This is a genomic window from Chryseobacterium sp. POL2, from assembly GCF_011058315.1.
Lineage (GTDB): Bacteria > Bacteroidota > Bacteroidia > Flavobacteriales > Weeksellaceae > Soonwooa.
On the sequence record NZ_CP049298.1, the window covers coordinates 2537362 to 2595032 of the forward strand.

General features: G+C 37.3%; 51 protein-coding genes (2 of these 51 only partly in view). 38 read left to right on the forward strand and 13 right to left on the reverse strand.

Annotation, left to right across the window (positions count from 1 at the left end):
* The 5 genes from G6R40_RS11760 to G6R40_RS11780 form a co-directional block, all read left to right on the forward strand.
* Positions 1-1501, forward strand: partial view of a TonB-dependent receptor gene (locus G6R40_RS11760; RefSeq protein ID WP_165135714.1) — the 3' portion only. Its footprint begins 614 nt before the window's first position; the window shows 1501 of its 2115 coding nt (coding positions 615-2115); the start codon falls outside the window, past its left edge; the stop codon is at positions 1499-1501.
* Between the two features lie 111 nt (positions 1502-1612).
* Entirely contained in the window at positions 1613-2251 is a 639-nt protein-coding gene (locus tag G6R40_RS11765) for a hypothetical protein (protein ID WP_165135717.1), read from the forward strand.
* Positions 2252-2254: 3 nt separating this feature from the next.
* On the forward strand, positions 2255-2776 hold the full coding sequence (locus G6R40_RS11770; protein ID WP_165135720.1) for an acyl-CoA thioesterase: 522 nt from the start codon (positions 2255-2257) through the stop codon (positions 2774-2776).
* A 51-nt stretch (positions 2777-2827) separates the two neighbouring features.
* A complete protein-coding gene (locus G6R40_RS11775; RefSeq protein WP_165135723.1) occupies positions 2828-3760 on the forward strand; it encodes a 2-hydroxyacid dehydrogenase in 933 nt (310 codons plus the stop codon).
* A gap of 101 nt (positions 3761-3861) precedes the next feature.
* Complete coding sequence (locus G6R40_RS11780) at positions 3862-5139, forward strand: serine hydrolase domain-containing protein (protein WP_165137686.1); 1278 nt, start codon at positions 3862-3864, stop codon at positions 5137-5139.
* Between the two features lie 142 nt (positions 5140-5281).
* On the opposite strand, the gene G6R40_RS11785 is transcribed toward G6R40_RS11780, so the two are convergent.
* Entirely contained in the window at positions 5282-5725 is a 444-nt protein-coding gene (locus G6R40_RS11785) for an HU family DNA-binding protein (RefSeq protein WP_410497330.1), read from the reverse strand.
* Between the two features lie 42 nt (positions 5726-5767).
* Here G6R40_RS11785 and G6R40_RS11790 point away from each other — a divergent pair, with 42 nt between their 5' ends.
* The 15 genes from G6R40_RS11790 to G6R40_RS11860 all read left to right on the forward strand — a co-directional run bounded on the left by G6R40_RS11790 (position 5768) and on the right by G6R40_RS11860 (position 22307).
* Complete coding sequence (locus G6R40_RS11790) at positions 5768-7423, forward strand: Ig-like domain-containing domain (protein ID WP_165135726.1); 1656 nt, start codon at positions 5768-5770, stop codon at positions 7421-7423.
* Complete coding sequence (locus G6R40_RS11795) at positions 7420-7878, forward strand: heme-binding domain-containing protein (RefSeq protein WP_228455855.1); 459 nt, start codon at positions 7420-7422, stop codon at positions 7876-7878. The genes G6R40_RS11790 and G6R40_RS11795 overlap by 4 nt, the downstream gene beginning before the upstream one ends.
* Before the next feature lie 49 nt (positions 7879-7927).
* Complete coding sequence (locus G6R40_RS11800; RefSeq protein WP_165135729.1) at positions 7928-8998, forward strand: formimidoylglutamase; 1071 nt, start codon at positions 7928-7930, stop codon at positions 8996-8998.
* A 5-nt stretch (positions 8999-9003) separates the two neighbouring features.
* Positions 9004-10011, forward strand: a complete 1008-nt coding sequence (locus G6R40_RS11805; protein WP_165135732.1) for a glycosyltransferase family 2 protein — start codon at positions 9004-9006, stop codon at positions 10009-10011.
* 101 nt (positions 10012-10112) lie between these two features.
* Positions 10113-11312, forward strand: coding sequence for an MraY family glycosyltransferase (locus G6R40_RS11810; protein ID WP_317164515.1), 1200 nt, complete (start codon positions 10113-10115; stop codon positions 11310-11312).
* Positions 11313-11330: 18 nt separating this feature from the next.
* Complete coding sequence (locus G6R40_RS11815; RefSeq protein ID WP_185670487.1) at positions 11331-12197, forward strand: polysaccharide biosynthesis/export family protein; 867 nt, start codon at positions 11331-11333, stop codon at positions 12195-12197.
* Between the two features lie 3 nt (positions 12198-12200).
* The gene (locus tag G6R40_RS11820; RefSeq protein ID WP_165135735.1) at positions 12201-14693 is read left to right on the forward strand and encodes a polysaccharide biosynthesis tyrosine autokinase; all 2493 of its coding nucleotides are present in this window, start codon (positions 12201-12203) and stop codon (positions 14691-14693) included.
* A gap of 189 nt (positions 14694-14882) precedes the next feature.
* Positions 14883-15644, forward strand: a complete 762-nt coding sequence (locus G6R40_RS11825; RefSeq protein ID WP_165135738.1) for a DUF6089 family protein — start codon at positions 14883-14885, stop codon at positions 15642-15644.
* A 4-nt stretch (positions 15645-15648) separates the two neighbouring features.
* A complete protein-coding gene (locus tag G6R40_RS11830) occupies positions 15649-16392 on the forward strand; it encodes an isoprenyl transferase (protein ID WP_165135741.1) in 744 nt (247 codons plus the stop codon).
* 39 nt (positions 16393-16431) lie between these two features.
* The gene (bamA, locus tag G6R40_RS11835) at positions 16432-18969 is read left to right on the forward strand and encodes an outer membrane protein assembly factor BamA (protein WP_165135744.1); all 2538 of its coding nucleotides are present in this window, start codon (positions 16432-16434) and stop codon (positions 18967-18969) included.
* Between the two features lie 18 nt (positions 18970-18987).
* Positions 18988-19653: an OmpH family outer membrane protein gene (locus G6R40_RS11840; protein WP_165135747.1), complete on the forward strand. Its 666-nt coding sequence runs from the start codon at positions 18988-18990 to the stop codon at positions 19651-19653.
* 29 nt (positions 19654-19682) lie between these two features.
* The gene (locus G6R40_RS11845; protein WP_165135750.1) at positions 19683-20180 is read left to right on the forward strand and encodes an OmpH family outer membrane protein; all 498 of its coding nucleotides are present in this window, start codon (positions 19683-19685) and stop codon (positions 20178-20180) included.
* 60 nt (positions 20181-20240) lie between these two features.
* Positions 20241-20720, forward strand: coding sequence for an acyl-CoA thioesterase (locus tag G6R40_RS11850; protein ID WP_165135753.1), 480 nt, complete (start codon positions 20241-20243; stop codon positions 20718-20720).
* Positions 20721-20725: 5 nt separating this feature from the next.
* Positions 20726-21589 carry a dTDP-4-dehydrorhamnose reductase gene (gene rfbD, locus G6R40_RS11855; RefSeq protein ID WP_165135756.1) on the forward strand — a complete coding sequence of 288 codons (864 nt, stop codon included), beginning with the start codon at positions 20726-20728 and terminating at the stop codon, positions 21587-21589.
* A gap of 37 nt (positions 21590-21626) precedes the next feature.
* A complete protein-coding gene (locus G6R40_RS11860; protein ID WP_228455856.1) occupies positions 21627-22307 on the forward strand; it encodes a hypothetical protein in 681 nt (226 codons plus the stop codon).
* A 13-nt stretch (positions 22308-22320) separates the two neighbouring features.
* On the opposite strand, the gene G6R40_RS11865 is transcribed toward G6R40_RS11860, so the two are convergent.
* On the reverse strand, positions 22321-24468 hold the full coding sequence (locus tag G6R40_RS11865; protein ID WP_165135759.1) for a helix-turn-helix domain-containing protein: 2148 nt from the start codon (positions 24466-24468) through the stop codon (positions 22321-22323).
* Positions 24469-24479: 11 nt separating this feature from the next.
* Positions 24480-25034, reverse strand: a complete 555-nt coding sequence (ruvC, locus tag G6R40_RS11870; protein ID WP_165135762.1) for a crossover junction endodeoxyribonuclease RuvC — start codon at positions 25032-25034, stop codon at positions 24480-24482.
* Between the two features lie 102 nt (positions 25035-25136).
* Between ruvC and G6R40_RS11875 the strand changes: the two genes are divergently transcribed.
* Positions 25137-27878, forward strand: coding sequence for a M16 family metallopeptidase (locus tag G6R40_RS11875; protein WP_165135765.1), 2742 nt, complete (start codon positions 25137-25139; stop codon positions 27876-27878).
* 82 nt (positions 27879-27960) lie between these two features.
* Here the strand turns inward: G6R40_RS11875 and hemH are convergent, their stop codons facing one another.
* Together hemH and G6R40_RS11885 are read right to left on the reverse strand one after the other, a co-directional pair.
* Positions 27961-29019 carry a ferrochelatase gene (gene hemH / locus G6R40_RS11880; protein ID WP_165135768.1) on the reverse strand — a complete coding sequence of 353 codons (1059 nt, stop codon included), beginning with the start codon at positions 29017-29019 and terminating at the stop codon, positions 27961-27963.
* 59 nt (positions 29020-29078) lie between these two features.
* Positions 29079-29957: a NifU family protein gene (locus G6R40_RS11885; RefSeq protein WP_165135771.1), complete on the reverse strand. Its 879-nt coding sequence runs from the start codon at positions 29955-29957 to the stop codon at positions 29079-29081.
* A 284-nt stretch (positions 29958-30241) separates the two neighbouring features.
* Between G6R40_RS11885 and G6R40_RS11890 the strand changes: the two genes are divergently transcribed.
* The 3 genes from G6R40_RS11890 (at position 30242) to G6R40_RS11900 (ending at position 33068) form a co-directional block, all read left to right on the forward strand.
* Entirely contained in the window at positions 30242-30757 is a 516-nt protein-coding gene (locus G6R40_RS11890) for a gamma carbonic anhydrase family protein (protein ID WP_165135774.1), read from the forward strand.
* A 233-nt stretch (positions 30758-30990) separates the two neighbouring features.
* Positions 30991-32058: a DUF4407 domain-containing protein gene (locus G6R40_RS11895; RefSeq protein WP_165135777.1), complete on the forward strand. Its 1068-nt coding sequence runs from the start codon at positions 30991-30993 to the stop codon at positions 32056-32058.
* A gap of 110 nt (positions 32059-32168) precedes the next feature.
* Positions 32169-33068, forward strand: coding sequence for a T9SS type A sorting domain-containing protein (locus tag G6R40_RS11900; RefSeq protein ID WP_165135780.1), 900 nt, complete (start codon positions 32169-32171; stop codon positions 33066-33068).
* A gap of 150 nt (positions 33069-33218) precedes the next feature.
* Here the strand turns inward: G6R40_RS11900 and guaB are convergent, their stop codons facing one another.
* From guaB to G6R40_RS11940, 8 genes are all read right to left on the reverse strand, one after another.
* Positions 33219-34679 carry an IMP dehydrogenase gene (gene guaB, locus G6R40_RS11905; protein WP_165135783.1) on the reverse strand — a complete coding sequence of 487 codons (1461 nt, stop codon included), beginning with the start codon at positions 34677-34679 and terminating at the stop codon, positions 33219-33221.
* A gap of 133 nt (positions 34680-34812) precedes the next feature.
* Positions 34813-36021: a helix-turn-helix domain-containing protein gene (locus G6R40_RS11910; protein ID WP_165135785.1), complete on the reverse strand. Its 1209-nt coding sequence runs from the start codon at positions 36019-36021 to the stop codon at positions 34813-34815.
* Between the two features lie 182 nt (positions 36022-36203).
* On the reverse strand, positions 36204-37421 hold the full coding sequence (locus tag G6R40_RS11915) for a response regulator transcription factor (protein ID WP_165135787.1): 1218 nt from the start codon (positions 37419-37421) through the stop codon (positions 36204-36206).
* A gap of 121 nt (positions 37422-37542) precedes the next feature.
* The gene (locus G6R40_RS11920) at positions 37543-39150 is read right to left on the reverse strand and encodes a hypothetical protein (RefSeq protein WP_165135790.1); all 1608 of its coding nucleotides are present in this window, start codon (positions 39148-39150) and stop codon (positions 37543-37545) included.
* Positions 39151-39180: 30 nt separating this feature from the next.
* On the reverse strand, positions 39181-39975 hold the full coding sequence (locus G6R40_RS11925; RefSeq protein WP_165135793.1) for an SDR family oxidoreductase: 795 nt from the start codon (positions 39973-39975) through the stop codon (positions 39181-39183).
* A 177-nt stretch (positions 39976-40152) separates the two neighbouring features.
* Positions 40153-41373 carry a 3-phosphoshikimate 1-carboxyvinyltransferase gene (locus tag G6R40_RS11930; protein WP_165135794.1) on the reverse strand — a complete coding sequence of 407 codons (1221 nt, stop codon included), beginning with the start codon at positions 41371-41373 and terminating at the stop codon, positions 40153-40155.
* A gap of 6 nt (positions 41374-41379) precedes the next feature.
* Entirely contained in the window at positions 41380-41706 is a 327-nt protein-coding gene (locus G6R40_RS11935) for a nucleotide pyrophosphohydrolase (RefSeq protein ID WP_165135795.1), read from the reverse strand.
* Between the two features lie 14 nt (positions 41707-41720).
* Positions 41721-43115, reverse strand: a complete 1395-nt coding sequence (locus tag G6R40_RS11940) for a hypothetical protein (protein ID WP_165135796.1) — start codon at positions 43113-43115, stop codon at positions 41721-41723.
* Positions 43116-43355: 240 nt separating this feature from the next.
* On the opposite strand from G6R40_RS11940, the gene G6R40_RS11945 reads away from it, so the two are divergent.
* From G6R40_RS11945 to G6R40_RS12010, 14 genes are all read left to right on the forward strand, one after another.
* Complete coding sequence (locus tag G6R40_RS11945) at positions 43356-45437, forward strand: thiamine pyrophosphate-dependent enzyme (protein ID WP_165135797.1); 2082 nt, start codon at positions 43356-43358, stop codon at positions 45435-45437.
* A 1-nt stretch (position 45438) separates the two neighbouring features.
* On the forward strand, positions 45439-46023 hold the full coding sequence (locus G6R40_RS11950) for a TetR/AcrR family transcriptional regulator (protein WP_165135798.1): 585 nt from the start codon (positions 45439-45441) through the stop codon (positions 46021-46023).
* Between the two features lie 5 nt (positions 46024-46028).
* Positions 46029-47111 carry a 1,2-phenylacetyl-CoA epoxidase subunit PaaE gene (gene paaE, locus G6R40_RS11955; RefSeq protein ID WP_165135799.1) on the forward strand — a complete coding sequence of 361 codons (1083 nt, stop codon included), beginning with the start codon at positions 46029-46031 and terminating at the stop codon, positions 47109-47111.
* A gap of 146 nt (positions 47112-47257) precedes the next feature.
* Complete coding sequence (paaA, locus tag G6R40_RS11960; RefSeq protein WP_165135800.1) at positions 47258-48199, forward strand: 1,2-phenylacetyl-CoA epoxidase subunit PaaA; 942 nt, start codon at positions 47258-47260, stop codon at positions 48197-48199.
* 62 nt (positions 48200-48261) lie between these two features.
* On the forward strand, positions 48262-48549 hold the full coding sequence (gene paaB / locus G6R40_RS11965; protein ID WP_165135801.1) for a 1,2-phenylacetyl-CoA epoxidase subunit PaaB: 288 nt from the start codon (positions 48262-48264) through the stop codon (positions 48547-48549).
* A gap of 133 nt (positions 48550-48682) precedes the next feature.
* Positions 48683-49444, forward strand: coding sequence for a 1,2-phenylacetyl-CoA epoxidase subunit PaaC (gene paaC, locus G6R40_RS11970; RefSeq protein WP_165135802.1), 762 nt, complete (start codon positions 48683-48685; stop codon positions 49442-49444).
* Positions 49445-49493: 49 nt separating this feature from the next.
* Positions 49494-49982 carry a 1,2-phenylacetyl-CoA epoxidase subunit PaaD gene (gene paaD / locus G6R40_RS11975; RefSeq protein ID WP_165135804.1) on the forward strand — a complete coding sequence of 163 codons (489 nt, stop codon included), beginning with the start codon at positions 49494-49496 and terminating at the stop codon, positions 49980-49982.
* Positions 49983-50099: 117 nt separating this feature from the next.
* Positions 50100-51257 (forward strand): 3-hydroxyacyl-CoA dehydrogenase NAD-binding domain-containing protein, encoded by a 1158-nt coding sequence (locus tag G6R40_RS11980; RefSeq protein ID WP_165135806.1) that lies wholly within the window; start codon positions 50100-50102, stop codon positions 51255-51257.
* 58 nt (positions 51258-51315) lie between these two features.
* Positions 51316-52521, forward strand: a complete 1206-nt coding sequence (gene pcaF / locus G6R40_RS11985; RefSeq protein ID WP_165135808.1) for a 3-oxoadipyl-CoA thiolase — start codon at positions 51316-51318, stop codon at positions 52519-52521.
* Between the two features lie 82 nt (positions 52522-52603).
* Entirely contained in the window at positions 52604-54652 is a 2049-nt protein-coding gene (gene paaZ, locus G6R40_RS11990) for a phenylacetic acid degradation bifunctional protein PaaZ (RefSeq protein WP_165135810.1), read from the forward strand.
* Between the two features lie 122 nt (positions 54653-54774).
* Positions 54775-55533: an enoyl-CoA hydratase/isomerase family protein gene (locus G6R40_RS11995; protein WP_165135812.1), complete on the forward strand. Its 759-nt coding sequence runs from the start codon at positions 54775-54777 to the stop codon at positions 55531-55533.
* Between the two features lie 332 nt (positions 55534-55865).
* A complete protein-coding gene (locus G6R40_RS12000) occupies positions 55866-56486 on the forward strand; it encodes a porin family protein (protein WP_165135814.1) in 621 nt (206 codons plus the stop codon).
* Between the two features lie 24 nt (positions 56487-56510).
* Entirely contained in the window at positions 56511-57308 is a 798-nt protein-coding gene (locus G6R40_RS12005; protein WP_165135816.1) for a polysaccharide biosynthesis/export family protein, read from the forward strand.
* Between the two features lie 5 nt (positions 57309-57313).
* A protein-coding gene (locus tag G6R40_RS12010; protein ID WP_165135818.1) for a GumC family protein crosses the window boundary here: on the forward strand, positions 57314-57671 show its 5' portion. Its footprint extends 1964 nt past the window's final position; the window shows 358 of its 2322 coding nt (coding positions 1-358); it begins with the start codon at positions 57314-57316; the stop codon falls past the right edge of the window.

Below are 57671 nucleotides of genomic sequence, written 5' to 3' on the forward strand. Positions count from 1 at the left end.
TTTTTCCGACCTTAATTCTTATAATCTTACAGCCTTATTTGAAGAATATAAAACCAGAATCAGATTTATGGCTTTTGGTGGAAAAGAAAAAACCTACCAAGCTTGGAATGGTGTTGACAAAGCGACTTACGAAAAGGATAGACGTTTCAATTATTCTGGGGCAATCTATGATGCCAGTTGGGAAAATATTGTCGGATATTATGATAACGAAACCGATAATTATCGTCAAAACCATTATCAATTGCTTTGGGAGCAGGCCTTTAATAATCATTGGAAATTAGAAACAACTTTACATTATACAAAAGGAAAAGGTTATTACGAAAATTATAAACAAGATGCTAAATTTTCAAAATATAATTTACCGAATCTTTTCGTTGATCCCGCAGAAGTCAAGCGTACAGACTTCATTAGAAAAAAATGGCTGGATAACGATTTTTATGGTGCAGTTTCTACTTTGTATGGTAAATTTGACAATGTCGATCTTAACGTTGGCGTTGTTGCGAACCAGTATTTTGGAAAGCATTTTGGAAATGTTACTGGCGTGTATTTTCCTCAAATTAATGAGCATGAATATTACCGAAACAGAACCTTGAAAAATGAAATTTCAGGTTTTGTAAAAGCGCTTTATCGTATTGGCGACTTTGAGTTGTTCGGAGATTTGCAAGCAAGAAATGTAACTTATGATGCGAAAATAATTAACCAAGGCGATGACGAAGGTTTTGATTTAAATAAAAAATGGACCTTTATTAATCCTAAAGCTGGTGTTAATTATAGAATTAATGGTGGCAAGTTGTATTTGTCCTATGCCATCGCTAACCGAGAGCCTAATCGTGACGATCTGCAAGCCAACCCAGATACCAAAAATGAATTTCTACAAGATTGGGAATTGGGATTAGAAAAACAATTTTCATCGGTGTTGTCCTTCACCGCGAACCTATATTATATGCAATACAAAGATCAATTGGTTTTGTCGGGCGTTATTAATGATGTTGGTGATTTTGTTCGTCAAAATGTCGATAAAAGTTACCGTGCAGGTGTAGAATTAGGCGCTTTAGCGAATCTTACAAAAGATTTCCGAATGAATGCTAATTTAACTTTAAGTAAAAATATAATCCAAGAAGTGAATGCGACAAAAGATGATTCGGTTGTTGTGATTAAAGATGCGGATACATCTTTTTCGCCTTCGGTTATTGCAAATTTAGGATTGTCTTATGATCTTTCCAAAGCCTTTACTGTTGGTCTTATCAACCAATATGTAGGCAAACAATATTTGGATAATACACAAAACGAAAACTTTAGGTTAAAAGATTATTTTCTTACAGATTTTAATGCGAAATATTCTTTTGAACTGCCACGCACAAGTGTTGACTTAAATCTTTTGGTGAATAATCTATTCAACCAAAAATATATTAACAATGGTTTTGTCTATGGTGACACACCTTATTATTATGCACAAGCAGGTCTTAATTTTATGTTCGGTATTTCAGTGAAGTTCAGATAACTTACTCAAATTAAATTTTTCAACAAAACATCTCATTATTGGGGTGTTTTTGTTTTTTATAAATTAATAATTAATTTGCCATCCTATTATAAAATCATAAATTTGCAAATTATGGACATTACACAGCAAATTTTACAGGTTCTTAATACTCAGGAAAAACTCGAATTGGCAGGATTGGGCTCACTTTCGCTTGTTAAAAAACACGCTGAATTGGATGTTCAGAATGATAAGATTCTGCCTCCGAAAAAAGAATTGGTTTTTAATCTTGATCGAGGGCAAAAAGCGAGTAATGCTTTCAATGATTTGTCATCACAAATTCTTAAAGATCTTTTAGAAAAAGGAATTTACGAAATTTCTGGTGTTGGGAAATGGACCAACTTTGCAGGCAAAATAGATTTTGTTGCCAATCCTCAAGTTGCTGGTGACGATTTTTATGGTTTTGAAGAAATCATTGTACCCAGAGTAGGCGCAGGCTCTCCTCAGCTAATGCAAGTAGCGGAAGAAGATTATAAATATAATAAATCCATATTGTGGGCTTTTCTGGTTTTAATGCCTGTCGCTGGGATATTGTACTTTGCAGCGACGCAAAAAGAAAAAATATTTGGGAAAGCCTCTTTTGAAAGCCTCGAACTTTCTAAAATTGAAAAAAAATCTGCAAAACCCGCTGTTATAGATTCAACAAACGTGCGTGCTAAAGACAGTATTAAAAAAGATTCTTTGAATTATCTTCCAAACAATAAAAGTAAATAATTTATGCAAAAATCAAAAAAAGCATCAGAATCACTTACGGTGATGACCAATATCGTTTTACCCAACGAAACCAATTCTTTGAGAAATCTGTTTGGAGGAGAATTGCTTTCCAAAATGGACAGATGTGCGTCAATATCGGCAGCGCGTCATTGCGAAAGACGTGTGGTAACAGCTTCGGTTAATCATGTATCTTTCAATCATCCTATACCCGAAGGGGGTATTGTGGTTTTGGAGTCGAAAGTGAGTCGCGCTTTTTCAACCTCTATGGAGATTTATGTGGATGTGTGGTTGGATGATCCTATTAACCAGAAAAAAATCCATACTAACGAAGGGATTTACACCTTCGTGGCGGTAGACGAGTTTAATAAGCCTGTGCCGATTCCCGCTTTGGAGCCAGAGACCGAAGAAGAGGTGAAACGATTCGATGCTGCGCTTCGCCGAAAAGAATTATCATTGATCCTTTCTGGAAGAATGAAAGCTACAGATTCTGTAGAACTTAAAAAATTATTCGCTGGAGAAATATAATACAACGGGAGATTTATCTTCCGTTTTTTTATCATTATAAAAGAAGACATCATGAAGCCAAGAATATTATTATTAGACAAAAATCATCCCTTAATAGAAGAACAGCTATTAGCAAAACACTTTGTTCTGGAAGAAGATTACCAATCGAGTTATGATGAGATTGTTGCTAAAATTCATCAATACGATGGTGTTATTATTAGAAGCAGAATTCCTGTAGATGCCATGTTTTTAAAAGCAGCCAAGAAGCTGAAATTCATTGCTAGAGTAGGCGCTGGGATGGAAAATATCGATATCGAAACGGCTAAAGATTTAAACATTAAACTCATCAATTCGCCAGAGGGCAATCGCGATTCGGTTGCCGAACATGTTTTGGGAATGCTTCTGTTGTTGATGAATCGTCTTTTCATAGCTTCTCAGGAAGTTAAAAATGGCATTTGGCTTCGCGAAGAAAATCGTGGCGATGAGTTGCTGGGCAAGACTTTCGGAATAATAGGTTACGGCAATATGGGAAAAGCCACAGCCAAACGGCTTTCGGGTTTCGGCGTTAAGATTATCTTTTATGATATTTTGCCCAATTTGTCAGACGAGTTTGCAACGCAAGTTGATTTGGAAGAATTGCAAAAGCAAGCAGATATTATCAGCCTCCATGTTCCAGAAACCGAGTTGACACATTATATGATAGATGAGGTTTTTATCAATAATATGACGAAGGCTTTTTATTTGGTGAATACCGCGCGTGGCAAAAATGTTAAAACTTCGGCTTTGGTGCAAGCGCTGAAATCTGGAAAAATAAAGGCTGCCGCTTTGGATGTTTTAGAATACGAAAAATCTTCTTTTGAAAATCTAGAAGTTGATAATGAAGATTTAAACTACTTACTCCATTCAGATCAAGTTATTGTTACGCCACACATCGCTGGGTGGACGCATCAAAGCAAAGAAAAGCTTGCACAATTTATCGTGGATAAAATTTTGCAAGACTTTTAAAAGACTTTTCAAATCTATATTTTAACATAATATAACATTTTCGCTTACCTCAATTGTTTTAACAATTCATAATTTAGCCTTTTCCTATGAATGTTAAGAAGATGAAGAAATCGAGTCTTGTGTTGTTGTTGGTGACTTTGCTGTCACTTTTTAATTGTAAAAAAGACGATTCAAAAACAGATAAGCCTGACTATCAAAGTAAATTACCCAACTATTCTAATGTAAAACTCGACAAGGTTTTCTCCGACGCAGACCGACAGCTTGATAACAAAGCGCAAATCCTCTCACAAATCAATAATTATTACGACATGGTTTGGGAACGTGGCAATCTCAGCGGAAGCTTTCTTGTGGCGAAAGGCGACGATATTCTTGTTGAGAAATACCGAGGTTTTGGTAGAGAAAATAGCCAAATGCCTATTGATAAAGATACGCCACTACATGTTGCATCGGTTAGTAAGACGATGACTGCGATGGCGGTTCTCAAACTGGTAGAAGCCGGAAAGCTAAGTCTAGAAGACGATTTAACCAAGTTTTTTCCAAAATTCCCTTACCCCAATATTACGGTTTTCAGTCTGTTGTCCCAACGCAGTGGTCTTCCCAAATACGAGCATTTTGACCAGTCGATAAAACCAAAACCTGCCGAACTGGACAAGGCATTTATCACCAACCAAGATGTTCTTAATATTTTGGAGCGCGACAAGCCAGAACTGGCGCGCCCTAGCAATACGGGTTTTATGTATTGCAATACCAATTTTGCACTATTGGCTTTGATTGTTGAAAAAGTTACTGCAACGCCATTTCCACAAGCCATGCAAGAGATATTGTTCAAAGCTTTGGGGATGGACCATTCTTTTATTTTTCAGGAAAAAGATATTCCCACCGCGGCGCAATCCTTTTATAATGGGCAGAATAGGCTCTATCCTTTGGATAATCTCGACTTGATATATGGGGACAAAAACGTTTACACCACGCCAAGAGATTTACTGAAATTCTCAACGGCGATGTTTTCCGATGACTTTTTGAAACCTGAACTTAAAGCTAAAATCTTCGAACCTTACAGCAACGAAAAGGCAGGCGTTAACAATTATGGACTAGGTTTTCGTATGAAGGTTTTTGATAATGGCGAGAAGTTGACCTACCATAACGGATGGTGGCATGGCTCCAACACGGTGTTTGTACATCTTTTAAAATCAAAAGTCACCATTGTGGCTTTGGGGAATAAGTATTCGCAAAGAGTCTATTCAGCGATGGCTTTGTCGGGTTTGTTTGAGCCTTTTCCGTTTGAGGTTGAGAAGCTTAATAAAGTCTTAAACGGTGGTAAAGCTAATGCTGGAAACGCCGATTCTGCAAATGTCAACGCCAGTCATTATTCGGAATAGAAAAAAAATGATAAACATTCCTAAACATCGATAAGCACAGGCTACAAAACGGATGCGCATCCGACGATTGACGGATGCGCATAGGATGAGAGACGCGTGCGCACAGACGAGATGTCCGATGCGCACACGTTGGCTGGTCTTTCTACTTGTTGTATTTCTCGTACTTTACAGTGCTTAGCATATCGCGCAGGTCAACTCCTGGACGAAAGAGGATTTTGTTTGATCGTATCAGTGCAGAAGTTACTTTGGCAGCAGTGGTTGCACCCTCGCTAGAGATGGAGATCTGGAAGTTACCGAAGTCGCCGAGCCTTACGATCTTACCATCTGCAAGATGACGGCTTACTGTTTTTATAAGGTCATTGAGCACTGCTAAAACATCGGTGTCGGATACCGTGGTGGAGCCACCTGCGATTTCTTTAGAAAGGCTTTTTAGATTAACTTCCCCATCGGCTTTGGCGCTTGCATAGAATTTTGGAGCGGCCTGCGGATCTTGCAGGTTCTTACGCTCAATCACATTGTACTTTACTGGCATAATATAAATTTTTAAAAATGTGTTTTGATTTAATAAAACTAATAAAAAAAGCATTACAAATTTTAGTTTTTCTATTTTTGCACTATGAATCCAAAAATGAAGAAGTTTCTTTTTCTAGTAATCATAAGTTTGTTGGTGTATTCTTGCGCGCGCGTTGGTTCGCCAATTGGTGGTGCCAAAGATAGCATTCCGCCAAAAATGTTGTCAAGTAATATTGATACAACGCGTGTCAATGTGCCCACAACAACCAAAGAATTGCGCATCGATTTTGATGAATATATCAAGCTGAAAGAGATTAACAAAAACCTAATTATCTCGCCACCCATTACTAAAATAAAAAAGATATTGCCAGCAAACCTCGGGACCAAATTCCTATTGATCCAGTGGGAAGATACCCTGAAAGCGAATACAACCTATAACTTCAACTTTGGAAATGCAATTACCGATCTTAATGAAGCCAACACATTGCCGTATTTTAATTTCGCATTTTCTACAGGGTCAGAGATTGAGGATTATTACATCAGCGGCGAGTTGACAGATGCCTTGGGCGAGAAAAAGGCGGATGGCAAAGACGTTAATTATGTTGTTGGACTTTATCAGGTGAAAGACTCTATGGACTATCGTCAAAAGCCTTATTATATTACCAATGTCGATCCAGATGGTTATTTTGAGCTTAACTATCTGTCGCCTGGGAAGTATAAGATTTTAGCCTTCGAAGATCAAAATCAAAATTCTATTTTTGATAACGGAAAAGAGAAGTTTGCCTTCTCAAAAGATGATATTACGATAGAGGACAAAACGAATATTTCTGGGATGAAGCTAAAACTTTTCCCAAGTGTCCCGAAGGTTAAATACAAAGAATACAAGCCAACACAAGGCGGTCTTGTCTTGCTATACGAAGGCAAACCAGATAAGGTGGAGGTGACATCAACATCGGAGAATCTTAAAGATTTTATAGTGACGCATCGTCCCAAGTCGGATTCGGTTTTTGTTTGGTTTGACGCCGTTTCACAAAATATAGGAATTGAGAAAAGCGACAATATAAAGTTGGCTGCCAAAACTACTGTTAAATCAGATTCAATCTCTGCTTATTACAAATACGATCCCAAAGTAGAGATGACACTTGGCAGCATTGGCGACAAAGTTGTTGCCCCAAATAATCCGTATAAAGTACGCGCTAATTTCCCTATTTCCGAGATGGTAACGGACAATTGGGTTTTGACATCGGATAGTATTTCTCAGAGTTTTACCGCGAAAGTTTCGAAAACCAATATTTATGATTTAGAGATTAATTCGGATTTTAAAGCAGGGAAAACCTATCAGCTTTCTATCCCAAAAGAAACGGTGAAGTCCTATTATAAAAGCATTGACAAATCGTATCGCATGGATTTTGAAATCGGAAAACCCGAGAATTACGGCTCTCTGAAGTTGGCGCTTAGCAATGTGCCACAACATTATTTTTGGATACAAATGTTGGGTGATAAAAATGAAATCCAATACCAACAATATACCAGAGATCAGCAAATCACCTTTAAAAACTTAAAACCAGGAAACTATAAGCTAAGGATTTTGCTAGATAATAATGATGATGGCTATTGGGAACTGGGTTCTTTTGATGAAGGGCGCTATGCCGAAGACGCTTTCTTGTTCCGAAAAGGAAAAGATACCAATCCGATGACGACGGTTAATATTCGTCCAATGTGGGAGATTAATGAAAAATGGGATTTGAATTCTGAAATACAAAACAATTGAGAAAAACGATAAAAATTTTAATAATTGCCATTGCCGTTTTTGGGCTAATACAGTTGGTGCCAATAGACCGCAATAACGAACCTGTAAAGAAAGAGGAGAATTTTGTAGACCTCCACAAGACCAATCCGCAAGTTGTTACATTGCTTCGTGCTGCTTGTTACGATTGCCACTCCAACGAGGTTAATTATCCCGATTATGCTTTTGTAGCGCCTATTTCGTGGTTGGTGAAAGACCATGTCAGAGAAGGTCGAGATCGGCTCAATTTTTCGAAATGGGGCACTTACAACTTATTTCAAAAACAAGGTATGCTGGAAAGAAGTATTTCAACAACCCAAAACTATACAATGCCAATGCCTGTTTATATCCAAAAGCACCCGGAAGCTAATCTTAGTAAAGCCCAACGTGAGCTTTTAGTAGATTATTTCCGAGAAATTTTGAATGCAGAAAAGCCTTAAGCTTTTAAACTTTTCATTGTAAAACTTGTCAACTATCAATACCTAAACTATGAATTTTGAAGATTTTATCATCGCTCCCAAATCTATAAAAACCGAAGACTGGCAATTGGGCGCACACTTTTCCAACGAGATTTTGGAAGACAGCATTGTGTTGTTGTTTGTTTCGGATTATCGTGGCGCGCGTGGCGATGCAGAAGTTCAGGATTTTATGAATATCCGTCGCGAGTTTTACCGATTGTCAAAATTGGATTTCGAAATTCCGATGGTTGATTTGGGCGATTTGGTTTCAGGGAAAAGTTTGGAAGACACGCATTATATCCTTCAAGAGTTGTTGTCGGCTTGTCATTACAAACGTGCAATTCCTGTTGTGGTAGGCGGTTCTACAGATTTGGCATTTTCGTTATACGCGGCTTTGGACTTTCATTATAAAAAAATAAACTATACCCAGATTAACAATGTCGTGTCTTTGGAACAAGGCGATGGTATTGATGAGCGTAATTTTTTAAGTAAAATATTAGGTTCCAAAAACTTTGAAATCCAGAATTACCATCATCTAGCTTATCAAAAACATTTGAATGAAGTAGATTCTGTAAAATTGATTAAGGAAGTGCAATTTGATGTGATCCGTTTGGCCGAAATGATGAATTCCACAGACCGAACAGAGCCTTATTTCCGAAAGACAGATTTGGTAACGATTAATTGTGATGCGATAGAAAGTGGCTATGATGCTTTCTCTATCAATCCGCAGGTTAATGGGCTCAACAGACGAGAAGTTTGTGCTTATATGAAGGAAATTGGTCTTAGTGAAAACTTAAAATCTGTAGGGATTTTTAATTATAATATTTATTCTGATGATCGTATGAATCATCAACTTTTGGCGCAGATGCTTTGGTATCTTATTGAAGGTATTAACATACAACGCACGCATCCAAAAGAGCGAAAATTCGAGACTTATTGGGTGATGGTTGGCGAAGAAAGTTATGCTTTCCAGCGCGATACGTTTAGAAATCTTTGGTATTTTGGTGAGGACGAAGATGCTAATAATTTAGTTCCGTGTTCTCGATCGGATTTCGAAGATGCCAAAAGAGGTTATTTGGGCGAGCGTTTCACCAGACAATAAAACCTATGCGTCCAAAAGTTTCTATAATCGTTCCTGTTTATAATGTCGAAAGTTATTTAGAAAAATGTTTGAATTCTTTGGTGAATCAGACGTTAGACTCTATTGAAATTATTGTCGTTAATGATGGTAGCCAAGATCAATCTCAACAAATAATTGATGTTTTTGCGCAAAATTTTCCTGAGAAGATAAAAGCTTTTTCTAAAGAAAATGGTGGGCTTAGCGATGCCAGAAATTTTGGTTTAGACCGTTGTGCAGGCGAATATATTGGTTTTGTGGATAGCGATGATTATGTTGCCCACGAAATGTTTGATGAGATGTATCAATTGTCTCAAAAACATGATGCTGATATGGTGATTTGCAATCTGCAGAAAGTGGATGAGTGTGGGAATGTTACCCAAAAGCTGACGCAAATCCCAAATATGGAGGAGAAGGTCGAGCTTGAGAAACATTTTTCTGTGTTTTCGGATCTGAGTTATTTTGCGTGTAATAAGCTTTTCAAAGCCGAATTGTTTGCTTTAAAACGATTTAAGAAAGGGATTCATTTTGAAGATATCCAGTTGATTCCGCAATTGTTATTGGATTGTAAAATCCTTGCTCAGACGCAGGCGTTTCATTACCAATATCTGGAGCGGACAGATTCGATCTCCAAAACACATACGTTGAAAGGTCTTGATATTTTGAATGCTGTGGAAGATGTTGAAGTGTATTTTAATAATTCGTCTTTTTCAAATTTTAAAACCGAATTGAAAGCGTTCCAAATTTTGGAAGGCGTTTTTACTTTTTTAGCCTATTTGGCTTTTGTAAAAGATAAAGCGACTTATTTACAAATGCGTTATGCGCTTTCTGATTTTATGCAAATGCGGGATATTTCTCGTAAAGATGTGATGGGGTATCAACGTTTTGGCGCAAATTATTTTTCGAGTCTTGGGCTAGCAAAGCGAGTGTATTATCTGATACAGTTTTTTGTTCCGATTCGTTTTCATCATTTTTTACTTTCAAAATTGGCAAAATAAGTTTTTGAATTTTTAAGTTTTCAAGTGATTTTTTTTTGTTTAAAACTATTGTAAATATATTAATGTATTGTTAATTTTTTTTGATAACGATACGGATATATATGGTTTTTATTAGTATTTTTGCGATGTTTATGGTTTTTACCGAGACAAAAACACAAAAATATGACGAAAAATTATTATCTCAGCCTATGGACAAGTTAGGTTTGTTACAAGACTTGGATTCTAAAACAATCTTTTATATTAAGGGAATATTAGGTTTTACAATTTCTTTTTTGCTAACCTATATTACTATTCCTGCAATAATTAAAATTTCCCGAAGAAAAAATCTAATGGATGAGCCGACCATTAGAAGTTCTCATGAGCGCAAAATCCCTAATTTGGGAGGTATTGCTATTTTCTTTTCCTTGGGTGTCTGCGCACCTATTTTTGCGTATGAACTTTTTGAACAGTATAAGTTTTTGTTCGCTTCTTTGGTGATTTTGTTTTATGTTGGCGTTACAGATGATATTGTTGTGATGCGCGCTTATAAAAAATTGTTGGTGCAGATAGCGGTTTCGGTGTTAATGGTGGTAGGTTCTGATGTTAGAATAAGAAGTTTTTTTGGACTTTTTGGTATAGAAGAACTCAATTATTATTTTAGCGTATTTTTTAGTATTCTGACGTTTATAATTCTGATAAATGCCTTTAATCTAATTGACGGTATCGATGGTCTAGCTGGTAGTTATAGCGTCTTGTCGAGTGCTGTTTTTGCTATAAGCTTTTACAGGTTAGGCGAATATAATTATCCTTTGGTTGTTTTTTGCATCATTATTATTGGTGCCGTTTTAGGCTTTTTAAAATTCAATCTTTCAAAAGAAAGGAGCCATAGGATATTTATGGGAGATACAGGATCTATGATCTTGGGGTTTTTATTGGCTTTCACCGCGATACAATTTATTGACGTTTTTATAGATAAAGACGATATTATGATACCTCGTTATCATCTGTTATCTGCACCAGTTATTGCTTTGTCTATTTTGATTTTACCAGTAATAGATACGTTTTCCGTGATATTAATTAGATTGTTTAAAAAGCAGTCCCTCTTTAAGCCCGACCGAAATCACTTGCACCATAGGGTTTTGGATTTGGGTTTAACACATAAGCAAGCCACTTTAGTAATATGTTTTATTTATGTTTTGGTAATTATCTTAGTCTATTTTTTAAGACATCTTGACCTTAACCTACTTTTTTTTGTGGTATTTTTGCTGGGCATGTTTCTTTCAATTTTGCCTATAATTTTAAAAAAAATATTAATTAAATAGTTTACAGATTATAAGATAATGATACGAAAGTTTTATATAGTCGCCATCCTTTTACTAGTGTTTTCATCGTGTATTTCTCGAAAAGATATTACTTATCTGCAACCAAGTGAGAGTCTTACGCTTAACGAGGAAGGCTTGGTTCCTTACAATATTCAAGAATACAGAGTTACAAAAAATGATATTTTGGGTCTTAATATTATAACGACGCCCAAAGGAGATGCTGCACAATTTTATTCTAATTATAATGTGACGCCTTCTGGGGAATCTGGCGGCGGCGGCGGGCAAAACCCTACAATATCAACAGGTGGTGTGGGTAGTGGCGGACAAGGTTTAGGAAATACCAGATTTTATTTTAATGGTATAAAAGTAGATTCTAAAGGTGATATTTACGTTTTTGGAATTGGTTTTATAAAAGCTGAGGGCAGAACTTTGGAAGATATTTCACAAGAAATACAAACCAAGGTTAACGAAAACTTTCTGGATGGTAAGTCGGAAGTACGTCTTAATATTGATGGAATCAATTATTACATCTTGGGCGACATGGAAAGTGTGAATATGACGGGCGTAAAAAAAGCGCACGTTCAACAACTTAATATCCTTGAAGCTTTGTCCGCCAACGGTGGGCTCAACAGGACTGTTGATAGAAAAAATGTCGTGCTTCAGCGTAAATATCCAGAAGGTATAAAACGCGTGAAACTCGATCTTACAAGAGAAGATATCATGAACTCACCCTACTTTTGGATTCAGAATGGTGATATGATTTTGCTAAGTACCAACAAGAAAAGTATTTCTGGATTTGGGAAAGAGCCACTACAAAGTTTAACGACAGGGGTTTCGTTGTTAACAACGGTCTTGTCTATTTATTTGATTTTTACAAAGCTGTAAAATATGATTCCAGATAATAATAAAAAAACAACATATCTTGAAGATGAGGTTAAAACCAAGTCTTTTAGTTTGTTTGATCCTATGCATTTTGTACATAGGTTACTTAAAAATTGGTATTGGTTTGTAATTCTAGGACTTATAGGTTATGCTATTGCTTTCTTGTATAGTAAATATTATGCGCAAAGAGTCTATGAGTCGAGTTTGTCGCTGAGTATTTCTAATAATACAGCAAGTTATTTTACACCCAATCAATCTATTAATTTTATTTGGGGACAAGGGGGCAATCAAGATGGGGTCTATATTAAAAAGATTTTACTTTCCAGAAGTCTTAACGAATATTTGGTTAACAAGCTGGATCTTTATACCAATTACACCACAAAAGGGTTAATAAAGCAGACTTACTTGGACCAAGATGATTCTCCAGTGATTTTAAAATTGGACAAAAGTCATGCTCAACAAGTTAATTATCAGATTACACTTATCCCAAAAGGAAATGATAAATATGAAGTTGTGCTTCCAGAAGATGGCAAGTCAACAACGCTTTATAATTATCAAACAGAAAGTTATGAAACGATACCCGATTATCCACAGCCTCAAAATAAAATTATAGGTATTGATGAATGGTATACCTCTCCGAATTTAAGATTTAAGCTAGAAAAAAATCCGAATCCTTCTTCGATTAAATTCGATAATATTAATATAACATTATTGGCTATTAATACCGCAGTTAATGGTATTGTATCAACACTTTCTGTACGTTTTGATCAAGAATTGCCATCTATTATGATTATCAGCAAAAAAGGATATAATCTTAATGGGACCGTTAGGTTTCTAAATATTGCTGTCGATGAGCTTATCAAAAAAAGACTAGAAGATACGAATACCGTTGACAAAAACACATTAGAATACCTAGCTAAAAATATCGATAAAGTAAGAAAAAAATTAGACTCTAGCGCAGCCTATCTTAACCATATTAAAGTTAGTAACAGACTATATGATTTTAAAGGCTTAGATTCTAAAACCTTTGACAAACTTAAAGAAATAGAAACGAAAAAAGCAGAGCTTTTATCCAAAGTTAAAAATCTTGATCAAGTCCGAAATGTTGTTAACTCGAACAATATTGAGAAAATTATTAACATCAGCAGTGCAGGGATAGAAGACGGCGTATTTTCTGCTACGGTTTCTGAGCTCAAAGCACTTTATGCAAAGCGTAGAGAAATGGCGAAAATCTACACGCCCAATTCTGAGCCAATGCGTGAAATCAACAGATTGATTAACGAAGCAAAACTGAATTCAGTCGGTGGTTTACGTCAATATTATGCCACATTCGATCAACAAATGAATGATCTAGATGTAGAATTAAATAGTCTTGAAGGAAGTCTAGCAACTTTGCCAGAAAAGCAACGTTTATATCTGGATGCCGAAAGAGGTTACAACATTATAGAATCAACATACAATTCACTTTTGACAGAGCAAGCAAAAGCCCAAATGAGAATTGTATCAAATAAAAGTAACTTAACAATAATTGATAAAGCGAAAAATCTAGGACAAGGGCCTATCGCTCCCAATGTCGAAATCGTGAAAAGCGCGATTATCGGTGGATTATTGATTATTCCGTTATTGCTCATTGCATTGTCAGAAGTTTTAGACAATCGCGTAAGAAATATCAAAGAAGTTGTAGGTGTAACCAAAATGCCGTTGTTAGGTGTTATTGGAAAAAATACAGATGATAGCAATCTTAGCGTTTTGGACCGTCCAAAATCTTCTATTGCAGAAGCATTCCGAGGCGTACGCGCCAATCTTAAGTTTTTATTCGATGAGGCCAAATCCAGCAAAGTTATCCTGGTAACATCCTCCATTAGTGGAGAAGGGAAAACTTATAACTCGATGAATTTGGCAACTGTCTTAGCCATAAGTGGCAAAAAAACAATATTGCTGGGAATGGACCTTAGAAAACCAAAAATATTTGGAGATTTCAAAATCAATAATAAAAGTGGTATTTCCAATTATTTAACGGGAGAATCATCTTTAGACCAAATTGTTAATAAGACCCAGATTGCAAGTTTGGATGTTATCACTTCTGGACCTATTCCGCCTAATCCTTCGGAGCTTTTATTAAGTGAGAAAAATCAAAAATTATTGGAGGAACTTAAAAAACAGTATGAATATATTGTCATAGACTCTCCACCTGTGGGACTCGTTGCTGATGCGTTTGAGTTGATGAAGCATGCCGATGCAACCATATACGTGGTAAGACACGAGTATACAGAAAAGTATATGCTGAATCTTATCAAAGAAAAAGTTGCAAAGAAAGAAGTTGCCCATATAGGACTTATTTATAACGACTACGAAGCCAAACAAGGTTATGGCTACGGTTACGGCTATGGTTACGGCTACGGTTATGGCTACGGTTATTTCGAGGAAGATGTTGATTATAAAGAACCGAAAATTATTAAAATTAGGAACCAAATGAGAAGAATCTTTAAAAGAGGATAATTGTTCCATTGTTGTTAGCGTTTGAAAAGAAAATTTTCACTCTGTCAATAATAATCTTACATTTTTTCGTTATTTAATTAACTTATTTTAATGTACTTCAGGTTTTTTTAACGAAACTTTAAGAAGTTTGTTAACCTAAAAATGTGTTATATTTGCAGCAATTTTAGGGAGAATTTGTCCCGAAATAATATGAGAATTAAAACTGTTTATACTTTTTTTATACTACTTGTCAGCTTTTTTAGTGTTACTAAAATAAGTGCACAACGTCATGAAGTGGGAGTCCAAGCTGGGCTTAGCAATTTGGTGGGAGATATTGGAAATACCAATTTCATATTGCAAAAGCCAATTCTGGGTAAGACCCTTAGTCTAGGCGTTCCGGTATATTTTGGCGCAATTTATCGCCTCAATGTCAATCCTCAGCAATCTTTGAGATTGGGTTTGGGCTATAGCCATATCCAGTTTAGTGATTTGCATGCCAAAGAAAATTATAGAAGACAAAGAGGATTATACGGTTCAAATTCTGTATTTCATGCAGATTTAACATTTGAGTATTATTTCTTCGATATTAATGAAGAACATAAAAGTAAAGTAAGCCCTTATGTTTTTGCAGGGATTGGAGGGATGATGTATAACGCCGTTAAGCTGAAAAATGTAGAAGTAGTAAATGGCCAGGTAGAACCTACTTACGATTCTACAAAAAAGATGAGTATGGATTTGCCCTTCGGTGTTGGAGTGAAATATAAATTTAATTATAATTGGGCGCTTTCCGCAGAAGCAACTTTTCGACAATCATTCTCAGATATGATTGATTATAGCCAAATCGAATCTAATGTTGAAGGAATTCCTAATGATTTTAGACAAATTGGAAATCCCAATTCTAATGATTGGATAAATTCTGCAACCATTATTTTATCATATTCATTTGGAAGACCACCTTGTTATTGCAAATAATTACATGTCAGATTTAAAACAACAAATAGATAAGACGAAATTGCCTCAACATGTTGCGATCATTATGGATGGCAATGGACGATGGGCAAAAACCCGTGGCGAGCAAAGAACCTTCGGACATCGTAATGCGATAGAAGCTGTCCGCAACGCCATCAATGCTTGTAACGAAATCGAGATACCTTATCTTACACTCTATACCTTTTCAACAGAAAATTGGAAACGTCCTACAGATGAAGTAGATACATTGATGTCGCTGTTGTCGGAGTCATTGCTTAACGAAGCGGAGGAGATTTATACCAAAGGACTACGCCTGCATTTCATTGGAGATATTTCAAAACTGCCAGATTTGGTGAGAGAGCAACTCCTTAATTTGGTCGATTTAACCAAAAATAATACAAGAGGAAATCTTATTTTGGCACTCAATTATGGCTCTCAGAATGAAATTTTAAAAGCCGTGAAAGAGATTGCCCAAGACGTTAAAGAAGGCAAAATACAACAGGATGAGATAGATGACAAGGTTTTTGAAAAGCATCTCTATACCAAAGATTTTCCACCGGTGGATCTTATGATTCGCACCAGTGGAGAAATCAGAATCAGCAATTTTATGCTTTGGCAGATTGCGTATGCTGAGCTACAATTTTTAGATGTTTTGTGGCCAGATTTTAGTAAAGACATTTTTTTCCAATGCATATTGGATTATCAAAATAAAGAACGACGTTACGGCATGACAAGTGAGCAAGTCCAGTAACATTTTGAGATTAAGCGATTGAAGAACTCATAAGAGAAAATGAAAAAATTAATTTTACCTATCATATTTTTTGCAGCCACAACCAGCGTGGTGAATGCACAAATAACACCACAAACAGGTAATCAAACTGCAGAGGTGCAGAATGAAGATGCGAACGAGTATTATCTTAAAGACATCGTTGTCGATGGTGTTAAGAAATATAATTCTGCACAAATTCTTAGAATGGCAGGCTTGGTAAAAGGCGAAAAAATCGAAATACCAGGGCAACGCATCAGCTCTGCAATCAAAAAATTATGGGAATCACAAGCTTTTTCGAAAGTGGAGATTCTTGTAGAAAATGTAGAAGGTGACCAAGCGGTTCTTAAGTTTTCACTCCAAGATCTTAAAGAACTTGGCGAAGTGAAATTTACAGGAAAAGGAATTGGTAAGTCTAAAAACGAAAAGTTTATAAAAGACAATAACCTTAAACCAGGAACTAAAATTAATAACAATTTAGTATCCAGTTTGCAAAACAAAATTCCGCAAGAGTACATCAAAAAAGGTTTTGCCGATGCCAAAATCACCATTGCCGACAAACCCAATGCCAACGATCCTAATATGGTCGACTGGACAATAGAAGTGGCTAAAGGAAAACGTGTGAAAATCGATGAAATTAGCTTCAAAGGAAATGAAAATGTGTCTTCTAGAAGACTTAGAAAAAGTGGTTTCAAAGACACAAAGCAGAAAAGATTTCTTTTAGGCTTATTAAAACCGTCACGCTTTATCGAGGACAAATACGAAGAAGATAAAAAAAATCTCATCAGTTATTACAACTCGCTAGGCTTTAGAGACGCTACAATTATTTCGGATAGTGTAACGCGTGACAACAAAGGTTATCATATCAATGTTAATCTTAACGAAGGAAAGAAATACTATATCGGAGATATCAGCTTCATCGGAAATACAACGTTTACAACCGAGTTTTTGCAAAAAGTATTAGGTTATAAAACAGGAGATATTTACGACGCTGTTGGTTTTAATAAAAAAGTAGGTGAAGACGGCGGAAAGGAAGACGATTCTGATCTAAAATCGATCTACATGAACAATGGTTTCCTTTTCTCAAGCGTAACACCTATTGAAAAAGCGGTAAAAGGCGATTCTATCGATTTGGAAATCCGTATTAACGAGGGCGAAAAAGCAACTTGGAATCGTGTAACTTGGTCGGGAAATACCACAACACATGACCATGTTATCCTCAGGTCTTTGAGAACGCTTCCAGGCGCATTGTTTGCAAAGTCTGATATCAAAAGAACTTATTTTGAATTGGCAGGTATGCAGTTCTTCGATCCCCAGCAGATCGGGACAGATGTAAAACCAAATCCTCAAGATAATACGGTTAATATGCATTGGACGTTGGTGGAGAAAGGTTCTTCGCAAGTACAATTACAAGCGGGTTATGGTGGTAACTCTTTTATCGGAACTTTAGGATTGACCTTCAATAATTTCTCACTTAGAAACTTCTTGAAGTTTAAAGATTTTAAACCGATTCCTCAAGGTGACGGGCAGACTTTATCATTGCAGGCACAAGCTGGACAGTATTTTACCAACTATTCCATCTCTTTTGTGGAGCCATGGTTGTTTGGGACGCGCCCAACAGCACTTAGTGTAGGGTTTAATTATTCGCGTGTTAATTACGATTATAATAATGGTGAAGATCAAAAATTAAATATCTTCTCAGCAAATGTTGGTTTAACCAGAAGGTTGAAATGGCCAGATGATTATTTCTCGTTCTATACAGGATTACAGTTCCAGAGTTATGATTTCAGAAACTATCCATTCCAGTTCGGCGATGCACAAGAAATGAATGGTAGTACAAAATCTTTAACAATGAACTTGGGATTAAGCCGAAACTCAGCAGGTCTGGATCCTATATTCCCAACTTATGGATCGAATTTGGATTTATCAGTGAAATTCACGCCACCGTATTCATTGTTTGAAAAGAAAGATTATTCAACAATGGCAGCTTTGGATAAGTACAAGTGGATGGAGTTCTTTAAAGTTAAATTCAAGGCAGACTTTTATAATGAAATCGTAGGAAAACTTGTTTTAAGAACAACCGCAGAAATGGGTTATCTTAGTGGTTATAATAAAGAATTGGGTGCACCGCCATTTGAAAGATTCTATGTCGGAGGAGTTGGACTTTTTAATGGTAGATTCGACGGTAGAGAAATTGTTCCTTTGAGAGGTTACGAAAACTCATCATCTTCAGGTTTTACAAGTTCTACACCTTATGATATTACACCTTATGGTGGAGCGACAATTTATAACAGATTCGCTGCCGAATTGAGATATCCCATATCCATGAATCCAACGGCCAAAATCTTTGCTTTAACTTTTGTTGAAGGGGGTAACGCTTGGAACTCTTGGGGAAGTTATAATCCATTCCAGTTAAAACGTTCAGTAGGTATCGGCGTTAGAGTATCGATGTCAGCATTCGGACTTATTGGATTTGACTTTGCTTACGGATTCGACAAAGGTCTTGGGCAAACAGAGCCTTCAGGATGGCAGACACACTTCTTGATGAACCAACCATTATAATTTTTATACATTTGTAATATGAAGAAATTAGTTTTAGCTTTTGCAGTATGTGCTTTTTCTAGCACTGCTTTCGCGCAAAAAATTGGCGTTGTCGATACTAATTATATTTTGAGCAAATTGCCACAATACAAAGAGGCTGAAACTAGACTTAATACTCAAGTTTCGCAATGGCAAGCAGATTTGCAAAGATTGCAGAATGAATACGAAACCAAAAAAGCGGCTTTCGAAAGCGAAAAAGTTTTGTTGGTAGGAGATCAATTAAAACTTAGAGAAAAAGAAATTTCAGATTTAGAAAATAATATTCGTAACTCTATCAACGGTCGCTTCGGGACAGGTGGAGAGATTGACCAGTTGCGTTCAAGTTTGGTAAAACCTTATCAGGATCAAATCTGGAATAGCATCAAAAGCATGTCGGAGAAAAATAGTTTGGGCATAGTTATTGATAAAAGCAACAACACAAGTGTGTTGTTTTTAGATAAAAAGTACGATTATACGGATGCCGTTTTAGCTTTATTAGTCAAAGATTTACCCAAAACAGATAATGCTAAACCAGATCGCAAAGTAGGTGCACCAGTTAATAATACCAGACCTGGAGCTACGAAGTCTGCGCCAGCAAGAAGTAATAGTAGAGGTGGTGTCCGAGAGATAAAATCGGCAGACACCCAAAAAATGGAATTAAAATAAGTAACAATTAAAATTATATATATTCAATTATGAAAAAACTAAGTGTATTATTTGCAGCAGTATTCTTGTTTGTTGCAGTAGGCGTTGCAAAAGCTCAGAAAATTGCATCTCTAGATGTAGGAGCAGTACTTAGCGTTATGCCAGAAAAAATCAAATTAGATCAACAAATGAAAACTTTATCTGATGCTAAAAAAACTGAATTAGATAAGAAAAGAACATCTGCTGAGACATTGTTCGAGAAATATCAAAAAGAAGCACCTACGCAAACACAGCAAATCAACGAGCAAAGAAATGCGGAATTGCAAAAACTTCAGTCTAACTTACAACAAGAAGCTATGGCTGGTGAGAAAGATATCAGAGATAAATATGATGCTGGTCTAGAGCCAATCGAGAAAAAAATCCAAGATGCAATCTCTAAAGTTGCTAAGGCTAAAGGTTACGACTTCATCGTTGATGCAACTGTTTTTGTTTACAAAGGAGGTCCAGATGCGACTCAGGATGTAAAAGCTGAGTTAGGTTTGAAATAATCAAACTTAATTAACAAATATTAACCACTCTTTATGGAGTGGTTTTTTTATTTTTGCCCTATGGAAAAAGAATTCAAAAGTATAGCCAAAATACGTTTCGGAGATTGTGACCCGATAGGACATCTTAACAACATCAACTATCTTGTGTATATGTTAAATGCAAGAGAAGATCATGTAGAACAGCATTTTGGTTTTACTTACGAGGAATACGCTACCAAAACAGGCTTTACCTGGGTAAGTATCCAAAATGAAATCGCTTATTTTAAAGAAGTTAGATATAATAAAAAAGTTGTTATTTCTAGTAAATTAATCGATCTTCAAGACCGCATTTCGAAAGTTGAAATTCTTATGATGAGCGAGGACGAAAAAACAATCCACGCCGTACTTTGGATGACGGTTATTCATTTTAGTATGAAGTCCCGAAAAAGCGTGGCACATCCACCAGAAACTTTAGCTTTGTTCGAGCCAACGATCATTAACTTAGAAGAAAAAGATTTTACAGACCGTACCAAAGTCCTTAGACAGCGAAATAAAAAATAAAAACTATGAAAAGAATTTTAGTCATTGGCGCCAATGGTCAGCTGGGACATTGCCTGCAAAAGATTGCCCCAAAATATCATGAACTGTTCGATTTTAATTTTACAGGCTCATCCGTTTTAGACATTACAAAACATGAAGACATTGCTCGTGAGTTTCAAGACTATCAACCCGACTTTTGCATTAATGCTTCGGCTTATACCGCAGTCGATTTAGCAGAAACCGAGCAAGAAAAAGCTTTTACCGTTAATGCTTATGCTGTGGCGGATTTGGCAGACGTTTGCGAAAGTCATGACTGTACACTTATCCATGTTTCTACAGATTATGTGTTCGAAGGCAATACCAATATCGATTATGAAGAGGATAACTTTACCAATCCAACGGGCGTTTACGGTGCGAGCAAAAGAAAAGGGGAAGAGTTGGCTTTGGATAACAATCCTAAAACCATTATCCTGAGAACATCTTGGTTATACTCGGAGTTTAACAAGAACTTTGTGAAAACCATGCTTAGTTTATTTAAAACCAAAGATGAGCTTGGCATTGTTGATGATCAATACGGACAACCAACCAATGCTAATGACCTTGCAGAAGCGATTATGTCAATTATCGAGAAACAAGCGAAGCATTATGGGATTTTTCACTTTTCAAATTATCCGGAAACGACTTGGTTCAAATTTGCGGAGAAAATTAAAGAATTTTCAGGTTCCGATATTAAGCTTAATCCAATTACCACAGAGCAATTTCCGACGCCGGCAAAACGCCCTATGCGCAGCACGATGAATCTTGACAAAATCGAAAAAAAATATGGTATCGAACCGCGCCGTTGGGAACATAGTTTGGAAGAATGTGTTGATATTTTAAAACATCTTTAATTAAATAATATTTTTACAAACATTAAGTTTACTGAACATGAGAATAGCAAAAAAAATAATTTTTGGATTAGCATTGATATTTGGTTTCATCGCTATGGCACAAAATGTTGTGTTAAGCAGCGTGGTGAAATCCAACGACAATCAGGATAAATTCCTTTACAAAATAAATCCCGAAACGACCAAAGGAGACTATCTCGGTGAGATTTTGGTGAACGGATTTTCCAATGACGATGTTGCGGTTTTTGATGCTGTTTATAAAAAAGCAAAACAAGTGGGCGCCAACACATTTTCTTGGAAAAAACCCGACGGAATGGAAGATGAGGCCTTCAATCCCAATCATTATTTTTTGAGTTTGTATTATACGCCAGCTTCAGAAATTCCGCAAGAATATAACACGATTTATTTGGTAGCATCCTCCAAGAATGACCAAAAAATTAGCATTAACAAAGATAAAATGAATTTAAAAGAAAGACATTTTATCAGAAAAACATTTAGTCCAGGACAAGAAATTACGGTTTCTACAAGACAATTTTTAGGAAGCGGAATAAAAGTCACAGGAAAAGAAGAACACCCAGCACAGTATTTCCAAATCTCCAATTTCAAAGTCAAGGAAAACCAGAGCATGTACGGCGGCATTAATATAAAATCCAGCGACATTATCGGGTTAGAGCGTTCTTACGGTGATTTTTTAACAACGATCTATACAGAACAGAAATAATCAAAAAAACATCTCAATCGAGATGTTTTTCGTTTTTTATATTTAAAAAAAAGTTCCAAAGCAATCGTATTTCATTGTACTCGAATTCCGGTGGAAGCACCGCTTTCCAATCGTTGAGATTGTCTTGTGGATTTTCCTTGAAAACCTTTTCAAAATCATTAAATTTTTCTTTTGGGTAAATTCTCAACATGTCTTTTTTATCCAAAATACCTTGCTCAGCAAATTTTCCTAAATGGCCATACACCGTTGACACGACCAATCCGCGTTCTTTAGCCACTTCTGCCAAAGTTTTTCCTTCTTGGAACATCTGGAAACTTAAGATATGCGTTGGGACTTTTTTAATTTTTGAAGAAATTTCGACATCCTTGCTTTTATCAAACAAATCGACATTTAGCAATTGTGCGTCTTTGATATCATTGAGATATTCTTGCATATCATCAACCCAAATTTTAAAATCTTCGTTGTAGGCTTTTAGCCCTTTTACGCCTTTGGTTGTTGCATAGAAATCTTTTAAAGGAACAAATATTTTCTCATTAACATTGCTAAAAAAGAAATTAACGGCGCCTTTAGCTTTTTCCTCAACTTGTTGCCAATCACTTTCCTGACTGATGAATTTTTGAGTCAGTTGTTTTAAAACTTTTTCAAACTTATTGAAGATTTGTACCAGATTTTGGATTTCGGGTTTTAGACTTTGGTAAAGATTTTTCTTTTGTTCGCGGTCCAGATAACGACTATCTTTTCCACTATTAAACCAAATTTCCAATGTCGGTGCAAACCAAGTGCAGTCCAATCTTCGGATCACTTTTTCGATGCTGTAATCGTATTTTTCGGCTTCCAAAATTGCCTCCATTCTGTCATTCGCATTCGTGGAGGTCTGGAACTGTGCGACACGATGGTCTTTAAAAATAACATCGGGCGTGATTCGGGATTTTAAAACAATACCTTCCAAAGTTCGGCAACGCGACAACGCCACATAAACTTGGCCAGAAGCAAAACTTTTTCCAGCATCGATAATCAAACGGTCAAAGGTTAAACCTTGACTTTTATGAATGGTAACCGCCCAAGCCAAACGTATTGGATATTGTTTGAAACTACCCAAAACCTCTTCGGTAATATTTTTTTCAGAATCGAGGCTGTATTTTTTTTGTTCCCAAATTTCAGGTTTTATAGTAAATTCTTCCTGACTGCCGTCCAAAACAACACTTATCTCGTCTCCGTTGATGTAGGTGATTTCTGCTAATTTTCCATTGTAATATAGCTTATCTGGCGAGGTGTCATTTCTGATAAACATGATTTGAGCGCCTACTTTTAGTTCAAGTGTTTGCTCATTTGGATATTGACTTTCTTTAAAATCGCCAACAATTTCAGCATCGAAATAATGAGAACGATTGCCAAGCTCTTTTAATTTGCGTTGGTTAATTTCGTCGGCTTGTCGATTGTGAGAACATAGATAGACGTAAGATTCTTCTTTTGGCTCAAAATCGGGATCGTAGCGAGCGTTTAGTTCGTTAAAATCAATGTTTTCAGTATCTCCATTTCGGATGGCGTTTAGTATCTCAAGGAATTTTTCATCGCTTTGTCGATATACTTTGCGAAGTTCAATGGTGATAATGGGATAGTTTTCTAAAGCTTTTGCGTGGAAAAAAAATGGCGAAGCATAATATTGATTCAATAAATATTCGTCCCGAACAACAGGCGGTAATTGGTAAAGATCACCAATGAACAGCATCTGCACACCACCAAATTTTAGTGGATTACGTCGAATATGACGTAGCGCAAAATCCATCATGTCCAAGACATCTGCGCGCAACATTGACACTTCGTCGATGATGATAACTTCTATCTCGCGAAGTAGTTTTAATTTATCTTTTCGATATTTGAAATGAGGCATCAGATCCGCAATGTTGTTAGCAAGATTTTGGTCGATACGCTCTGTCGTAGGGATAAAAGTCCGAAGTGGTAATCCAAACATCGAGTGGATGGTGACGCCACCAGCATTGATTGCCGCAATACCTGTTGGCGCGATAATGATATGTTTTTTCTGAGTTTTCTTTACGAAATTATTTAGGAAAGTTGTTTTTCCCGTTCCTGCTTTTCCTGTTAAAAAAATACTGCGATTGGTATGTTCAATCAAGTCAAATAAAGCCTCATTCTGTTCCATAAAAAATAAGTTTATTTAATTCGATTAGGATTTTGTTTTAGAAAACTGTCCCAACCAGAGTAGGATTTTTCTGTCGAAAGATTTCCAGAATTAAAATGATGACAAACCGCCACAGCCAGACCGTCCGAAGCATCCAGATATTTGGTCGGAAATTCTTTTAGGTTCAAAAGTTTTTGCAACATTCCTGCAACTTGTTCTTTGCTGGCATTTCCATTTCCGGTGATGGCCATTTTAATTTTCTTAGGAGAATATTCAACAATTGGAACATCGCGATGCAAACTTGCGGCCATTGCCACGCCTTGTGCGCGACCTAATTTCAACATACTTTGGACATTTTTCCCAAAGAAAGGTGCTTCCAAAGCAACTTCATCAGGATGATATTCATCAATCAAAGAAAGGGTGCGGTCGAAGATGTGTTTTAGTTTTATTTCGTGGGTTTCATATTTCTTAAGAATAAGTTCATGAATGGCTAGTAGCGACATTTTGCCACCTTTTATGGTGATAATTCCAAAGCCCATTACGGCGGTTCCTGGGTCGATTCCTAAGATGATTTTTTCGGTTTGCATTAGCGCAAAGTTACGTTAAGATTTTTAAAATATTAAATCAAAATGAGCATTGAATTAAATAAAAGCTTACTTTTAATAATCACAAAATATCACTAATTAATTATGAAAAAACTTTTACTAGCCTCGGCTTTTAGCTTTGGATTTGGTGTAATGCCAATTGCTATTTATGCGCAAAAAAGTGCTGTAGAATCGCCAGTTTACGTTAGTAATACTGAAGGAATTAAGGAGTATAATCTTAAAAATGGTCTTAAAATATTATTAATTCCAGATGCTTCACAAAGTAATATGGTTGTTAATATTATCTACAATGTTGGTTCTCGACACGAAGGTTATGGTGAGAAAGGTATGGCCCATTTGCTGGAACACATGCTTTTCAAAAGCACCAAAAAATTAGGTGACATCAAAAAACAATTGTCGGATAAAGGAGGTGCTGCCAACGGTACAACGTGGTATGACAGGACCAATTATTACGAAGTTTTCCCTTCTAGTGACGAGAATCTTCGTTGGGCTTTGGAGATGGAAGCCGATAGAATGATAAATGCAACAATTCTTCAGTCAGATTTGGATAAAGAATTTTCTGTGGTAAGAAACGAGTTCGAGATTGGAGAAAATAACCCAGGCAGTGTGTTGCAAGAACGTATTGTCTCAACGGCTTATTTGTGGCACAACTACGGAAACTCAACCATCGGTAGCAAAGAAGATATCGAACGTGTTAAAGCACCGACATTGAGAAAGTTTTATGAAAAATTTTATCAACCCGATAATGCAACATTGATTGTTGCTGGTAAATTCGATGAGAAAAAAGCTTTGGATTATGTATCACAATATTTTGCACCTATCCCGAAGCCGACAAGAGTTATTGATCCAACATACACCGTAGAACCAGCACAGGACGGAGAACGTTTTATCGAATTGAAGCGATCTGGTGACAGCAAAGTTGTCGGAGCATTATACCATACCGCGCCTTTTGCGGATAAAGATTACGCGGCTTTGGACGCACTAAGTGAAATTTTAACTTCGGATCCTTCGGGGTATTTGTATAAAGCATTTATTGACACGCACAAGGCCGCTTCTGTGTACGGGTGGCAACCAACGGTTCGTGATGCGAGTTATTTATATTTTGGCCTAGAAGTTCCGAATGATAAAGATGTTAAAGCGACACAAGAAGAGTTTAGAAAAGAGTTGGATAAAGTGGCCAATATCAAATATACCGATGATGATGTAAAACGTGCCAAAGCCAAACTTCTAAAACAAGTTGAAAATATTAAAAACAATACCATCAATTATGCTATTAGCTTAACCGAAGTTATTGGTGCTGGCAATCACAAACTTTTTATGCTGTATCGTGATAATGTTGAACAATTAACCAAAGCCGATATCCAACGCGTTGCAGAAAAATATTTTAGAAGTAATAACCGTACAATAGGCGCTTTTATACCAACAAAAGATGAAGTTCGTGTTAAAAACACCGAATATTCTGACAGCCAAATTGCAAGTTTAACCAAAGATTATAAAGGTAAAGCATTAGAAAAAGAAGCCGCAGCTTTTGAAGCTTCCATCAAAAATTTAAAAGCCAATCTTACAGTGTCTACATTAAATAATGGCCTTAAATATGGCCTAATTAAAAAAGAAATAAAAGGAAACAAAATGCTGGCGAGTTTTCGTTTTCCAATTGGCAATGTAAAGGATTTAACAGGTAAGTCAGACGTTGGATCATTAATGGCTCAAGTGCTTAAAACGGGAACGAAATCCCATACCAAAGAGCAGATCCAAGACATGTTGGACGAGTGGAAGACCAATCTTAACTTCGGATTTAGCGGTCAGACTTTATTTGTAAACATTAATACCTACAAAGAAAATTTCCCTAAGGTGATGAATTTGGTGAAAGAAATTTTAACTGAATCTACTTTCCCAGAAGCGGAATTGGTGAAAACTGTTAACGAATATAATACTTACCTAGAATCTTCGTTGAACGATCCACAGGCTTTAGCTTTTACAGAGATTGAGCGTCAAAGTACAGCTTATCCGAAAGAAAGCATCTATTACACGCCATCAACAAAAGAACAAATAGAAAATAACAAAAAAGTGACGCGTCAACAACTCTTAGATTTTTATTCAAATATGCTAGGTGCTAATAATGGCGTAGGTTCTGTAGTCGGCGATTTGGACGGAAAAACAGTTTCTGGATTGATAGAGTCAACCTTCGGAAATTGGAATTCTAAATCGAAATACGAGTATATCAAACCAGAATTATTCGGAACTAAAAAATTAGATAAAGATTATTTGACGCCAGATAAAGAGAATGGCGCAGCGGTTGGCCGTATCAATTTTGCTATGAATCGTAATAGTGCAGATTATCCTGCAATGATGATGGCGAACGAAATTCTTGGAAGTGGCGGTTTCTTGTCTGCGCGTATTCCGATGCGTTTGCGCGAGAAAGACGGCATTAGTTATGGTGCGGGTTCTTTCATGAATATTCCGGTGAATAACGACGTTGCGTCTTGGTCTTGGTATGCACTTTTTAATCCGACAAAAAAAGAGGCTGTTAACAAAGCTGTGAAAGAGGAAATTGCAAAAGCGCTTAAAGATGGTTTCACAGCAGAAGAATTGAAATCTAATTTGACATCGTGGCTTAACTCTAGAAAAACTGGATTGGGGAACGATAATACTTTAATGAATCTTGTCAATACGCAATTGCAATATGGCGTTTCACTAGATGAATATGACAAGTTGGAAAAAGAAGTTTCTACGTTGAAGTTGGATCAAGTCAACGCTGTTTTAAGAAAATATATTTCTGAAGACAGGTTAACTTCTGTCTATGCAGGTGATTTTAATAAAAAATAAAAAGCATTAAATAATTTTAAACAAAAAGTCCAAGTATTTCGCTTGGACTTTTTATTTATTTTTGAAAAGCTTGAACAGATTTTTAAACCAAATAAAACTCGTTCAGTCTTTCCTCGCAAAGAGTTTTTACGACATTAATCCATTGGTCTTCGTCGTTAAGACAAGGGATGTAGTGGAAGTTTTCGCCACCTGCATGGAGGAATTCTTCTTTACCTTCGACCGATATTTCTTCTAAAGTTTCTAGACAATCGGATACAAAAGCAGGACAAACCACAGCGATATTTTTGATTCCTTTTTTCGGGATCGATTCAAAAGTTTCATCGGTATAAGGCTCAACCCATTTGTCTTTTCCAAGTCGAGATTGGAAAGAAACAATCACCTTTTCTTTTGGAATGCCCAATTTTGCAATGACTAGTTCTGTCGTTTTGTAGCATTGATGTCTGTAACAATAGGCGTTGTGTGTTTCCACTTGGCTGTTGATACAGTTAGCATCATCGATTTTACAAGTCTTAGAAGGATCGGTTTTATAAAGGTGCCTTTCCGGAACGCCATGATACGAAAACTGTAAAGCATCAAAATTTCTAGGTAATTTTTCCTTAATACTTTCAGCTAAACAATCGATATAATCTTCTCGATCGTAAAATGGCTGAACATAATTAATTTTAACTTCCGGGAATTTTTTCTTGCGTACAGCTTCTGCTTTTTCTATAACTGTTTCTGTCGTACTCATCGCATATTGCGGATAGAGTGGGAACAAAACAATCTCTGTAACGCCTTGTTCAACGAGTTTTTTAATTCCTGTTTCTATGCTAGGTTCTGCATAGCGCATTCCGATTTCTACCGGGACATCAACCAGCTTTTGAAGTTTCTCTTGGATTTGTTGTGTTATGACAATCAGCGGAGAACCTTTTTCTGTCCAAACTGTTTTGTACGCTTCTGCAGATTTTGCGGGGCGTGTTTTCAAAATAATGCCTTGCACAAGAAGCGCACGACCAATCCAGCGATAATCGATAACTCTTTCGTCCATCAAAAATTCGTCAAGATAATCTTTAACATCTTCCACAGATGTCGATTTGGGCGAACCTAGATTAACGAGTAAAATGCCTTTTCGTTGCTTAGCGTGTAGCTTGTTGGTATCCAATGTTTGATTTTAAATTTGAGTAAAGTTCTGATGTTTTCCATCAACGATTACAAAAGTGATTAGCCATTAACAGCTTCTACTTTGTCCACTAAATCTGGTACAAATTGTTTTAAAATATTTTCGATGCCATTTTTAAGGGTTGCAGTGGAAGAAGGACAACCGCTACATGCGCCTTGTAAAAGCATTTTAGCTGTTTTGCTCTCTTCATCATATTCCATCAAGGAGATTTTTCCACCATCGTTTTCTACAGCTGGAGCAACATATTCCATGAGGATATCGCTGATTTTTTGCTCGTTATCGGTATAGTCACGATTTAAAATTTTCTGAACTGGATTCTCATGCGGATGAGGCTCGATGTTTGAAACTTCGCCTCCTGCCTGAAGATAATCAGCAACTTTGGAACGAACTTGCGTCATAATCTGGTGCCATTCGTATTGATTGTCTTTGGTGACAGCCACAAAATTATCACTGATGAAAATTTCTTTTACAAAATCGAATTCGTCGAAAAGCGCTTTTGCTAAAGGTACAAGCTCTGCGTCTTGTGCATTTTTGCATTCGAGAAAGCCGTCCAAAAGCAATTTGTTAGAAACGAATTTCATCACCGCTGGATTGGGCGTCATCTCCGAATAGATTTGGTACAATTCTTTTTTCTTTTGAAGGTAAATTCTTGGATTTGCCAAAAGTTCGTCTTCAATAACATTTTTAAGACTTTCCGTAATATGTTCCCATTCTACAGAATCTTCTTTGGCTACCGCGATGAAGTTAGCCGTGATAAAAATACGACTTACAAAAGGGTAGTTAAACAATTCTTGAGCTAATGGAATTTCCGAAATGTCGGAGTCTCTATCGAGTTCTAAAGATCCTGGAACAAGGTTGTAATCGGCTACAAACTTTAGGACTTTAGGATTTTCTGTTGGTTCTATTAAAATTTGTCTCATTGACTGATTTTTTCTCTTACAAAAATATCGTAATTTGGTGGAAGAAAAAAATGTGGCAGGATAAGCTATTTCTCGAAAGCTTGAAGAATAGGGTTTTAGGTGTTTTTGATTTTTTCTATATAGCTTATTTGTAATAGAATGACAAAATTCTAGCCCCGATTGTAGCATTTGTTTGAGCTCTTTGCAAAACAAGGCATAAGCTATGGCTTTGCAAAAGCGAGTGCGGAAAGCGGGAATAGCTTCAAAAAAGAATAAAATAATTAGCTGATAATAAATTTATAAAAATGGCAATAGTTAAAGAACTTTTGGGGAAAACGCCCAAAATAGGTGAAAATACGTGGCTTGCAGAGACGGCAACTATCGTAGGAGATGTGGAGATGGGAAAAGATTGCAGCGTTTGGTTCAATGCGGTGATAAGAGGGGATGTACATTACATCAAAATAGGTGATCGTGTAAATATCCAAGACAACGCGATGGTGCATTGTACTTACCAAAAAAGTCCAACAGTTATTGGAAATAACGTGTCCATAGGACATAACGCTATTGTGCATGGTTGTACTTTGAAAGATAATGTGTTGATAGGGATGGGGGCTATTGTAATGGATGATTGCGTTATAGAAAGTAATTCTATTGTCGCGGCTGGCGCGGTTGTAACGGCAAATACCCATATTAGCGAAGGTGAAATTTGGGCAGGCGTTCCTGCAAAAAAAGTGAAAGATGTGTCGCAACAATTAATAGAAGGCGAAATCAACCGAATTGCCAATAATTACATGAAATATTCTAGTTGGTATAAAGAATAATATTGGTGGTTCATATCATTTTATTAGACTCTTTTCTCGAGATATTTTTTAATGAGAAAAGAGTTTTTTGTTTATAATACCGGCGTTGGTGTTATTTTGTAAAAATAAATTTCAAATTTAAAATTAGGATAATTGTCTTGGCATATTTTTCGCTACTTGGCAAAGCCTATTACTATTTGTAACAATATATAGTTTTAAATGACAAATTGTAATATCTAAAAAATGAAATAAACATGAATTGGTTACAACATTTTCTTATACTTTGCTCGGGCGCGAATGTTCATATATTGAAAAAAACACCTTCCGAATGGAACAAATTTGCAGGTATTGGTGGTATCGTTTTGTTCACTGCTGTTTTTGCAAGCTTGTCTGCAGGATATGCTATTTTTACGGTGTTTGATGATGTTTGGATTTCCGTCGGCTTTGGACTTTTATGGGGTTTGATGATTTTCAATCTCGACCGGTACATTGTGTCTTCCATTAAAAAAACTGTTGGCTGGTGGCATCAACTTTTGATGACTTTGCCGCGTTTGGCTTTGGCTACTTTTCTAGGTATTATCATTGCAAAACCTTTGGAACTTAAGATTTTTGAGAAAGAAGTTAATAAGCAACTTAACACGATTATCCAGAGAAATAAAAAACAATTACAAGCCGAGATGAGTGGGCGCATTCTTCAACAATCTGGCCCTTTTGACACCGAGAAAAAAGAAATTGCCGATAAATTAAAAACCTATCAAATCGCTTATGATTCTGCGGCTGTAGAATTGGAGAAAGAAATCCTCGGAACAAAAACTGGGCTTACCAGCGGAAAAGAAGGTTATGGACCTAATGCCAAGCGAAAAGCAGAGTTGAAAGAGCAACGCCGCCAAGATCTTGAAAATTATCAAAAACAAATGGCGCCAAGATTGGATTATCTGGACAAAGAAATTTCGAAAGTCTATACGAATCTAGAAACTGAACGAAAAAGTACCGAAACCTTTGAGGATAAATTCAATGGTTTTGCAGCGCGGTTACAAGCTTTGGATGAGCTGGGGAAAAACTCAGCAATTATCGCTTTAGCAGCCAGTTTTATTATGGGAATGTTTATCTGTCTGGAAATTTCGCCAGTTTTGATAAAGCTGATTTCGAATGTTGGACCTTACGACTATCTTTTAGAAAAAACTGAAAATGAGTTTAAACTCTATGCTAAAGAAAAAATTGAAAAAGGAAATTCTTTGACCGATCATAGAATCCGTGATTTTAAAGAAGAATTGGATGAGAAAAAAGTAAAACCACAAAATGATAATTCTCCCGAAGCTTAATCTATTTAAAATATAAAATAATTTGAAAATTATCAAGAAGAATTAAAAAGATTCTAGGTTCTATAAATAAAACTATATATTTGTCTTCCTAATTTTAAAAATTTATACTTATGAAAAGAATTTTATCTTTTTCTTTAACAGCCGTTATGGCATTTACTGCTTACTCACAGGAATTATGGAGCGATAATTTCGAGTCTTACAATATCGGAAATCTCGGTACACAAGGAGGCTGGCAAAATGATGGCGTTACCGCAAGTTGGACAAAAGTTGCAAATATTGATGCAGCACACGGAAAGTCTTTTCAGTTAGCTAGTCCATCTTCTAACTCGGATGGTGCTTGGAAATTTCGAGAATTTGATCCTGCTGCAAGAACAGAAGGTAATGATATTTTTGTTGTAGAATATGACTATTACACAGGAACTAACGGAACAGATGCTGTTGGAGCTGTACAAATTTATAATACTGATGACGGGTATGCTACTCTCATGGAAATAGGTTATAGTGATGGCGCTTTGTATTTGGCTGATTCTTTTGACGGAATTTATTTAGATGAAAATGCAAGTCCTAATACTTGGTATCACATCAAAGTTGCTTTTGATTCTAGTACAGGAGAAATTAAAGCACGTGTAAACAATGGTGAAGTGTTGACTTATGATGGTTATAGTGCTGGTTATTATCCAAACGAATTCGATGTTTTAATGGTTGGTGCGACTACTGCAGGTTTTGATAATATTTCTGTAACAGCAACTGCAACAGATCCTTTCTTAGCTGTATCTAATGTTTCTAAAAAATCTTTTGTAAGCGTTTATCCAAATCCTACAGCAGATGTTGTTAACATTAAATCTGATAAAAAAGTAGCATCTGTTTCTATCTATGATGCTGCTGGAAAAGTTGTGAAAACGACCGTAGAAACTTCTATCAACGTAGAAAACTTAGCTAATGGTTCTTATATTGTTAATATTAATTATGTTGACGGTTCTAAAGAATCTACTAAAGTTATCAAAAAATAATTTTTTAGAATTGTAGATATTAAGAGGTTATTTCAGAAGTTGAAAATCATTGGATTTTGTCATTACCACAATCTCTTTTTATCATTTTTTAAACAAATAAAAACTCCGAAGTTTCTAAAAGCTTCGGAGTTTGTTTTATAAGAAATTCTTTTATAAAGAATAGTTAGGCGCTTCTTGCGTAATAATCACATCATGAGGATGAGATTCTTTCAATCCACTTCCTGTGATCATTACCATTTTTGAATCTTTCTGTAAGGCTTCAATATCTTTCGCGCCACAATAACCCATTCCAGCTCGAAGACCTCCCGTTAATTGGAAGATAACATCTTCTAATTTTCCTTTGTAAGGTACGCGTCCTTCGATACCTTCTGGAACAAATTTTTTAGCTTCACTTTGGAAATAACGTTCTTTACCACCACGCTTCATTGCTGAAAGACTTCCCATACCTTGATAAGATTTGAAGGTTCTGCCCTGGAAGATGATTTCTTCGCCTGGTGCTTCTTCAGTTCCTGCCAAAAGAGATCCTAGCATTACAGCACTTGCGCCACTTGCGATGGCTTTTACAATATCACCCGAAAGTTTGATACCGCCATCAGCGATAACCGCAACATTTTTCTTTTTAGCATATTCATATACATTGTAAATTGCAGACAATTGAGGTACACCTACGCCAGCAACAACTCGTGTTGTACAGATTGATCCTGGACCAACGCCAACTTTTAGAACATTAGCACCTGCTTTAATTAGATCTTTAGCAGCTTCAGCGGTTACGATATTTCCGCCAACGATGTCCAGAGTAGGATAGGCTTTTCTAATTTCAGCAATCTTGTCCAAAACACCTTTAGAATGTCCGTGTGCCGAATCTATGGCAACAATGTCAACGCCTGCAGCAACCAATGCTTTTACGCGATCCATTGTATCTTCGCCAACGCCAACGCCCGCACCTACGATAAGACGTCCATTTTCATCTTTGTTGGCATTAGGATATTCCATTTGGTTGTCAATATCTTTGATGGTGATAAGACCAACCAATTTATTTTTCTGGTCAACAATCGGTAATTTTTCAACACGATTTTTAAGAAGTATCTCTTTCGCTTTTTCTAAATTAGTGTCTTTGTCGGATGTGATAAGATTTTCACTTGTCATGATCTCAGCGACTTTCATATCAAGGTTTTCCTGATATTTAACATCACGATTGGTAATAATCCCGATAAGGATACCGTCTGCGTCAACAACGGGAAGTCCAGAGATTTTATATTTGTTCATTAAATCCTTAGCCTGACCTAAAGTATGATCTTTGGAAAGTGTAACGGGATCGGAAATCATGCCATTTTCTGAACGTTTTACGCGGTTAACTTGTCCCGCTTGTTCGGCGATTGTCATATTTTTGTGGATGAAGCCAAGACCGCCAACACGAGCAATGGCAATTGCTAAATCGGCTTCTGTAACCGTGTCCATCGCCGCGGAAACGATTGGCGCATTAAGCGTGATTTTGTCTGTAAGTCTTGATTTTAAAGATACCTGATTCGGTAAGACTTCGGAGTACGAAGGGATGAGAAGAACATCATCAAAAGTGATAGCTTGTTCTACAATTTTGTTGTGAATAGACATTTTTACTTTCTTGCAAAATTAAAGTTTTTTGCTGAATTCTGAAAATCAAGGAATTGATATTAACTAAATTTAATTTTCAATCTGTAAATCAGTCGTCTATATGTTTTTTATCGAATTAATGATCCCTGAGGCTTTATAGATCCCAACGCTTTTCGATGCCTAGATTGTTATAGATAATTTTCAAATGATATTTGACGGTATTTTCGGAAATGAAAAGTTCTGCAGCAATTTCTTTATTTGTTTTTCCTTGTTTTACAAGGTTGATGATGTTTATTTGTCTTTCGGAAAAGTTATAGTTTTCAATGTATTTTTCTTCTTTAGTTTTGGTATTGCTTGCAATTAATTCCAGCTCGTGTCGCATTCGGTTGTTTTCAGACTCAATGAATTTTTTTCGTTGTTTATTAGAAAGATAGAGTCTATAAAGCACGAATGCCAACGCAATTGCAAAAACAAATAGTAAAATAAATAAGAATTTTATTCGCTTTTCGAATTCGATTTCTTTGGTTTTTCTGTTGTCAAGAAGATTTTTGTCTAGGATTGTAAGTTTTCCTCGATAGTTGTTAGCATCGTATTTTGTTGTAATTTCGAGTGCTTTACTTTGGTAGATGTAGGCTTTTTCGTAATCGCCCGATTCGCCGTAAAAGCGGCTTATGGTGTAGTACAAATAATTTTCGTAGATCAACATATTGTATTTCTGCGCATAATACAATCCATTTTGGAAGGCTTCTTCAGCCTTTTTTTTGTCTTTGGTTTGACGCGCAATTTCGAGTGCTTTGATGTAGATGGCGGGAAGATGCTTCGGGCTTTCTTTTTTTAATATCGCGATGGTATTGTTGAGAATGTCTTCGGCGCCTTGCACATCATTATCGCGCATTTTCCATATCGCGAGAACGTTGTTGTAAAAAGCTTTAGTTTCTGGTTCTAAGATAGATACGTCTTTTTTTTCTATTTGTTTTAAGTAAATGTCGGCTTCCTCAAATTTTGAAGTGTCAAAATAGACGAACATCTTTTCGACAAGAATTCTTACTTCTACCAAATCCCGCTCCGCTTGTGTCTTGCTTTCTTTGCCAAAGCTATGCGCCAATTCCAGGTTGCTAAGTATTTCGGGATAGTTGTAGAGTCTTTTTTGCGTAAGTGCTTTTTGCAGATAAGCATTATATTTATCAAAGTTTGTTGATTTACGATCGGTAATTATTTTTTCTAATCTAATAAAAGATTCTTCATAATTAAATTTATCATTAAGACTAGAGATTTCATTATTCAGTTTGGAAGCATCAATGTTATTGGATTTTGAAAACTGAAAGACAACAAGAAAAATAATGAAATATAGAAATTTTGACATGTTTATATTTTTAAACCGGTTGGGGTCAGTAGCTTGATTTTAATGTTTTATTTATTGGATGTTTTGGACCTTTGTATTGGCTGTTAATTTTGCCACTGTTACAATACGAAATGGGTTTGCAATAATACAATCTATTTTTTAGAGCCATAACTTTTATACTGTTGATATATCTGGAAATGTTTTTATATAGCAGGTTGTAATTCGCTTCGGTTATCAATTTCCAGAATGTTATAAATAATTTTAAGATGGTATTTGACAGTGTTTTCAGAAATATGAAGTTGCAAACCAATTTCTTTATTTGTTTTTCCTTTTTTTACAAGCTCGATGATGTCCAATTGTCGCTGACTAAGATTGTAATTGTCAAGGCTGATTTTCTGCTCGCCTTTTTCGTCAAGCGCTTTGGTCAGTTTTTCTAGTTCGCCACGCATGCGGGTGTTTTCTCGTTGTATTAGCTTGTTTTTTTGCTTATTAGATTTGTGTAGTTTGATGAGTACAATTATAAAAGCTGACAAAATAACGATAGAAAACGCAAGAAAATATTGGAGCTTTTTTTGATAATCGCGTTCTAAATTATTACGTTTGTTAATCAAATTTTTTTCTAAAACAGCGAGTTTACCACTCTGGAAAGTTGCATTATATTGTGAAGAAATCTCAACGCCTTGGTTTTCGTAGAGGTAAGCGTTTTTATAATCTTCAAGTGTAAGAAAAAAGTGACTCATCGTGTAATACATCGATATTTTGTAGATAGCCATATTGTATTTATTGGCATAAGCAATTCCTTCATCAAAAGCTTTTTGCGCCATGTCTTTATCTTTGAAATGTTCGGCAAGTCCTATCATTTTGGTGTAGATTAAAGGAAGATGTTTAGGACTTTCAACTTTCAAAATTTTTATAGCATCATCTAGCGTGGCTTTTGCAAGCGTGTATTCTTTATTGATGATTTGCGTTACCGCAACAGCGCTGAGGTAAAATGCATGCGTTTCTGGGTCTAATAGATTGAGGTTTTTTGTGGCTAAAATGTTGATGAGTTTTTCAGCTTGAGCATAAGATCGAGAATCAAATTCAACAAACATTTTTTCAGTCAATATTCGTACTTCAGCTGCTTCTTCGAAATCGGTATTTTTGGCTTCTTCCATCGCGTAGCCAAGATTTTCTAAAACTTCGGGATAATTATACAATCTTTTATAAGTTAAAGCTTTCTGCAAATGAGCATTGTACAAATCCTGTTGGCTTGCTTTTTTATTATTAAGAATATTTTCGAGCTTTACAATAGATTCTTCATATTTGTATCGATCATTAAGCTCTGATATTTCATGATGAAGCTTAATAGGATCAACCAGTTGCGCATGAATATTAAAACTAAAATTAAAGAGAAATAGAATGAATAGAAATTTATTCATTTTAAAAGTTTTCGAATTAGTTAATTTTTTTTGATTTGAACACGTTAATAATTTCATTATCATGAAATTATTCGCTAAAATAAAAAATTATAATTAAAAGATTTATATAATCATATATGATTTAAAACCGACTAACAATTCCCCAATGGATTTTGGTTTCTGCAAATTTGAAAGGAACCCCGAATTGGCTACCATTTGAGATTTGAAAACTCATTAGCCCAACAGGCAAAAAGAAGTTGAAGCCAAGTCCAAAACTATACAGACTCGGACTGACATTTAAGGCCTTGTTCGACATGCTTCCATATTGCGCGAAAATATCAAAAAACGCTTGGTCGTTCACGAGATATCGGTATTCTGCGCCAGCAAAAGCATAAAAATCGCTAATCAAACTTAGTTCGTTAAAACCCCGAAAAGAATTCCATCCTCCAAATCTAAAAAGCTCATTGACCGATAAATCATTCTTGGCAGAAAGTAAGGCCGATTCTGCTTTTAAATTAAGATAATGGTTGCCACTTAGATGCAAGTTGTGTTTGCCAGTTACAAAATATCTTAGTTGATTAACGGACAAATTGGTCTTGTCATAAGTGCTTTTAATAAAGTCAAATTCCGCACGAATATGGGTGTTGTACAAAAACAACGGAATCTCACTTCCTGTTTGATATTGGTACCAAAGTCCAACGCCTTTCTTGGTGAAATCCTGCGCCTGTGTGTACAAAGAATCCAAAACTGCAGAACTTTCAAACGTGCCACGAAGACCTATTTTTTGATTTTGTGAAAGATGCAAATACAACGACGGACGGAATTTTACACTGGCAAAAGTCGAGTCTTGTCGGTAAATATTAACCCCAAAATTAACCCCAACATTCGAGTTGAAAACATACGGAATATCGGTTTGCAAATCAAAAGTCTGTCCACGATCTGGATTGCGCTGCCAATAAAGACCAATGCTTTCAAAACCATTAAACATATTGCGAAGCGCTACATTAATCGTTCCGTTGAAGGTGAATTTATCGGATTTGTCATTCCCAAATCCCAGCATGCCGTCAAAATTATTCACTTTTTTCTTTTGTAAAAACAAAAAAATCTGCGTCGAATCTTTCGTGAATAAAGTCTGCGGTGGCTTTTCCAAACTTACAAAATTGTGACCTTGTAAATCTCTGTTAATCGACACAAGGTTGTTGTCATCGTAAATTTTGTTGAGGTAAGTTTTTTCTAGATTTTTAATAAAACGTTTTGGCACGCGCTCGTAACCACGCACCACAAAAGAGTTGATACGGCGCTGTTGCGAGGTATTTACAGAGATTTGGACAGTTGCAACATTGTTTTTAAAATCGACAAACTTGGTTTTAACACGATTGAAGGCAAAACCTTTATTTCTATAATTCTGATTAATCTTTTGTCTTAAAGAATCAAGATTTTTCACGAAAGTTTCTTTTGGATAATTAAGCTCTTTTTGAAGACTATCCGAAAACTTGACTTGCGCTTGGTTAAAGTTTGGACCTTTGTCATAAACGATTTCGGTGCGGTTGTCTTTCTTCTCCACCGATTCTAATTTTGCAAAAAAGTAAGATGTCTGTGCTAGGCTATCCAGAAATTTGACTGCGGCAGTAGAATCTTTCACCATGTTTTTTTTCTGAGAATCTTTGTCAATTAGCCAAAAGTCTTTTTGCTGCGCTTGTAAAAAGGCAGTAGAAAAAATCATGACAAGGTAAAGAATCGCTTTCAACATCAATAGTGTCCGACATTAATGTAACAGAAATTACTTTAGATTATTGTATTTCTTCATCAGATGTTCATAGATGTTTTGTGGAAGAATCCACTTCAGCGGAACACCTATTTTTTGTCCAAATGCGCCAAAATAATAATGGGCTTTCCATCTATTTTTTTTTAGAAGTTGGTCGATATATTCGGCCACTTCTTGCGGGTCGTTACCTTGGTCAACATGCGCATTCATCAAAGAATAAACTTTTTCAAAAATCCCTTGATATGGTGTGGATACATTGGTTTTGATACGATTGTCAGCGATATTGGTTTTAATATCACCAAGGTGTAGACTGCAAACTTGGACGTTCCATTGGTCAACTTCGTAACGCATCGCTTCCGTCACTTTATCGAGCGCTGCTTTTGATGCCGAATAAAATCCTCGAAAAGGCAATCCCATTTCGCTGCCAATACTCGATATATTAATGATTTGTCCAGATTTTTGATGACGCATACTAGGCATTATGGCACTCATCATTTGGACGCTTCCCACAAGATTTAGGTTAAAAAGCTTTAGGATTTCCTCTTGGTTAGAATCTTCTACAGCGCCCACCATGCCCATTCCAGCATTGTTAATCAAAACGTCAATTTTGTTCTCGACTTCCAGGATTTTTGCAACTGCAGATTTCACCGCGTCATTATCTGTCACATTTGTTGGGATACATTCAAAATAAGGGCTTTCGGTCAATTTTCGGCTAAGTCCAAAAACCCGATGTCCTTGTTTTCCGAAATATTCCGCAAGCGCCCAGCCAATACCTGTTGAGCTTCCTGTGATGACGATTGTATTTTTCATTTTTAAAAATTCATTTTTTTGAAGCAGGAAAAATTCCCATTCTTAGAAGATATACGCCCGCTGTCCGCTGTATCTTTATTGTTCGCTCGGTCGGCTCCGCTATCGCTCCGCCGCCTCACTCACAACAAAGGATGTCGCTTCCATCGGGGCTAGGTTATAGTTTCTAGCTTTGTTGGACTATATTTTTCGCGTTACTTTAGCAAAATCCAGCCAAAATTCAGGATAGGATTTTTCAACCACTTGCTCGTCTAGGATTTCAATATCGCGATCCAAAGCAACGGGCGCAAAAGCCATTGCCATACGATGATCGTTGTAGGTTTCTATCACAGGCAATTCCTCAACATCTGAGAAAGAAATAGACTGTATGCTATCTTCTTCAATCTCGGTTTCAACGCCAATTTTACGAAGTTCGTTTTGTAAAGCAACCAGGCGGTCTGTTTCTTTAACCTTCAATGTCTGCAGTCCCGAAACATAAAATGGAATTTTCAAAACCGAAGCGGTCACACAAAGTGTTTGTGCAATGTCTGGACAATCGTTCATGTCGAGCGAAATTAGTTCAGGTTTTTTATAATGCACATCTGGCATCAAAGTAATGCTGTTTTCTGCAAAATCCGAAAGTGTGTCGATTCCAAAATGTTTCCAGTACAATTCTTTTATATGACTGTCGCCTTGCAAAGACAAGGTTTTAAAACTTTTAAGGTGAATGGTTTTGCGACCAATTGCTGCCAAAGCATAAAAATAGGATGCCGATGACCAATCGCTTTCCACTTCATAATATTCTGTTCTTAAGCTACCAGAATGGTGATCGATAGAAATTATTTGTCCTTTTATAGAAGCTTCAATTCCGATACTTCGCAGGATCGATAAGGTCATCTCCAGATAAGGCCGCGATGTTATTTCTCCAACGAGATTTATATGAAGACCATGTTGTAATTTGGAACCAATTAACATCAAAGAGGTGATGAATTGACTTGAGATGTTGGCAGGGATTTCAACCGTATTTTTGCTTAAGTTTTGTCCTGTAATTTTTAAAGGTGGAAAACCATATTCTTCCAAATAGTCAATCTCAGCGCCAAGACTTTGCAAAGCAGCAACCAAATCTTTTATAGGACGTTGTTTCATTCTGCTAGATCCTGTCAACGTCACTGTTCTTCCTGCTTGGATTGAAAAGTAAGACGTCAAAAAGCGCATGGCAGTTCCCGCATGATGAATGTCGATAAGATTGTTTGCGCTGTTAAGAGCGGTTTTCAGAAGTTGTGTGTCTTGGGAGTTCGACAAGTTGAGAATATCAATATTATTGAACAGTTGGGCTAAAATCAAAAGACGGTTCGAAATGCTTTTCGAACCGGTAATTTGTATCTGTTGCCCATCAATAAGTTGAGACTTTTTTAATAGCATAAAAGCTTATTTTAATTTATCATTTTGCGCGTGACGTTCCGCGTCGCGCTCGGTTTTTATTTTCATTTTTTTATCAAAAGCAGATTGCAAGTCAACACCCGTTTGGTTGGCCAAACATAAGGTTACAAACAATACATCTGCCAGCTCTTCGCCAAGATCTTTGGATTTGTCGGATTCTTTTTCACTTTGTTCACCGTAACGTCGGGCAATAATTCTCGCGACTTCGCCAACTTCTTCGGTCAGCATCGCCATATTGGTTAGCTCATTGAAATAACGAACGCCAACAGTTTTTATCCAAGCATCAACTTCTTGTTGAAGTGTTGTGATTTCCATTTTGGTCTTAACATTTAAAATTCGTAAGCGCCGATGGTTGACGGATTTTTTCTTGCTACGCCTACAATATCCATGGTGTTTCCAGGAATTGAAACGCCTTTTCCGATTGCGCCAGAACCTTCTTTAACTCTTAAATTCATTTTTTGGATGTAATAATTTGCGAATTTTGGTTCGATATTTTTTATGGAATTTTGGATTTTGTTATTATTCTCAAATGTATATCCCGCGTTGTCACCATATTTTATCAAACAGTTTGAAATGTTGTAATCGAAAATCTGTCCTGGTTTTGGCGCAAATAATATTGCATTTATATTGTCATTGTAAGCGATAGAATTGGTCATTTTAAAATTAAGCGGTCCTTCGTAGTTTTGTCCGCCATTGCTCCAAGAGTTGCTCGCATAAATGCTGTATGCAGATAATGCACCATTAAGATCCCAATAATTAGCAAATGTGCTATAGGTTAAATTATAATTTCCTCCTTTGAAAATTGCTAAATCTGCTTCTCCACAATTGTTCATCACAAGATTATTGGTTGTTAAATTGGCGCCAATAGCATATATCCCGAAACTTTGGAACGTGTGAATGATCGTATTTGTTATCGTGGCATCGTTATCTTGTAATTGCAAACCAACATTTCCGCCATAGACTTTGGCGTAATTCATGTGTAATTGGGAGGACTCTTCCATACGTATTCCGTTCCAGTTGGCAGGTAGTGTGTCGTATCGTGCATCGTTGCGATCGCCTCGGAAAGTCACTTCATGGTTTAGTTCGCCCTTCACTTCTAGCGTTGCGCTTTTAGAAATATTAAGTCCACTTTTTTTATGGAAATATACTTTTGTTCCTTTTTCTACAGTCAGTTTTTTTCCTTCGGCAAGCGTTAAATCACCAAATATAATTTTAGCTTTATTATTGTTCCATGTGGTGTCGTCGCTGAGAATATTTGGGTTGCTATCTGACTGGATAAAATATTCAGCATCTTGAACGACCGAGAAAAGTGTAACTTTCTGTTCGCCTGCAGCGGTCTGGAAAACCACTTTGTCTTCAGCAATGGCTTCTGGCGCGTTGGCAACGGGTGCAATTTCCACGAAAACATAAAGGCTATCGTTTTTTCGCAAAGGGACATTTTTAAAATCTGTGCCCGGACGCCCATCTACATTGATTCGGTATAAAGAAGCATTCCCACTTTCTAGATAGATTCTTGGGATTTGGACATCTTTGTTTTCTTTGTTATAAACTTTAACAGCATAGGTTTCGGACCGCATTTGGTTGTACACAGTATCACAGAATACAGTATCAGCAGAAAATCTTAAAGATTGTGCAGGTTCTTCGAAAGAAATATCATCATTTTTACAAGAAAATAAAAATAAAGCAGACCAAAAGGCTAATCCCAAAAGTACTCGTAGTTTCATCAATTTTTTTTAAGTGTTTCAAAACTACAATATTTTTTTATTTCATTCAATGCTAATTGTCTTAAAAGTGTAATATTGACCAAAATCACTAACTAACGTTTGTTAGCGTCGTCGATTTTTTTATATTTGTAATAACCTAATCACAAGATGCTTTTTTGGGGAATGGCCTTTAGCATTTATCTTTTTTATTGCTTTCCCAAAATCATCTTAACCAATCGAAATATATAGCAGACCGTAAAAATGGAAGTTACTCAGCCAAAAAGAAATATCAATGAAAGCAACTTAGAAGATTTTCTTAAAAACGCATACAAGTTAATGTTTACCGCAAAAAGCTTGTCGGATTTGTATGAAGAAGAAAAAAGAATTGCTTCAAAATATGTACATGCAACCTCTCGCGGTCACGAAGCTATCCAGTTAGCCCTTGGTCTTCAGTTGTTGCCTCAGGATTTTTTAAGCGCTTATTACCGCGACGACAGTATTTTGTTGGGCATCGGGATTACACCTTACGAGTTGATGTTGCAACTTCTTGCAAAACGAGACGATCCTTTTTCTGGAGGAAGAACTTACTATTCTCACCCAAGTCTTAACCGAGATGACATGCCAAAAATTCCACACCAAAGTAGTGCGACAGGTATGCAGGCGATTCCTACAACAGGCGTTGCAATGGGACTTAAGTACAAAGAAGAACTAGGACTTACAAAAGATTTTAAAGACAAACCAATTGCTGTGTGTTCTTTGGGAGATGCGAGTTGCACCGAAGGTGAAGTTGCAGAAGCTTTCCAAATGGCAGCGCTTAAGCAGCTTCCTATTTTGTATTTGGTGCAAGATAATGAATGGGATATTTCCGCGCACGCTTCAGAAATCCGCGCGCAAGATATGTCAAAATATATCCAAGGTTTCGAAGGAATTGAAGCGAGAACTATTGACGGAACAGATTTTATTAAATCTTACGAAACAGTAAAAGAATGTATCCGCATCATTCGTGAAGAACGTCGCCCGATGTTGATACATGCCAAAGTTCCATTGTTAAATCACCATACTTCTGGCGTAAGAAAAGAGTGGTATCGCGATGATCTTGAAGAAGCAGCAACAAGAGATCCACTTCCTAAATTAAGAGCAAAACTTTCAGAATTCGGTATTGAAGATTCTGAAGTTGAGATATTAGAACAAGAAATTCAAAAATCTGTTCGCGAAGATTACGAACGTGCTTTATTGGCAGAAGATCCGCGACCAGAAGATTTGTTTACGCATGATTTTGTGCCAACGCCAATTACCGAAGAAAAAGGAATTCGTGAGCCCGAAGGTAAAATCCCAACCGTGATGGTGGATTGCGCATTGTTTGCCATTCGAGAATTGATGTCAAAACATCCCGAAGCCTTGTTGTATGGACAAGATGTAGGGGCAAGATTGGGCGGTGTTTTCCGTGAAGCCATTACATTGGCGGGACAATTTGGAGACAAAAGAGTTTTCAATACACCGATTCAAGAGGCCTTTATCATTGGTTCTACTGTTGGGATGAGCGCAGTTGGACTTAAGCCAATTGTTGAGGTTCAGTTTGCTGATTATATTTGGCCAGGACTTAACCAGTTATTTACTGAAGTGGCAAGAAGTTGTTATTTGTCCAACGGAAAATGGCCTGTGTCAATGATTCTTCGTGTGCCTATTGGTGCTTATGGAAGTGGAGGGCCTTATCACTCGAGTTCGGTGGAAAGTGTTTTAACAAATATTAAAGGTATAAAAATAGCGTATCCCTCAACAGGAGCCGATCTTAAAGCTTTGATAAAAGCAGCTTATTACGACCCGAATCCTGTGGTGATGCTAGAGCACAAAGGTCTTTATTGGTCCAAAATTGAAGGAACCGAAGAAGCTAAAACTATTGAGCCAGACGAAGATTACATCATTCCATTTGGGAAAGCGCGCGAAGTTCTTTTGGCAGAAGCCAATGATAACGAATCTACTTTAACGATTATCACCTACGGAATGGGTGTTTATTGGGCGAGCAATGCCGCAAAAAGTTTCGACCGTCGCGTAGAAATTATCGATCTTAGAACTTTGGCACCGCTTGACGAAAACCGAATTTTTGAAAGCGTTAAAAAACATAATCGTTGTATGGTTTTAACAGAAGAACCTGTTAATAATTCTTTTGCACAAAGTATTGCAGCGAGAATTTCTGACGAATGTTTCCGATTTTTAGATGCGCCTGTTAAAGTAATTGGTGCCGAAAATATGCCGGCCATTCCACTTAATTCAGTTTTGGAAGAACGCATGCTTCCCAATGCGGAGAAAGTGAAATTGGAAATCGAAAAGCTTTTAAATTATTAAAATGGCTCCGCTAAGAACTAAAATAAATAAAAAAGAACTCATACTCACAGAGGCTGCGAAGCTTTTTAAAGATCGGGGTTTTGGAGGAACGGGTATGCGTGATATTGCCGAAAAAGTAGGTATGGAAGCGGCATCAATGTACAATCACATCAAATCAAAAGATGAGATTTTAGAACTGATTTGTTTTAAAATTGCAGATGCTTATACCACACAATTGTCCGAGATTGAAGCTTTGGAAGAAAGTTTTCAGGACAAACTGAAAATGATTATAAAACTTCACGTCGAATTAATAATAAACGATGCCGCAGCGGTTTCGGTAGCCAATAACGATTGGAAATACCTTCGTGACGAGAAAAAACAAGAATACAAAAGCATCAGAAAATCTTACGAAAGAAGTTTTGCAAATGTTTTGGAACAAGGGATGGAAACAAGCGAATTCAAAACCATCAATGTTTCTGTCGCTTTGTTCACGATTTTATCATCATTGCGCTGGATAGAGCTTTGGTACAAGCCAAGCCGTAACATCAGCGCCGACGAGTTGGAAGAAGAGCTTTCAACTATATTACTTAACGGAATTAATATTTAATTATAATGTCAACAACTTTTCATCCTCTTAAAATCAAAAAAATAAAACGCGAAACGCCAGAATGTGTGTCGGTGAGTTTTGACGTGCCGGAGGACTTAAAAGACACTTTCAAATTCACACAAGGTCAATATTTAACCTTCAAAGGTCAAAGCAATGGTGAAGAAATTAGACGCTCTTATTCCATTTGTGCCAGCCCTTGTGAAAACGAATTAAAAGTGGCGGTGAAGAAGATTGCTGATGGCGCTTTTTCCACTTACATCAACGACGCAGCAAAAGAAGGTGATGTGTTGGAAGTCATGACGCCACAAGGTACTTTTTTTACAACACTAAATTCTGACCATGAAAAGACTTATGTCGCTTTTGCAGCAGGAAGTGGTATTACACCCGTAATGTCGATTATAAAATCGGTGCTAAAAAACGAACCTAATAGCCAATTTGTGTTAGTGTATGGCAATCGTAACAAAGCCAATATCATTTTCAAAGAGGACATTGAAGCGCTCAAAAATATCTATATGGAGCGTCTTAGTGTTTATCATATTCTAAGTCGTGAGATTGCAGATGCCGACTTGTTAGCTGGAAGAATCAATGCAGAAAAAGCGCAACTGTTTTTGGATAACATCATTCCAGCAAATACAATAGATGAGGTCTTTTTGTGTGGGCCAGAAGAGATGATCCTTAGTGTGAGAGATACGCTGAAAAACGCAGGTGTTGACGCTAAGAAAATTCACTTCGAGTTATTCTACAGCGCAACATCCGAGCAAAAGAAGAAAGAACATGCACAGGCAGTTAATCATGCAGATGATCAATACAGCAAAGTCACTGTTAAGCTGGATGCATCAGCGCTCAATTTGGACTTGGCTTATCATGGACAGACAATTCTCGATGCCGCTTTACAAAATGGAGCAGACCTTCCTTTTGCATGTAAAGGTGGCGTTTGTGCAACATGTAAGTGCAAGCTAGAAAAGGGAGAAGTAGAGATGGATATCAACTACTCGCTAGAACAAGACGAGCTGGATGCAGGATTTATTTTGTCCTGCCAGGCGCATCCACGTTCGGAAGAAGTCGTTGTTAATTTCGATATTAAATAAAATAAAAATTATGGCAGCTGTATCCGCCTTCCGCTCCCAATCTTTTTGGAGATATCTTCGCTTTCGCTCGGGCATCTCCAAAAAGGATTTCCGCTCAAGTCGGGCTGCAACAACCAAGCTGTACAACTTCTGTTAAATTATAACTTATGGACACAACAGAAATCAATTTGGAACAACATTTCCAAAGCAAAATAGACAAAGAAATTCGCATCGAGCCAAAAGATTGGATGCCCGATGCATATCGCAAAACCTTGATTCGTCAGATATCGCAACACGCCCATTCCGAGATTGTCGGGATGTTACCCGAAGCCAATTGGATTACACGTGCACCGAGCCTTAATCGTAAAAAGATACTTTTAGCAAAAGTCCAAGACGAAGGAGGACACGGCTTATATCTGTATTGTGCTGCCGAAACCTTAGGCGTTTCTCGCGATCAAATGTTGGCAGATCTGCACTCAGGCAAAGCCAAATATTCTAGTATCTTCAACTATCCCACTTTAACATGGGCAGATATGGGCGCTATTGGCTGGCTGGTAGATGGCGCTGCCATCCTTAACCAAGTGCCTTTGTGTAGAGCATCTTACGGCCCTTATGCCAGAGCCATGGTAAGGATTTGTAAAGAAGAATCCTTTCACCAAAGGCAAGGCTACGAGTTGATGATGAAACTAGCACAAGGCACGCCAGCGCAAAAAGCAATGGCGCAAGATGCCTTCAACCGTTGGTGGTGGCCAACTTTGATGATGTTTGGACCTCGTGATGCGGAATCTGGAAATACCGAGACTTCGATGAACTGGAGAATCAAACGTTTTACCAATGACGAATTAAGACAACGTTTCGTTGATATGACAGTTCCTCAAGCCGAATATTTAGGTTTGACAATTCCAGATCCAGAGCTTAGGTTTAATGAAGAAACCGGCCATTATGAATTCGGTGAAATCGACTGGGACGAGTTCTGGAAAGTGGTGAAAGGTAATGGCATGTGCAACAAAGAAAGATTGGACACACGCCGTACAGCTTTTGACGAAGGCGCTTGGGTGAGAGATGCTGCTACAGCTTATCACGAAAAAAGAAAAAGAAAAACAGTTTAAAAATAAGTACAAAGATTAAAGTCTATTATCTCTAGTCTTTTTGTCTCAAATCTAACAATATTATGCAAAATAAAGAATGGCCACTTTGGGAAGTTTTCATTAGAAGCCGCCAAGGTTTAGATCACAAACACGTAGGAAGTCTTCATGCTGCAGATGCGGAGATGGCTATCCAAAACGCAAGAGATGTTTACACAAGACGATTGGAAGGTGTAAGTATTTGGGTGGTAGAGTCCAAGCATATTACGGCTTCTAGTCCAGATGATGCTGGTGCTTTTTATGAACCCTCGGAAGATAAAGTCTACAGACACCCGACTTTTTATCACGTTCCGGAGGAAATCAAAAATATGTAAAAAGAGTCTTTGCAAACCTGCATGGGTAAGGCTTTAAAAAAGTACGCCTAGACTTGAATTTCACACGTACTTTGGACGAACTTCACACGTGCTTCAAATCTACGGCTGATTTGATAACAAAAATTAAGTATAAATGACAACAAATAATAATACAATCGCTTACCTGCTACAGCTTGCAGACACCAGCATGATTTTGGGACAACGTCTGTCAGAGTGGTGTGGCAAAGGTCCCGTATTGGAGCAAGATATTGCTTTGTCCAATATCGCTTTGGATCTTTTGGGAGAAGCTTCTCATTATTACCAATATGCGGCAGAATTTCAGGGAGAAGGAAAGACCGAAGATGATTTGGCTTTTCTCCGCAACGAAAGAGAATTTAGAAATCTATTGTTAGTAGAACGGCCTAATGGCCATTTCGGTGATACTATTGCACGTCAGTTCTATTTTGATGTTTACCATGTTTTGTTGCTAAGTGAGTTGAAGAATTCATCAGATATTAATATAGCTTCTATCGCCGAAAAATCTCTTAAAGAAGCAACTTATCATGCCAAATGGAGTGGCGAGTGGATCATTCGTCTTGGAGATGGCACCGAAGAAAGTCATGCTAAAATTCAGAAGTCGGTTCAGGACTTTATCGATTATACAGACGAAATGTTTATTCCAACCTCTTGGGAGCTAGAATTGATAGAAGCTGGGCAAATACCAGATATTCGCTTATTGCAAGAGAAATGGATGACTCGCGTTAATGCGGTTTTAGATGAAGCGACTTTATCTGTTGATGTTTCAAAATCCCGCGTCTTAACAGGGGGCAAAAATGGTGAACATACCGAAGCTTTGGGATATATATTGGCCGAAATGCAATATATGCAACGCATGTATCCAGGGATGGAATGGTAAACTTATTGAACCCCATCGGAGTAGATTCGTAAACATAATTAAAGAAGAAATGACAATCACAGAACAAGATATTTGGCAATATTTAGGAGAAGTACAAGATCCTGAAGTGCCCGTTCTCAATATATTAGATTTGGGAATTGTTCGTGATGTTATTTGGGATGGTGCAGACGTCGAGGTTGTTGTAACGCCAACCTATTCTGGTTGTCCAGCAACATCTATGATTAACATGTCTATTCGATTAAAGCTTGCTGAAAAGGGCTTTGAAAACATAAAAATCACCAACCGATTGAGTCCTGCGTGGACGACAGCTTGGATGACCGATGAAGCCAAAGAGAAGCTGAAAGCTTATGGTATTGCACCGCCTGTATATTCCAAAACCAATCAAGATGATTTGTTTGCAAAGCCCGATGAGGTCGCTTGCCCACATTGCGGATCGACGCATACATCTTTGATTAGTCAGTTTGGGTCAACAGCTTGCAAAGCTTTGTATCAATGCGAAGATTGTCGAGAACCTTTTGATTATTTTAAATGTCATTAACTCAGTTTGACGATGTGTTGATAAATTAATTTGACAATGAAAACTTTGCGCTCTTTGCGTTAAAAATTAAACAAATAAAAATCTAATATCTGATGTCTAACATCTAATATCTAAAGAATGAAAATAGGAATTGTAGGAAGTGGTGCTATGGGAAGCGGAATTGCGCAAGTTATTGCAAGTGCAGGTAACCAGGTTTCTCTTTATGATAGCAATCCCCTTGCATTAGAAAAAGCAGGTGCCAATCTTGAAGCGACTTTCCAAAAGCTAGCCCAAAAAGGCAAAATGTCTTATGAAGAGGCTGGCATTTATTTTAATAATATCCGTTTGGTTAATGAGCTGAAAGATTTGGCGAATTCCGAACTTATTATTGAAGCCATTATCGAAGATCTTGAGATTAAAAAAGAGTTGTTTCAAAAATTAGAAGCTTTGGTAAGTCAGGATTGTATCTTGGCGAGTAATACCTCTTCTTTATCCATGGCTTCTATAGCGGCATCTTGCCAGAATCCTCGTCGTGTGATTGGGATTCATTTTTTTAATCCAGCACCTTTGATGGCTTTGGTCGAAATTATCCCGGCTGTGCAAACGGACTCTGATTTGGTTTTAAAAACGAAAGAATTAGTCGAAACTTGGAAAAAACTGCCTGCAATAGCGAAAGACACGCCTGGTTTTATTGTCAACCGTGTAGCCAGACCTTTCTACGGCGAAGCAATCCGAATCTTGGAAGAAGGCGTTGCGGATTGTGCGACGATCGATTTTGCAATGACCAGTCTTGGAGGATTCAGGATGGGACCTTTTCAGTTGATGGATTTTATTGGGCACGATGTTAATTATCGTGTAACCGAAAGTGTTTTCAAAGAATTTTTCTATGATCCAAAATTCAAACCTTCATTTACTCAAAAACGTTTGTTTGAAGCTGGTTTTTATGGAAGAAAATCGGGACGTGGCTTTTATGACTATTCGGAAAATGCCATTCAGCCACAGCCTACTACAGATTCTGCTTTATTGGAAAGTATCTTTAAAAGAATTCTTGTGATGTTGATGAACGAAGCGGCCGATGCTTATTATCTGAATATTGCTTCGGTAAAAGATATCGATATAGCGATGACCAAAGGTGTTAATTATCCCAAAGGTCTTTTGGCTTGGGCAGACGAATTTGGTTTAGAAAACTTAGAAAAAGAATTGGATGCTTTGTATAATTTATACCACGAAGACCGTTACCGATGCAGTCCAGTTATCCGTCGTTTGGTAAAAGAAAACAAAAATTTTTATAATTAATTTTAATGATTTAGATTCAAATATTAAATCTAAAATCTGATGTCTAATATCTAAAAAAATGAATCAAGTATATCTAATTGATGGTGTGCGTACGCCAATCGGAAAACTAAAAGGAAGCTTAGCCTCAATGCGTCCCGACGATATGGCTGCTTTTGTTATAAAAAAATTGTTGGAACGTAATCCAAATATCGACCAAAAGAGGATTTATGATGTTGTTTTAGGTTGCGCCAATCAAGCTGGCGAAGATAACAGAAACGTCGCAAGAATGGCGGGTTTGCTTTCTGGCTTGGATTATCATGTTCCTGGCGAGACGGTGAACCGACTTTGTGCTTCTGGATTGTCTGCAGCGATTAATGCTTCGAGAGCTATTCAGGTTGGTGATGCCGATTTGATGATTTCTGGCGGCGTGGAAAATATGACGCGTGGGCCTTTGGTCATTTCAAAATCCGAAAACCCTTTTGGTGGCGATGCTAAAATTTATGACACAACTTTCGGGTGGCGATTTGTCAACCCCAAAATGAAAGAAATGTATGGTGTAGATGCCATGGGCGAAACAGCAGAAAACCTGGCAGCACGTGATAATATTTCGCGTGAAGATCAAGATCTATTTGCCTTTAATTCTCAAATGAAAACCAAGGCAGCACAAGAAAATGGGAGATTGGCGCAAGAGATTGTTACGGTTAATATTCCACAAAGAAAAGCGGATGATTTGATTTTTGATAAAGACGAATTTGCTAAAAACGATACCACTTTAGAAGGTCTTGCTCAATTGAGAACAGCTTTCAAAAAAGATGGAACGGTTACGGCAGGTAATGCTTCTGGACTTAATGACGGTGCAGCAGTTAATCTTTTGGCTTCAGAACAAGCGATTAAAGAATTTGGTTTGATGCCCAAAGCCAGAATTGTGTCAAGTGCTGTGGTTGGTGTAGAACCAAGAATCATGGGGATTGGCCCTGTGAAAGCCGCAGAATTAGCATTGAAAAAAGCTGGTCTTAGTTTTAATGATATTGATATTATTGAACTGAATGAAGCTTTTGCCGCACAAGGTTTAGCATGCATCAGAGCTTGGGGGCTTGCCGATGATGATCCGCGCATCAACCCCAATGGCGGTGCGATTGCATTAGGACATCCACTAGGGATGAGTGGCGCAAGAATCCTAAACTCCGCTATGTATGAACTTCATAACCAAAATAAAAAATATGCTTTGGCAACGATGTGTGTAGGTCTTGGACAAGGTTTCGCCGTAATTATTGAAAAAGTTTAAATCAGACGAATAGAAAAGAGACATCAGTACAGTTTATCATCTATCGGTCTATTATCTAATTGTCTAAAAAAATCTATATAAAATGATGCAACTAAAAAATTATGCTTTAGGGCAATGGACCAAAGGGTCTTCCGAAGGGCAGATGTTATATAACGCCATTACAGGAGATGAGATTGCAACCGCTTCATCGGCAGGATTGGATTTCGGGGCGATGATGGATTATGCACGTACAGTTGGTGGTCCAAAACTTCGCAAAATGACATTCCAAGAAAGAGGTTTGATGCTAAAAAAACTAGCCTTATATCTTATGGAGCGCAAGGAAGAGTTTTATAGCATTTCTTGGGCAACAGGAGCAACGCGTGCAGATTCTTGGGTGGACATCGAAGGCGGTATTGGTAACCTTTTTGCTAATGCCTCTTTGCGCCGTCAGTTTGGCGATCAGCCTTTTTATGTAGAAGGAGAAACGCATAAGTTATCCAAGAACGGAACGTTTATCGGGACACATATTATGACCCCGAAGCGCGGTGTTGCCATTCATATCAATGCATTCAATTTTCCAGTGTGGGGCATGTTAGAAAAAATTGCGGTTAACTTTTTAGCAGGCGTTCCAGCGATTGTTAAACCCGCAACCATCACTTCCTTTTTAACGGAAGCCGTTGTGCGCGCGATTATCGAATCTAATATTTTACCTGAAGGTGCGCTGCAATTAATTACAGGTTCGGCTAACGGAATTTTAGAATGTGTTGAGTCCGAAGATGTGGTAACGTTTACAGGTTCTGCTTCGACAGGTCAAATGTTAAAAGCGCATCCAAGAATTACTTCGGAAGGTGTTCCTTTCAACTTGGAAGCCGATTCTCTTAATGCTTGTGTTCTTGGCGAAGATGTGAAGCCTGGTTCTGTAGAATTTGATATTTTCATTAAAGAAGTAACGCGCGAAATGACCACCAAAGCGGGTCAAAAATGTACAGCGGTGCGTCGTGCTATTGTTCCAGCTAATTTGGTAGAAGACGTTCAGATTGCTTTAGGACAACGTTTAGCAACGACAACAATCGGTGATCCCAATGTTGAAGGTGTCCGTATGGGCGCGTTAGCTGGTGCTGCGCAAGTTAAAGAAGTTCGTGAGAAAGTTGAAGAACTTGCCAAATCTCAAGAGATTGTTTTCGGAAACTTAGATAATTTCGAAGTGAAAGGAGCGGATAAAAACAAAGGCGCATTTATTTCACCTATTTTATTTTTAAACAAGGATCCGTTCAACAAAACGGATGTTCACAATATCGAAGCATTTGGCCCAGTTTCTACCATTATTCCTTACAACGGAATGGCTGAAGCGGTTGAATTAGTTCGTATGGGTAAAGGCTCATTGGTGTGTTCAATAGTTACTTCGGATAACGATATCGCAACAGAATTTGTACTGAATGCAGGATCACTTCATGGACGTATTGTTGTTTTGGATGCCGAGTGTATCAAAGAATCTACAGGTCACGGTTCGCCATTGCCTTTATTGGTTCATGGTGGTCCAGGTCGCGCAGGTGGCGGCGAAGAGATGGGCGGCAAGCGTGGTGTGATGCATTATATGCAACGTACAGCGGTGCAAGGCTCTCCTAACACATTGACGGCCGTTACGCAACAATACCAATACGGCGCGGATTATATCGAAGATGACAAACATCCTTTCGCTAAATATTTCGAAGAAATAAAAGTCGGTGATACTCTAATTACCGCAAAACATACACTTCAACAATCGGACATCAATGCTTTTGCGGCCTTGTCTGGGGATAATTTTTACGCGCATGTGGATGCGACATCTTTGGAAGGTACCATCTTCGAGCGCAATGTGGCACATGGCTATTATCTGTTGTCAAAAGCGGCGGGCTTATTTGTTCAAGCCAAGAAAGGTCCCGTATTATTAAACTACGGATTGGACGAATGTCGTTTTGTGAAGCCCGTTTATCCAGGTTCTACAATTGGCGTTCGTTTCACTTGTAAAGAAAAAATAACACAAGAGAAAAAGGACGACAACGACGTGGCGAAAGGCATTGTGCGTTGGTTGGTCGATATCTATGACGAAACTGGCGAAACCGTTGCTATCGCTACAATTTTAACCATGGTAAAAATGTTACATCAAGACTAATTTTTTGGGCAGCTATTTCCGTCCTCCGTTCCCGCTTTTTTGTTCCGCTTTGCTACACAAAAAGAGCTCCACTCAGGCCGGGCTGCAAAAGTTGTCAGTCAATTAAAAATTCAAAATAAATTATGGAAGCATACGTAAAATCAAATATAGAAAACGGCATAGGGACAATCGAGTTTTTCCATCCACAAAGCAACTCAATGCCAGGAAGCCAACTTAGAAGTTTGGCTGAGGAAATTGACAATTTAGGAAAAGATAAAGAGGTCAACGTCATTGTTTTAAAAAGCTTTGGTGAAAAGGCTTTCTGCGCAGGTGCATCTTTTGATGAGTTAATCTCAATCAAAGATTTCGAAACAGGGAAAGCATTTTTCTCAGGATTCTCCAATGTTATCAATGCGATGCGAAAATCACCAAAGCTGATTATCGCAAGGATTCATGGTAAAGCCGTAGGTGGTGGCGTTGGTATTGCCTGCGCTGCGGACTATACCTTTGCTACAGAAAATGCCGCGGTTAAGCTCAGCGAATTAGCAGTCGGGATTGGCCCTTTCGTCATCGGTCCTGTTGTAGAAAAGAAAATCGGAACGGCCGCTTTCGCACAATTGGCAATCAATGCCACTGAGTTTTATTCGGCGGAGTGGGCGCGCGAGAAAAATATGTTCCAAGACGTGTACGAAACAACGGAAGAAATGGATGCCGAAATTGAAATTCTAGCAAACAAATTAGCGAAGTCTAATCCCCAAGCCATGTTCCAACTAAAAGAAATCTTCTGGAAAGGCACAGAACATTGGGATCAGCTCTTGACGGAACGTGCTGCTGTTAGCGGACAACTGGTATTGTCAGCGTTTACGGTGAATGCGATTAATCAGTTTAAAAGTAAGAGTTAGGGATTGGAGACTAGGGACTGGGGACTAGAGATTGGAGACGGGAGATTGGGGACTGGAGACTAGGGATTGGAGACGGGAGATTGGAGATTGGAGACTAGGGACTGGAGACTAGAGATTGGAGATTGGAGATTGGAGATTGGGGCGTGTGTTTGTGGACACTGCTGGATATCCGAGTCTATAAAAAAATATGTTAAAAATTCTTGGGTGAGATATTGCGGAATCATGCGTATGGGAGGTGCTTGAGGTGGCATGGGAAATGAGGGATATGAAAAATTATTAGTTTATATTCGCGAAAAAATTCTTACTTTCGTCAAATAATTAAGAAATAAACTATGAAAAGAGTTGTAGGAATACTTTTTTTGTTTTGTATAGGAATGTTGTCAGCCCAAAGTTATAAAATGGGGGTCACAGGGAATGTTCATAGAAGTAGTATTGTAAACATTCATGATGTTTCTAAGCCTTCCTGGGGCGGCGGCGTTGGCGTTTTTGCTCAATTTGCTTTGGTGGAGAATGATGTTTTTGACTCTGCCTGGCTTTATTTAATGCCTCAGTTGGAGTTTAGTATGCAAGGAGAAAATGCAGAACCTGAGCAGGGTAAGCAGCAATTTCCTAATCATTATATCGGCTTGCCTATTTATATCAAATACTTTTTTCATAAAGGTAATATGAAGCGTGACGTGTTTCTTATAGCGGGTCCACGTTTGGAGTATCTTGTGTCGCATGATCGCAAAGGCCCAGAAGTTTATCCTATGTTTGTTGATCAAGAAAAGAAGATTAATAGTTTTGGATTTGGATTGTCAGTAGGAGCAGGTTTGAAACTTTCCGACAATATGGAAGCTTTTATCCGTTTTGACAGAGGCTTCAGCAAAATTTATCCAGACTATACCCATAAGTCTAATACTTATAATCGATTATTAGGTATCGGCGTTAATTATTATATTAAAACTGAATAATCAGCTTTTAATCAGAAATTTGGAATGAAGAAGGTACAAAGGGTCTTATTTTGGATGCTTATCGTGGCGTTCGGTGTTATTGTTTCGTGTAAGCCAAAAGAGAATATGGTTTATATGAAGAATCATAATTTTGAACAAGAGGTTTCCGAAGCGCGCTATCATGGACTGCGCCTCCAAGAAGGTGATGTTTTGGATATTCTGGTGTCTGCCTACGATGATATTGCTGTGAAGCCTTTTAACCTTAGTACGATGGAGCAGACCAATAGTGGTGTTGATAAATCCACAGGAGGTATTGCCAAGGCTAATGAATATGTCGTAAGTGCTGATGGTTTTATTACGATGCCCGTTCTGGGGCAGGTTTTCTGTATAGGCATGACCAAGCAACAATTAAAAACCGATCTTGAAAGCCGTTTAAAAACCTATCTTACCGATCCGCTGGTCAGCATAAAGCTGGTTAACTTCAATGTTAGCATTCTTGGAGAGGTGAAAAGCCCAGGTCAAAAGACGAGCAGTACAGAGCGTCTTACTATTTTCCAAGCTCTCGCTTTGGCAGGCGATATGACCGATGGTGGTGACCGTACCAATGTTAAGCTCATCCGTTATTCTGAGGTCTTAAAAAAAGATGAGGTTGTTGCTCTGAACTTGTCTGAATCTAATATCGTTAATTCGCCGTATTATTATCTTCAACAAAATGATATTGTTTATGTTGAGCCGGATAAGAATAAGCAGATTATTGCTAATAACAATCCTAACAAAGGTTTGTATTTTCAGATTGGTGCTATATTACTCGCAACCATCGGTTTACTCATTAGATTTAAATAAGCGTCATGGAGTTATTGGATACGCAAACGAAACAAACTAAACATAGACTAGACCTAGAAAAGGAGTTCCGTAAGGCATTAAAGTTTTGGCCTTTGTTTATTGTTCTACCTTTATTGTTTTATGCTGGTGCCAAGATCTACATGCGCTATGCACAGCCACAATATTTTAGCAAGACTACTTTAAAATTTGAGCAGGCTTCGCCTAAACCTTCCACGCAGGCTCTTAATGATCTTAAGAATCTGGGTGTGGGATTTTCTAATGATGAGTTGGACGCTGAAACTGTTGTTATGGTTTCGAAACCTATCTTGGGGAAAGTCGTTAAAAACCTTAATCTTAATGTTAAATACTATTCTGTTGGAAAAA

Excerpts from the sequence above, each read along its gene's own strand:
- G6R40_RS11815 (WP_185670487.1), top strand. The coding sequence starts at position 11,331 with ATGATACGAAAGTTTTATATAGTCGCCATCCTTTTACTAGTGTTTTCA.
- paaB (WP_165135801.1), top strand. The coding sequence starts at position 48,262 with ATGCAAAATAAAGAATGGCCACTTTGGGAAGTTTTCATTAGAAGCCGC.
- G6R40_RS11900 (WP_165135780.1), top strand. The coding sequence starts at position 32,169 with ATGAAAAGAATTTTATCTTTTTCTTTAACAGCCGTTATGGCATTTACT.
- guaB (WP_165135783.1), bottom strand. The coding sequence starts at position 34,679 with ATGTCTATTCACAACAAAATTGTAGAACAAGCTATCACTTTTGATGAT.
- G6R40_RS11930 (WP_165135794.1), bottom strand. The coding sequence starts at position 41,373 with ATGCTATTAAAAAAGTCTCAACTTATTGATGGGCAACAGATACAAATT.
- G6R40_RS12005 (WP_165135816.1), top strand. The coding sequence starts at position 56,511 with ATGAAGAAGGTACAAAGGGTCTTATTTTGGATGCTTATCGTGGCGTTC.
- G6R40_RS11875 (WP_165135765.1), top strand. The coding sequence starts at position 25,137 with ATGAAAAAACTTTTACTAGCCTCGGCTTTTAGCTTTGGATTTGGTGTA.
- G6R40_RS11765 (WP_165135717.1), top strand. The coding sequence starts at position 1,613 with ATGGACATTACACAGCAAATTTTACAGGTTCTTAATACTCAGGAAAAA.
- G6R40_RS11860 (WP_228455856.1), top strand. The coding sequence starts at position 21,627 with ATGAGAATAGCAAAAAAAATAATTTTTGGATTAGCATTGATATTTGGT.
- bamA (WP_165135744.1), top strand. The coding sequence starts at position 16,432 with ATGAAAAAATTAATTTTACCTATCATATTTTTTGCAGCCACAACCAGC.
- G6R40_RS11940 (WP_165135796.1), bottom strand. The coding sequence starts at position 43,115 with ATGAAACTACGAGTACTTTTGGGATTAGCCTTTTGGTCTGCTTTATTT.
- pcaF (WP_165135808.1), top strand. The coding sequence starts at position 51,316 with ATGAATCAAGTATATCTAATTGATGGTGTGCGTACGCCAATCGGAAAA.
- G6R40_RS11785 (WP_410497330.1), bottom strand. The coding sequence starts at position 5,725 with ATGCTTTTTTTATTAGTTTTATTAAATCAAAACACATTTTTAAAAATT.
- G6R40_RS11825 (WP_165135738.1), top strand. The coding sequence starts at position 14,883 with ATGAGAATTAAAACTGTTTATACTTTTTTTATACTACTTGTCAGCTTT.
- paaD (WP_165135804.1), top strand. The coding sequence starts at position 49,494 with ATGACAATCACAGAACAAGATATTTGGCAATATTTAGGAGAAGTACAA.
- G6R40_RS11980 (WP_165135806.1), top strand. The coding sequence starts at position 50,100 with ATGAAAATAGGAATTGTAGGAAGTGGTGCTATGGGAAGCGGAATTGCG.
- G6R40_RS11920 (WP_165135790.1), bottom strand. The coding sequence starts at position 39,150 with ATGTTGAAAGCGATTCTTTACCTTGTCATGATTTTTTCTACTGCCTTT.
- paaZ (WP_165135810.1), top strand. The coding sequence starts at position 52,604 with ATGATGCAACTAAAAAATTATGCTTTAGGGCAATGGACCAAAGGGTCT.
- G6R40_RS11925 (WP_165135793.1), bottom strand. The coding sequence starts at position 39,975 with ATGAAAAATACAATCGTCATCACAGGAAGCTCAACAGGTATTGGCTGG.
- rfbD (WP_165135756.1), top strand. The coding sequence starts at position 20,726 with ATGAAAAGAATTTTAGTCATTGGCGCCAATGGTCAGCTGGGACATTGC.
- G6R40_RS11865 (WP_165135759.1), bottom strand. The coding sequence starts at position 24,468 with ATGGAACAGAATGAGGCTTTATTTGACTTGATTGAACATACCAATCGC.
- G6R40_RS11840 (WP_165135747.1), top strand. The coding sequence starts at position 18,988 with ATGAAGAAATTAGTTTTAGCTTTTGCAGTATGTGCTTTTTCTAGCACT.
- G6R40_RS12000 (WP_165135814.1), top strand. The coding sequence starts at position 55,866 with ATGAAAAGAGTTGTAGGAATACTTTTTTTGTTTTGTATAGGAATGTTG.
- G6R40_RS11790 (WP_165135726.1), top strand. The coding sequence starts at position 5,768 with ATGAAGAAGTTTCTTTTTCTAGTAATCATAAGTTTGTTGGTGTATTCT.
- G6R40_RS11910 (WP_165135785.1), bottom strand. The coding sequence starts at position 36,021 with ATGTCAAAATTTCTATATTTCATTATTTTTCTTGTTGTCTTTCAGTTT.
- ruvC (WP_165135762.1), bottom strand. The coding sequence starts at position 25,034 with ATGCAAACCGAAAAAATCATCTTAGGAATCGACCCAGGAACCGCCGTA.
- G6R40_RS11830 (WP_165135741.1), top strand. The coding sequence starts at position 15,649 with ATGTCAGATTTAAAACAACAAATAGATAAGACGAAATTGCCTCAACAT.
- G6R40_RS11845 (WP_165135750.1), top strand. The coding sequence starts at position 19,683 with ATGAAAAAACTAAGTGTATTATTTGCAGCAGTATTCTTGTTTGTTGCA.
- paaC (WP_165135802.1), top strand. The coding sequence starts at position 48,683 with ATGACAACAAATAATAATACAATCGCTTACCTGCTACAGCTTGCAGAC.
- G6R40_RS11775 (WP_165135723.1), top strand. The coding sequence starts at position 2,828 with ATGAAGCCAAGAATATTATTATTAGACAAAAATCATCCCTTAATAGAA.
- G6R40_RS11945 (WP_165135797.1), top strand. The coding sequence starts at position 43,356 with ATGGAAGTTACTCAGCCAAAAAGAAATATCAATGAAAGCAACTTAGAA.
- G6R40_RS11780 (WP_165137686.1), top strand. The coding sequence starts at position 3,862 with ATGAAGAAATCGAGTCTTGTGTTGTTGTTGGTGACTTTGCTGTCACTT.
- paaE (WP_165135799.1), top strand. The coding sequence starts at position 46,029 with ATGTCAACAACTTTTCATCCTCTTAAAATCAAAAAAATAAAACGCGAA.
- paaA (WP_165135800.1), top strand. The coding sequence starts at position 47,258 with ATGGACACAACAGAAATCAATTTGGAACAACATTTCCAAAGCAAAATA.
- G6R40_RS11810 (WP_317164515.1), top strand. The coding sequence starts at position 10,113 with ATGGTTTTTATTAGTATTTTTGCGATGTTTATGGTTTTTACCGAGACA.
- G6R40_RS11770 (WP_165135720.1), top strand. The coding sequence starts at position 2,255 with ATGCAAAAATCAAAAAAAGCATCAGAATCACTTACGGTGATGACCAAT.
- G6R40_RS11805 (WP_165135732.1), top strand. The coding sequence starts at position 9,004 with ATGCGTCCAAAAGTTTCTATAATCGTTCCTGTTTATAATGTCGAAAGT.
- G6R40_RS11885 (WP_165135771.1), bottom strand. The coding sequence starts at position 29,957 with ATGAGACAAATTTTAATAGAACCAACAGAAAATCCTAAAGTCCTAAAG.
- G6R40_RS11935 (WP_165135795.1), bottom strand. The coding sequence starts at position 41,706 with ATGGAAATCACAACACTTCAACAAGAAGTTGATGCTTGGATAAAAACT.
- G6R40_RS11915 (WP_165135787.1), bottom strand. The coding sequence starts at position 37,421 with ATGAATAAATTTCTATTCATTCTATTTCTCTTTAATTTTAGTTTTAAT.
- G6R40_RS11895 (WP_165135777.1), top strand. The coding sequence starts at position 30,991 with ATGAATTGGTTACAACATTTTCTTATACTTTGCTCGGGCGCGAATGTT.
- G6R40_RS11820 (WP_165135735.1), top strand. The coding sequence starts at position 12,201 with ATGATTCCAGATAATAATAAAAAAACAACATATCTTGAAGATGAGGTT.
- G6R40_RS11800 (WP_165135729.1), top strand. The coding sequence starts at position 7,928 with ATGAATTTTGAAGATTTTATCATCGCTCCCAAATCTATAAAAACCGAA.
- G6R40_RS11950 (WP_165135798.1), top strand. The coding sequence starts at position 45,439 with ATGGCTCCGCTAAGAACTAAAATAAATAAAAAAGAACTCATACTCACA.
- G6R40_RS11890 (WP_165135774.1), top strand. The coding sequence starts at position 30,242 with ATGGCAATAGTTAAAGAACTTTTGGGGAAAACGCCCAAAATAGGTGAA.
- G6R40_RS11850 (WP_165135753.1), top strand. The coding sequence starts at position 20,241 with ATGGAAAAAGAATTCAAAAGTATAGCCAAAATACGTTTCGGAGATTGT.
- G6R40_RS11995 (WP_165135812.1), top strand. The coding sequence starts at position 54,775 with ATGGAAGCATACGTAAAATCAAATATAGAAAACGGCATAGGGACAATC.